The following is a 46,978-nucleotide window of genomic DNA, read 5'->3' on the forward strand; positions in this document are numbered from 1 at the left end:
CGGCCGCGTTCGGCGACGCACCGACGTCCGTGCTGGACAAGGTCGTGCCCGGCTACTACCAGCGGCTCAACCTCGACGGCTCGGTGGCGAACTCCACGTGCTGCGCGAACACCGCTACCGAGAACGCCATGATGGGCAAGCTCGTCGTGGACTCCGTGGTGCGGTGGGCGCGCAACTACAAGGTCGACGGGTTCCGGTTCGACCTGATGGGCCACCACCCGAAGGCGAACATCCTCGCGGTGCGGGCGGCACTGGACGCGCTGACCGTCGAACGTGACGGCGTGGACGGGCGCAGGATCGGCGTCTACGGCGAGGGCTGGGACTTCGGCGAGGTCGCCGGCAACGCCCGGTTCGAGCAGGCCACCCAGGCGAACATGGCCGGGACGGGCATCGGCACGTTCAGCGACCGGCTGCGCGACGCCGTGCGCGGCGGCGGTCCGTTCGACGACGACCCGCGCGTACAGGGCATCGGCTCGGGGCTGGCGGGCGGCGTGAACTCCTCGCCTGCCAACGGGAACGTGGCCGAGCGGCTGGAGAACTACAGCGACCTGGTGAAGCTGGGCATGGCCGGCAACATGGCCTCGTACCGGTTCCAGTCGACGGCCGGGCCGGTGGTGTCGGGCCGGGACGTGCAGTACAACGGCTCGCCCGCCGGGTACACCGGGCAGCCGCTGGAGGCGATCACGTACGTCGACGCGCACGACAACGAGACGTTGTTCGACGCGTTGGCCTACAAGCTCAAGCCCGAGACCTCGATGGCTGATCGCGTGAAGATGCAGACGGTCTCGCTGGCACCGGCGTTGCTCGGGCAGGGGCGGCCGTTCATGCACGCGGGCACCGAGTTCCTGCGCTCGAAATCGTTGGACCGCAACAGCTACGACTCAGGGGACTGGTTCAACCCGTACGACCCGTCGTTGCGCGACAACGGTTTCGGCCGGGGACTGCCGCCGAAGGCCGACAACGAGTCGAAGTGGCCGTACGCGAAGCCGTTGCTGGGCATGGCGAAGCCTTCGTCCGCGGACATGAAGGCCTCGCTCGACGCCACGCTCGAGCTGCTGCGGATCCGTCAGTCGTCGCCGTTGTTCTCGCTGGGGTCGGCCGATCTGGTTCAGCAGAAGGTCTCCTTCCCGGCCGCGGAGTCCGGCGTGATCGTCATGCACGTCGACGACACGGCGGGGCCGGACGTGGACCGGGCCCGCCGGGGAGTGCTGGTGGTGATCAACCCTTACGAGACGGACCGTCCCGTCTCGTTGCCCGGTGGCGACTGGAAGCCGCTGACCAGCGAGAAGAGGGTGGGAGCCGCACGCTCGGTCGTGGTGCTGGAGCGATAGTCCCGCTGAGAAATAGTTTCGTTCCGGATTAGTTTGGTACCGTCGTACCCATGGGCACGACGGGGTGTACTGACCTGATGATGCTGCTGCATCGGACGGGGCACGCGCTGGAGACGGAGCTGACGGCGAGGCTCGCGGAGATCGGACTGACTCCGCGAGCCCGCTGCGTGCTGTCCAGCGCGCTGGACGCGGAGCTCACGCAGACCGAGATCGCCGACATGGTCAGCATCGACAAGACGACCATGGTCGTGACGATGGACGCGCTCGAGTCCGCCGGTTACGCCGAGCGCAAGCCGTCACCGACCGATCGCCGCGCCCGCGTGGTGGTCGTGACCGAGCAGGGCCGCGCGATCGTGGCGAAGGCCGACGACGTGTACAGGGACGTGGTCGGCAGCGTGCTCGGCTCGTTGCCCGATGACGAGCGTGCGGGCCTGGTCAACGGCCTGACGAGACTGGTCGAGGGCCGTCTGGGCACTCCCGTGGCGTGCGAGAAGCCGCCGCGCAAACGTGCGCTGCGTCATGCCGTTGGGTAGAAGATAGTCCCGTACAAAACTATCTGTTACGGTTCCTCTTATGACTTCAGGGGGATTGAGGACCGACTCGCGCTGGCTGGCGCTGATAGTGCTGTGCGCAGGCATGTTGATGATCGTGCTGGACCAGACGATCGTGAACGTCGCGCTGCCCGCGATCGCGGAAGACCTCAAGTTCGGCCAGGCGGGACTCGCCTGGGTCGTCAACGCGTACCTGATCGCCTACGGCGGTCTGCTCCTGCTCGCGGGTCGGCTGGGCGACCTGATCGGGCACAAGAAGGTGTTCCTGATCGGCCTGGGCGTCTTCACGGTGGCGTCGCTGCTGTGCGGGCTCTCGTTCAGCGCCGAGATGCTGATCATTTCGAGGTTCGTGCAGGGAGCGGGCGGTGCGCTCGCCACGTCCGTGACGCTGGGCATGGTCGTGACGATGTTCCCCGAGCCCAACGAGCAGAGGCGCGCCATCGGCGTGTTCAGCTTCGTCGCGGCGGCGGGCGCGTCCCTGGGCCTGTTGCTCGGCGGCGTGCTGACCGACGCCATGTCGTGGCACTGGATCTTCTTCGTGAACATCCCGATCGGGATCGTGGCCGCGGTGGCCGCCGTGCGCCTGGTACCCGACTCCGTCGGCCTCGGCCTGCGGGAAGGCGCCGACGTCCTTGGCGCGCTGCTGATCGTGGCCGCGGTGATGCTCGGCGTCTACACGATCGTCAAGGCCGAGCACTACGGTTTCGGCTCCGCGCACACGCTGGGACTGGGGGCCGTCGCGCTGGCGTTGCTGGTGGGATTCGTGCAGCGCCAACGAACCGCCGCGAAGCCGTTGCTGCCGTTGCGGGTGTTCAAGTCCCGCAACGTGACCGGCGCGAACCTGGTGCAGATCTCCATGGTCGCCGGCATGTTCGGCCTGTTCTTCCTCGGCACCCTGTACATGCAGCTCGTGCTGCAGTACACGCCGTTGCAGATCGGCTTGGCGTTCATGCCCGTCGCCGGCGCGATCGCGGTGTTCTCGGTGTCGCTGTCAGCACGCCTGAACATCCGTTTCGGCGAACGCAACATGCTGATCGTGGGCCTGCTGTTCATGCTCGTCGGCATGGTGGTGTTCACGCAGGTGCCGGTCGACGGCTCGTACGTCGCGCACATCCTGCCCGCCGTGGCACCGCTGGGCATCGGCCTGGGGCTGTCGTTCCCGGCCCTGATGACGCTGGCGATGTCCGGCGCCGCACACGACGAGGCGGGCCTCGCGTCCGGTCTCGTGAACACGACCGCGCAGGTGGGCGGCGCCCTGGGCCTGGCGGTGCTGGCCACGACCTCGACCACCTACACCTCGTCGCTGCTGGCCTCGGGCGTCGGCCGCCTGGAAGCGCTGACCTCGGGCTTCCACCTGGCGTTCTGGATCTCGTCGGCGCTCGTGGCGGTGGCGCTCGGACTGGCGGTGTTCGTGCTGCGGCAGGTCTCCGTCGACCGCGAGGCCCAGCCGGTGCTGGTGCACTAGCGATCGGCGCAGAAGTCTGACGTATCCCGGGTCACAGCCCTCCCGACGTGCGCGGCTACCCTGTTCGCACATCCCGTACCTGTTTTCGAGGAGTCACACCGTCGTGTCCGAGCGCACCCTGGTTCTCGTTAAGCCCGATGGCGTTGCCCGTGGTCTCGTTGGCGAGGTGATCGCCCGCATCGAGCGCAAGGGCCTCAAGCTCGCCGCTCTGGAGCTGCGCACCGCCGACCGCGCCACCGCCGAGCAGCACTATGCGGAGCACGACGGCAAGTCGTTCTACGCCGACCTCGTCGACTTCATCACCGGTGGGCCGCTGGTCGCTCTCGTGGTTGAGGGTGTCCGCGCTGTGCCCGCGTTCCGTCAGCTTGCCGGTGGGACCGACCCCATCGAGAAGGCCACGCCTGGCACGATTCGCGGGGACTTCGGGACCGAGGTCCAGTTCAACCTGGTGCACGGGTCTGACTCTGTCGAGTCGGCTGAGCGCGAGATCAAGATCTGGTTCCCGAACCTCTGAGGTTTGGTTGCGATGGTGGGGTGGCTTCGTGACGAAGCCACCCCACCGGCCTGTTCGGGGTCAGGTCCTTCGGGGGCTGCTGCCCTTGCCGCCTGGTGCCGCGCCGTTGAGGGTGGTGCCCTCCGGGTAGCCGAGCGGCAGGTACATCCACACGTCGTCCCACCGTTCGCCGCCCACCGCGATCGCGTTCGGCATCCGCCCGCACTCGCGGAACCCGAGGCTCTCGTACAGCTCGATTGCGCCGTGGTTGTTGCCTCGTACGCCAAGCATGACGATTTCGATGCCCCGTTCGCGGGCGTTCGTGACCAGGCCCTCCATCACCCGCTTGCCCAGGCCGAGGCCGCGGGCCGAGGGGTGGGCCATGATCTGCTGGACTTCGGCGCGGTGCTGGAAGACGGCGGTCGAGCCGCGGCGCCAGAGGCCCACTGCGCGCACCACGCCGTCCACCGTGGCCGCGGTGAAGGCGGCGTCGCCGTCGCGGACCTGTTTGAGAACGGTGTCCAGCCAGGTTGAGATGCGGTCGTAGGCCGGGGGTTCGTGGTAGCCGACGGCGCCGCCTGCCGCGACCACGTCGTGCACGACTGTGTGGATCTCGGCGCGGAGGTCGTCGTCGGCTTCCGAGAGCCAGAGCAGTTCGGTCGTGGGCATGGGGCGATCGTAATTGCGTCGAAAATTGTCAGACCTGTTCGTTAACGTCGGGCGGGTGGACAACCTTGTTGAAGCCAAGGCTCTGACCAAGCACTTCGGGTCGTTCGAGGCCGTGCGCGGCATCGACGTCGAGGTGCGGCGGGGGGAGGCGTTCGGGTTTCTCGGGCCCAACGGGGCCGGGAAGTCGTCGACCATGCGGATGATCTCGTGCGTGTCGGGGCGGACCGGTGGCGAGCTGAAGGTGCTCGGCATGGATCCGGGAACCGAGGGGCCCAAGATCCGGGCCCGGCTCGGAGTGGTGCCGCAGCTCGACAACCTGGACACCGAGCTGACGGTCCGGCAGAACCTGCAGATCTACGGGCGGTACTTCGGGATGTCCCGGCAGAAGTGTCGTGAGAAGGCCGAGGAGTTGCTGGAGTTCGCGCAACTCGCCGAGCGGGCGGACCACGAGGTCGAGCCGCTCAGCGGTGGCATGAAGCGGCGGCTCACGATCGCCAGGTCCCTCGTGAACGACCCGGAGTTGCTCCTGCTCGACGAGCCGACCACCGGGTTGGACCCGCAGGCGCGGCATCTGTTGTGGGACAGGCTGTTCCGGCTGAAACAGGATGGTGTCACGCTCATCATCACCACCCACTACATGGACGAGGCCGAGCAGCTGTGCGATCGGCTCGTGGTGATGGACGGCGGGCGGATCGCGGCCGAGGGGTCGCCCAGTGAGCTGATCAACCGGTACTCCACCAAGGAGGTCCTGGAGCTGCGGTTCCAGCCCGGCGCGCAGAAGCCCGACCTGGAGCGGTTCGCCGACCGGGTGGAGGTGTTGCCGGACCGGTTGCTGCTCTACACGCAGGACGGGGAGGCGACCCTCCAGAGAGTCCACGAGCACGGGGTTCAGCCGGTGCAGAGCCTGGTGCGGCGCAGTTCGCTGGAGGACGTGTTCCTGCGGCTCACCGGCCGGACGTTGGTGGACTGATGCAGACGCTGAGGGCTTCCTGGTTCGGCTTCGAGAAGTACTGGACGTGGTACCGGCGCAACTGGCGGGCCACGGCGGTGTCGAGTTTCTTGACGCCGGTGTTGTTCCTGGTCGCGCTCGGGCTGGGGTTCGGGTCGCAGGTGCAGTCGACGGCGTTGATCGGCGGCGTGTCGTACCTGGAGTACCTCGCACCCGCGTTGGTCGTGGTCACGGCTATCCAAGGGGCCACGTTCGACTCGACGTACCCGATCATGTCGCAGTTCATGTGGCAGAAGTCGTTCGTCGCGATGGCCGCCACGCCGATCACGCCGGCGCAGGTGCTCTACGGGCAGACGCTGTGGATCGGCTCGCAGTTGTTCGCGCGGTGCACGGTGTTCGTGGCGATCGCGGTCGTTCTCGGCGCCGCTGCCGGGCCCGGCATCCTGTTGTCCATCGTGTTCGGGACGCTGGCGGGTCTCGCGTTCAGCGCGCCGTTGGTCGCTTACAGCGCGACGGTGGACAAGCCGGACAGCTTCACCACCATCTTCCGGTTCATGTTGATGCCGATGACGCTGTTCACCGGGGCGTTCTTCCCGGTCAGCCAGCTGCCGGACTGGTTGCTGCCGGTGGTGTGGCTGACGCCCGCGTGGCACGGCATCGAGCTCGCGCGAGGCGCGACGTTCGGCACGATCGACCTCTTACCGGCGTTGGGCCACCTCGTGTACCTCGTGGCACTGGCGGCCGCGGGCATCGCGCTCGGCGTGAAGTTCTTCCACCGGAGGCTGGCGGTATGACGCAGACCCTCGATCGCGAGAAGGCAGTGCCCGCCAGCGTGGGGCTGCTGTGGCGCGTGATTCCGCCGGGGTTGTACGGCGGCAGGGCCAGCATGCTCGTCGAACGCGCTGCGCTCGTGAACCGGCGCGCGTGGTTCGTGCTGGTCGGCGGGGCCTTCGAGCCACTGCTGTTCCTGTGGTCGCTCGGGCTCGGGTTCGGGCAGATGGTGTCGGCGGTGGCCGGGCCGGACGGGCGGCCGATCAGCTACGCGGCGTTCGTGGCGCCCGCGCTGCTGGCGGCGAGCGCGATGAACGGGGCCGTGTACGACGCGACGTTCAACGTGTTCTTCAAGTTCAAGTACGTGAAGCTGTACGACGCGATGCTCACGACGCCGATGGGGCCGCTGGACATCGCGATCGGCGAGATCGCCTGGGCGCTGCTCAGAGGCGGGCTGTACTCGGCCGGGTTCCTCGCGGTCATGCTCGGGATGGGGCTGATCTTCTCGCCCTGGGCGTTGCTCGCGTTGCCGGCGGCGCTGCTGGTGGCGTTCGCGTTCGCCGCTGTGGGGATGGCGGCGACGACGTTCATGAGGTCGTGGCAGGACTTTGATCTCGTGCAGCTCGCGGTGCTGCCGCTGTTCCTGTTCTCGACGACGTTCTACCCGCTGTCGGTCTACCCGGGCTGGCTGCAGACGGTGGTGACGTGGACGCCGCTCTACCACGCCATCGAGCTGATGCGGGGCCTCACGCTGGGCGTTGTCGGCTGGGGCATGCTCGGCCACGTCGCGTACTTCGCGGTCCTCGCGGCCGTGGGAACGGTGGTGGCGGCACGGCGATTGGGGAAGCTGTTGCTGGACTGAACCCGCGATTCGGCTCGCGCCTGCGGAGGCCGTTACTCTGGTCGTGTGAGTGCCGAGTCTGTTTTCCCCAGGTTGGAGCCCCTGCTGCCGCGGATCTCCAAGCCGGTGCAGTACGTCGGCGGCGAGCTCAACGCGACCGTCAAGGACTGGGACGAGGCGTCCGTGCGCTGGGCGTTGATGTATCCCGACGCGTACGAGGTCGGCCTGCCCAACCAGGGCGTCATGATCCTCTACGAGATCCTCAACGAGCTGCCGGACGTGCTCGCCGAGCGCACCTACGCCGTGTGGCCGGACCTCGAGGCGCTCATGCGTGAGCACGACGTCCCGCAGTTCACGGTCGACGGGCACCGGCCGGTGAAGGCGTTCGACCTGATGGGCATCAGCTTCGCCACGGAGCTGGGCTACACGAACATGCTGACGGCGCTGGACCTCGCCGGCATCCCGCTGCACGCCAAGGACCGCACCGAGGCCGACCCGATCGTGGTCGCCGGTGGGCACGCGGCGTTCAACCCCGAGCCGATCGCGGACTTCGTGGACGCGGCGGTGCTGGGCGACGGCGAAGAGGCCGTCCTCGAGATCACCGAGATCGTGAGGAACTGGAAGGCCGAGGGCTCGCCCGGCGGCCGCGACGAGGTGCTGACGCGGCTCGCCGAGACCGGCGGCGTGTACATCCCGCGTTTCTACGACGTGGAGTACCTGCCGGACGGCCGCATCCAGCGCGTCGTGCCGAACCGCGACCGGGTCCCGTACCGCGTCTTCAAGCGCACCACGATGGACCTCGACGCGTGGCCGTACCCGAAGCAGCCGCTGGTGCCGCTCGCCGAGAGCGTCCACGAGCGGATGAGCGTCGAGATCTTCCGCGGCTGCACGCGCGGCTGCCGCTTCTGCCAGGCGGGCATGATCACCCGCCCGGTGCGCGAGCGGTCCATCGAGGGCATCGGCGCCATGGTCCAGAAGGGACTGGCGGCGACCGGCTTCGAAGAGGTCGGGCTGCTCAGTCTGTCCAGCGCGGACCACAGCGAGATCGCCGAGATCACCAAGGGCCTCGCGGACCGCTACGAGGGCACGAACACGGGCCTGAGCCTGCCGAGCACCCGCGTCGACGCGTTCAACATCGATCTCGCGAACGAGTTGTCCCGCAACGGAAGGCGCTCGGGCCTGACCTTCGCGCCCGAGGGCGGCAGCGAGCGGATGCGTCGCGTCATCAACAAGATGGTGTCCGAAGAGGACCTGATCCGGACGGTGTCGGCCGCGTTCTCCAACGGCTGGCGGCAGGTGAAGCTCTACTTCATGTGCGGCCTCCCGACCGAGGAGGACGAGGACGTCCTGCAGATCGCGGAGATGGCGAAGAACGTCATCCGCGCGGGCAGGCAGGCGAGCGGCCGCAACGACGTCCGCTGCACCATCTCGATCGGCGGGTTCGTCCCCAAGCCGCACACGCCGTTCCAGTGGGCCGCGCAGTGCGCCCCGGACGTCGTCGACGACCGCCTGCGCAAGCTGCGGGAGGCCGTCAACAGCGACCGCAGCCTCGGCCGCAACATCGGCATGCGCTACCACGACGGCAAGCCGAGCCTCATCGAAGGCCTGCTCAGCCGGGGTGACCGGCGCATCGGCAAGGTCATCGAGGCCGTGTGGCGCGACGGCGGCCGGTTCGACGGCTGGAGCGAGCACTTCTCCTACGACCGCTGGACCACCATGGCCGCGCGGGAGCTGGAACCGCTCGGCGTCGACCTCGCCTGGTACACCACCCGCGAGCGCGAGGAGCTGGAGGTCCTGCCCTGGGACCACCTCGACTCGGGCCTCGACAAGGAATGGCTCTGGGCCGACTGGCAGGACGCGCTCGACGAGCGCGAGCAGGACGACTGCCGCTGGACCCCGTGCTTCGACTGCGGTGTCTGCCCGGCGATGGGCACGGACATCGAGGTCGGTCCCACGGGCCGCAAGCTGCTGCCGATCTCCCCGGTCGGCGTCGGCTCGCCGGTGAAGAACCCCACGCTCACGCCGTGACCTGAGTGCACGCGGGGAGCTTTCGTACTCAGTGAGAGCACGAAGGGGCCCCGCGTGCACAGCAGCAGGCAGGCGGCTACTTCGTGACGGCGGCGAGCGCGTCCACGAGTCCGTGGCCGTAGAACGAGTTGTACTCCGAGTACCCGGTGCAGAACGCGTCCTGCACACCCGTCCGGTTCAGGTCGTAGTCGGCGGGGCACGCCAGCGTCTCCGCCTGCGCGTTCAGCATGCGCCCCAACGACACCGCGTCCTTCTCGGGATGCACCGACGCGATCAGCGCCGCCACCCCGGCCGCGTGCGGAGTCGCCATCGACGTGCCGCACGAGTAGTCGTACCCGGACGGCACGGTCGAGAGCACGCACCCGTTCGGCGAGCGCGAGTCGCCACCCGGCGCCGTCACGTCGATCGCGCCCAGCCCGTACGAGCTGTACCCGGCCTTGGTCTTGGTCGAATCGACCGCGGACACGCCCACGACGTTCTTGAGCTGTGCCGGGAGCACCACGCACGTCGAGTCGACCGGCCGCGTCTGCGCCTCGCCGTTCGTCGGCGACATCGAGTCGCGCCCCGGCCGGGACAGGTCGGCGGCGGCGTTCCCGGCGGCGGCGACCGTCAGCACGTTGCTCGAGGTCGCGTAGTCGACCGCACGGCGCACGGCCTCGTAGACGACGCGCTGACCGGGCTCGCTCTGGCACGTGAACAGGTACGGGTCGATGAAGTAGCTGTTGTTGGTGATCGTCATCTGCTGCGCGGCGGCCCACATGAAGCCGCACACCGCGTACTCGGGATAGATGAAGCCCTCGTCGTCCACGACCTTCACGGACGCGATGCGCACGCCCGGTGCGACACCCGTGGTGCCGCGGCCGTCGTCCGCGGCGGCGATGGTGCCGGCGACGTGCGTGCCGTGGGGAGACGTCGTCGGGGCCCACGCGGACGGTGACGTGTCGGGCTTGCCGGTCAGGCACCCCGCGGACAGTTCGGGTGCCAGCGCGCCGGCCAGATCGGGGTGGCGGGCGTCGACGCCCGAGTCCAGCACGCCCACGACGACGGACTTGGAGCCCGTGGTGATCTCGTGCGCGGCCGGGGCGTTGATGAGATCCATGTCCCACTGTTCGGCCGAACGCACGCCCGACGGCCGGAACAGCTCCGTGTCGTCCTTCTTCCGCTTCACCGACCGCTTGGCGATGCTCTCGGCCTGGGCGCTGTACGCGCGCTGCGGGCCGATCCGGCCGAGGAAACCGGGGTCCGGCGAGGTGGCCACCGCGACGGAGATCTGCGGGTAGTAGACGGTGGTCAGGCCACACGCCTCGGTGATCTCGGAATCCGCCGTCTCGGCGGGCGTGAACTGCGGAAAGACCACCAGGTAGCGCAGCAGCGGACCAGGTTGGATGCAGGAGGGCGCCGCGGGAACCAGGTCTGGTTCCGCGCTTGCGGGCAGGGAGGCCGCCAAGCACCCGGCCACGAGCAACGCGGTCATCGCCGCCGCTCGTGCGCGGTGGGGCAGAGGCACCAGGGACCTCCAGGTCGGCAGGGCGTCCAGTCAGCCGGACCGTAGCCACGCGCAACGATCTAGACAAGCTGAACGTTCTGAATCAGGTTCACGGTACCGTCCTCATGGACGAACAGCCTGCGCCGATGGGACCGCTCACCCGTCGGAACACCACTCGGGAGCACCGCTGAGCCGCAACCTGCCGAACAACCCCTCCGCCGTCGCGGTGCAGAAACTGCGCCTGCGCTACACCAAGCGGGGGAGGTTGCGTTTCACTTCGCACCGCGACATCGCTCGCACGTTCGAACGTGCGCTGCGCAGGGCAGGCGTACCCATGGCCTACTCCCAGGGGTTCAGCCCTCACCCGAAGGTGTCGTGGGTCGGCGCCGCGCCGACCGGCGTGGCCAGCGAGGCCGAGTACGTCGAGGTCTCGGTGGTCGAGGAGGTCGACCCGATGGCGCTCAAGGCCGCGCTCGACGAGGCGTTGCCACCCGGCATCGACATCGTCGACATCGTCCAGGCGCGAGGTGGCAACCTCACCGAGCGTATCGACGCGAGTGAGTGGAGGATCGAGCTCGACGGCGTCGAGCCCGAAGAGCTCGCGAAGGCGGTGAGCGTCTTCCTCGCGGCCGAGTCCGTCGAGGTCGAGCGGCTCACCAAGAACGGCACGAAGATGCTCGACGTGCGGCCCGCCGTCGTGTCAGCGCTGGTCGAACCCCGTTCGAGCGACGCCGGACACGATGACACCGCTTTGTCACGACCGTGTGGGATACTCATGACGGTTGTACGGCAGGTAACGCCTACCGTGCGACCCGACGACGTGCTGAATGCGCTTCGCGTCGTGGCCGATCTCGTGCCGCCGGTACCTGCGAGAGCAACCCGGATGGCGCAGGGAAGGCTCGACGGCGAGGGCAGGCTGGCGGACCCGCTCCAGCAGGACAGAGAGTCCTGACGAGCGCTGACAGTGTCAGTTTGGTCCAACCTTGTGACGCGCATACAGGAGGAGCGGCGCTGACAGCGGCGTCGTCGTGGGACCTGCGCAAGCGTGCGCCCAGTGAGGCGCCACGCCGCTGCGCGAGAGGCAAGGATTCCCGCCGCGAGAAGCGGTGGAGAGAGACTAAGAGAGGCCCCTGCGCGGCCGCGTCCTCACGGGACGCGCCCGGGGGTGGAGGAGCTGCATGTCGAACAAGGACAAGCCTGCCGGTGTCACCGGCGGGCAGGGCGTGGTTGCCGCACGCCCCGAACTGGCGGACCTGCCGGACAAGTTGCGGGTCCACGCACTGGCGAAACTGCTGGACGTCAGCAGCAAGGACGTGATGACGGCGCTGGCCGACCTCGGTGAGGTCCCCAAAAGCGCGCAGTCGAGCGTCAGCCGCGACGTCGCGCTGAAGGTCGCCGAGACACTCGTCGACTGGGACGACGTGGTCACCGGTGAGGTCACCGAGGACTACGAGGCGCCCGCGATCCCGGCGTTCGAGGCACCGGCGCTCGCGCCGATCTTCGCCGCGCCGAGCGCGGTGTTCCTGCCGCCTCAGCCGATCGAACGGCCGAAGGCCCCGCCCTCGCCGTTCGTCGTCGAGGAGGAGCCGGTAGTCGAGGAGAAGTCCGTCGGCGAGATCGCCGCGGACGAGCTCGACGCCGCCGAGGCAGCCGAGGCGGAGACCGACGCCGAGGTCGACGGTGACGACGAGGCGGACAGCCGCCGTCGCCGCCGCCGTGGCCGTCGTGGCCGAGGCCGCGGCAAGGGCACGGACGGCGAGGGCGGTGAGGAGACCGACGAGGCTCCGGCCGAGGAAGCCTCCGAGAGCGCCGAGAGCGACGACGCCGCCGAGGCCGAGGACGAGGGCGACGAGAGCTCGACCCGCCGTCGCCGTCGCCGCCGTCGCCGCAAGACCGGCGCGGAGGACGAGGTCACGTCCGAGGACGACCCGCCGAACACGGTCGTGCACGTCCGCGAGACGCGGGACGCGCGCGACGACAAGGCCGACTCCGAAGCCGCGCAGAGCGAGGTCCGCAGCATTCGCGGCTCCACGCGCCTGGAGGCCAAGCGCCAGCGCCGTCGTGACGGTCGCGAGGCCGGCCGCCGCCGTGCCCCGGTGCTGACCGAGGCCGAGTTCCTGGCCCGCCGCGAGGCCGTGGCCCGCACGATGGTCGTCCGCGAGCGCGGCGACCGCACCCAGATCGGCGTGCTGGAAGACGGCGTGCTGGTCGAGCACTTCGTCACGTCGTCGGGCTCCGGCTCGATCGTGGGCAACGTCTACCTCGGCCGCGTGCAGAACGTGCTGCCGAGCATGGAAGCCGCGTTCATCGACATCGGCCGCGGCCGCAACGCCGTGCTCTACGCCGGCGAGGTCGACTGGGACGCCGCCGGTCTCGAGGGCAAGTCCCGCAAGATCGAGCAGGCGCTCTCCAGCGGCGACTCGGTGCTCGTCCAGGTCACCAAGGACCCGATCGGTCACAAGGGCGCCCGGCTGACCACGCAGATCAGCCTGCCCGGCCGCTTCCTGGTCTACGTGCCCGGCGGCGGCGCCACCGGCATCAGCCGCAAGCTGTCGGACAACGAGCGCAAGCGCCTCAAGGACATCCTCAAGCGCGTCGTCCCCGAGGACGCCGGTGTGATCATCCGCACCGCGTCGGAGGGCATCGGCGAGGAGGAACTGGGCCGCGACGTCACGCGTCTGCAGGCGCAGTGGAAGGTCATCAAGGAGAAGTCCGCGAGCACCTCCACCAAGGCGCCGGTGCTGCTCTACGAAGAGCCGGACCTGCTGGTGAAGGTCGTCCGCGACCTGTTCACCGAGGACTTCGCCCAGCTCGTCGTCCAGGGCGACGAGGCGTGGGAGGTCATCGACTCCTACGTCCGCCACGTGGCGCCGGACCTGCAGGACCGCCTGAAGAAGCACGTCGGCAACAACGACGCGTTCGTCGAGTACCGCATCGACGAGCAGCTGATGAAGGCCCTGGACCGCAAGGTCTGGCTGCCGTCGGGTGGTTACCTGATCATCGACCGCACCGAGGCGATGACGGTCATCGACGTCAACACCGGCAAGTTCACCGGGTCGGGCGGCAACCTCGAAGAGACCGTCACGCGCAACAACCTGGAGTCGGCGGAGGAGATCGTCCGCCAGCTCCGGCTGCGCGACATCGGCGGCATCATCGTCATCGACTTCATCGACATGGTCCTGGAGTCGAACCGCGACCTGGTGCTGCGCCGCCTGACCGAGTGCCTCGGCCGCGACCGCACGCGTCACCAGGTCGCCGAGGTCACCTCGCTGGGTCTCGTCCAGATGACCCGCAAGCGGGTCGGCACGGGCCTGCTCGAGGCGTTCAGCCAGACGTGTGAGCACTGCCGCGGCCGCGGCGTCGTCGTGTCCACCGAGCCCATGCACTCGCACGGTGGTGGCAACGGTGGCGGCCAGCAGCAGCCGCAGCAGACCAGTGGCCGCAAGTCGCGCCGCAACAAGGGCGGCGGCGAGCAGGCGGCCGAGACCACCGAGGTCGTCGAGGCGCCGGCCGAGCCCGAGGTCGTCGAGGTCTTCGAGCCCGGTGAGCCGGAGGACACCACCGAGGACGTGGTCGCCGCCGACCAGGAGCACGAGGCCCACGGCCGTCGTCGCCGCCGTCGTCGTGGCCGCGACAAGGAGCCGCAGGCCGTGGTCGACGCGGTCGTGGTCGAGGAGCAGGCGCTCAACGGTCACGTGCCGCACGAGGTCGCCGAGGACCCGGCGCCCGTCGAGCTCGAGCCCGTCGTCACCGAGCCCGAGGTGATCGAGGAGACGGCCGAGGAGCTCGTCGAGCCCATCGCCGAGCAGCCCGTCGCCACGGGTCGCATCGGTGCCCAGCGGCCCGCCGAGCCCGAGCAGGAGCAGCCCGTCGCGACGGGTCGCATCGGAGCTCAGCAGCCCACGGTGACCGGCCGCATCGGCGCCCAGCGGCCCCTTCCGGCCGCCGAGCCCGAGCAGGAGCCCGCCGAGGCCCCGCAGCCGGTCTCCGCACCCGAGCCCGTCGCCGCTGCCCCTGTGGCCGCGGTGGAGGCCCCTGCGGCCCGTCCGCGGCGTCGCGCGGCCAAGCGTCCTGCCGGTGCGCCAGCGGCCGAGGCACCCGCCCCGATCGTGGTCGAGGTGCCCAAGCAGCCCGAGGTCCAGATGCCCGCACCGGTGGTCACCACCACCCGCAGGCGCCGCGCCGTGTCGCGGCCCGCGGGACCGCCGGTCCAGGAGGACTGACGCGAGATAGCGAGACCGGGGTCGCCTGCGGGCGGCCCCGGTTTTGCGTTGCGGGACAACGTTGTGAGGGACCGCACAGCCTGCGGGAACGTGATCGGGGCACCCCGGTTTGCTCCAGGAGTACCCACTCCCGTAACCTTGTGGACGGCCCGCCATCCGACGGGTCCTGTCGTGTGCCTCCTCTGGTGCCTAATGGTGGAAACACCGTCCCAGTTTGGTTGGCGCACGGCCCGTCACCATCGAGTAGCAGGAGACTTCCGTCCTGATGTACGCGATCGTCAAGACCGGCGGCAAGCAGTACAAGGTCGCTGTCGGCGACATCGTCGAGGTCGAGAAGCTCGAGGGCGAGCCGGGCACCGAAATCTCCCTCCAGGCGCTGCTCGTGGTCGACGGCACTGACGTCACCGCAGACGCGGCGGCCCTGGCGAAGTTCTCGGTTACCGGCAAGCTGGTCGAGCACACCAAGGGCCCGAAGATTCGCATCCACAAGTTCAAGAACAAGACCGGCTACCACAAGCGACAGGGTCACCGTCAGAAGTTGACCCGTGTCGAGGTCACCGGCATCACCGGTAAGTGAGGACCTGACTTCTCATGGCACACAAAAAGGGTGCATCCAGTTCCCGCAACGGCCGTGACTCCAACGCCCAGTACCTGGGTGTGAAGCGGTACGGCGGTCAGGTCGTCAAGGCCGGCGAGATCCTGATCCGCCAGCGCGGCACCAAGTTCCACCCCGGCGTCGGCGTCGGCATCGGCAAGGACGACACCCTGTTCGCCCTGCTGCCCGGTGCGGTGGAGTTCGGTATGAAGCGCGGTCGCAAGACCGTCAACATCGTTCCGGCCACGGTCTGAGGACCGTTTCCGCAACGTAGTTGTTAGACCTCTGCGAGGGGCGGGCCCGGTCATCCGGCTCCGCCCCTCGTTGTTTGTTCAGACCTTTGAAGGGAAGTAGTTCCGTGGCCCGCTTCGTAGACCGTGTGGTGATCCACGCTGCCGCCGGCAACGGGGGCAACGGTTGTGCTTCAGTGCACCGCGAGAAGTTCAAGCCGCTCGGCGGCCCGGACGGCGGCAACGGAGGCAGTGGCGGCAACGTCATCCTCGTCGTCGACTCGCAGGTGCACACCCTGCTGGACTTCCACTTCCGCCCGCACGCCTCCGCCACCAGCGGCAAGGCCGGTGCCGGTGCGAACCGCGACGGCGCGAACGGCGAGGACCTGATCCTGCGCGTCCCGGACGGCACCGTCGTGCTGACCGAGGCCGGCGAGATCGTCGCGGACCTCGTGGGCGAGGGCACCCAGCTCATCGCGGCGGCCGGTGGCCGTGGCGGTCTGGGCAACGCCTCGCTCGCGTCCAGGGCCCGCAAGGCCCCCGGTTTCGCGCTGCTCGGTGAGCCGGGCGAGACGCGCGACCTGGTGCTGGAGCTCAAGTCCGTCGCGGACGTCGGTCTCCTCGGCTTCCCGTCGGCGGGCAAGTCGTCGCTGATCGCGGTGCTCTCCGCCGCGAAGCCGAAGATCGCCGACTACCCGTTCACGACGCTGGTCCCGAACCTCGGCGTGATCACCGCGGGCGAGACCATCTTCACGATGGCCGACGTCCCCGGCCTGATCCCCGGCGCGTCGCAGGGCAAGGGCCTCGGCCTCGACTTCCTGCGCCACATCGAGCGCACCGCCGTCCTCGCGCACGTCGTCGACTGCGCGACGTTCGAGCCGGGCCGCGACCCGATCGCGGACATCGACGCGCTGGAGAAGGAACTCTCGGAGTACACCCCGGCGCTCGGCGGCAACTTCGAGGACCGCCCGCGCGTGGTGATCCTCAACAAGGTCGACATCCCGGACGCCCAGGACCTCGCCGACATCGTCCGCCCGGAGATCGAGGCCCGCGGGCTGCCGGTCTTCGAGGTGTCGACGGTGTCCCGCCAGGGCCTGCGCGAGCTGACGTTCAAGCTGGCCGAGGTCGTGCGCGAGTACCGCGAGGCCAAGCCGAAGCAGGAATCGACCCGAATCGTGCTGCGGCCGACCGCCGTGGACGACCAGGGCTTCACCGTGATCGAGGACCCCTCGGTCGAGGGTGGCTTCATCGTGAAGGGCGAACGCCCCGAGCGCTGGATCCGCCAGACCGACTTCTCCAACGACGAAGCCGTCGGTTACCTCGCGGACCGCCTCAACAGGCTGGGCGTCGAGGAGAAGCTCGTGAAGATGGGCGCCGTCCCCGGTTGCCAGGTCACCATCGGCGACCTGATCTTCGACTGGGAGCCGACCACCCCGGCCGGCATCGCGATGACGATGACCGGACGAGGCTCGGACATCCGTCTCGAGCGCAACGACCGCATCGGCGCCCACGAGCGCAAGGCCCTGAAGAAGGCCCGCCGCGCGCCCGGTGAGTACGGCGACGACTACGGTGTTTCCAGCGAGGAGTAACACAGTGACGGCCCCCGTGGTCTCACAAGCTCGGCAAGCGGTCGCTTCGGCGAACCGCATCGTGGTCAAGGTCGGTTCTTCTTCTTTGACCACAGCGGAAGGTGGCCTCGACCCAGCGCGTCTCGACGCGCTGGTCGACGCCCTCGCCGCCCGTGCCGCAGCGGGCAGCCAGGTGGTGCTCGTGTCGTCGGGTGCGATCGCCGCCGGCCTGGCCCCGTTGAAGCTCTCCCGCCGCCCCCGCGACCTTGCTACCCAGCAGGCTGCGGCGAGCGTCGGCCAGCTCACCTTGGCGCACGCCTACGCGAACTCGTTCGGCCGCTACTCACTGACCGTCGGCCAGGTGCTGCTGACCGCCGACGACGTGGTGCGCCGCGCGCACTACCGCAACGCCCAGCGGACGTTCTCGCGGTTGCTGGCGTTGGGTGCCGTTCCTGTCGTGAACGAGAACGACACCGTTGCCACCGAAGAGATCCGCTTCGGCGACAACGACCGTCTCGCGGCCTTGGTCGCTCACCTCGTCGGCGCCGACGCGCTGTTCCTGCTGTCCGATGTGGACGCCCTCTACTCGGGCGACCCGCGCAAGCCGGGAGCCGTCCGCATCGCCGAGGTGGCCTCAGCGTCCGATGTAGACGGTGTGAAGGCGGGCACCGCCGGCGCGTCCGGCCTCGGCACCGGCGGCATGGCCTCCAAACTCGCCGCCGCCCGCCTGGCCTCGTCCGCGGGCATCCCGGTGCTGCTCACCAGCGCCACCGAAGCAGGCAGGGCACTGACCTCCGCCGACGTGGGCACCGCCTTCGCCGCGACGGGTTCCCGCCTCACCGCCCGCCGCTTCTGGCTGGGCTACGCCACCGACGCCAACGGCCGCCTGCACCTCGACGACGGCGCGGTCGCCGCGGTCGTGGGCAGGCGTCGTTCGTTGCTGGCCGCCGGAATCACCGGTGTGGACGGCGACTTCGAGGCAGGCGACGTCGTGGAACTGGTCAGCCTGGCGGGCGAGGTCGTGGCCCGCGGCGTGGCCGGTTACGACTCGGCCGAGCTGCCGTCGTTGATCGGCCGCAAGACCCACGACCTGCCGGAAGAGCAGCGCCGCGAGGTCGTGCACGCGGACGACCTGGTGCCGCTGGCTAGGTGAGCTCGACGCCCTTCGTCTCGGGCAGCGTCAGCACCACGAGGAACGTGATCACCGCGCTGACCGACACGTACCAGAAGAAGACGGTGCCGCCCACGGCCTGGATGACCAGCGGGGCGGTACCGCCGAACACCGCGACGGTCAGGTTGTACCAAGCCCCGATGCCGAGCCCGCGCAGTTCGGTCGGGAACAGCTCGCTCATGATCGCCGGCGCGATCGACGTGATCGCCGTGTACAGCCCGAGCCCCACGGCGAACACGATCACGAGGTTCGCCAGCCCCGGTCTGACCAGTGAGGACAGTGGCACGACCAGCAACGCCATCGCCGCGGACCACACGAGCATCTGCGGTTTGCGGCCGTAGCGGTCGGCCATCCACCCCATCGGGTACTGCAGCGCGATGAACACGACGGTGCCGATCGACAGGGCCAGGAACACGTCGATGTCGTTGGCGCCCTTGCTCTTCACCGCGAACGGCGTCAACGCGCTGAAGAACGTGTAGAAGCTCAGCGTCGAGAGCAGCGTGATGCCGATGAGCTGCCCGACGGCCTTCGGGTGCTCCTTCAACGTCATCAGCAGCGGGTTGCGCAGGCTCTCGGCCTTGGCCCTGTTCTCCTCGAACTGCTCGGTCTCCTTGAGCTCCCGCCGCAGCCACAGCCCGACCAGGCCGAGCACGCCGCCGATCAGGAACGGCACGCGCCAGCCGTAGGAGGCCATCGCGGCCTTGTCGAGGTTGCGGGACAGGAAGAACCCGAGCAGCGACGCGATCAGCACCGCCGCGCCGGTCGAGATGTAGAAGAACGACGAGTACCGGCCGCGATGCGTGGCGGGAGCGATCTCCGCCAGGTACGCCGACGCGTTCGACACCTCGCCACCGAGCGCCATGCCCTGCGCGATGCGGGCGAGCACCAGCAACGCCGGTGACAGCCAGCCGACCTGCTCGAACGTCGGCAGCAGGCCGATCATGACCGAGCCACCGGACATCAGCACGATCGTGAACAGCATCGCGGTGCGGCGGCCCCTGAGGTCCGCGAACCGGCCGAGCAGGTAGCCGCCGAGAGGGCGGAAGAAGAAGGCGAGTGCGAACGTCGCGAACGTGCTCAGGAGCGCGGCGGCCTCGTTGCCGGCGGGGAAGATCTGCGTGGCGAAATAGATGCTGAACGCCGTGTAGATGCCCCAGTCGTACCACTCCACCGCGTTGCCGGCGCTTGATGCGACGAGCGTGCGTACGGGCAGTCGATGCGTCTCCGAAGTAACCGCCATAGACGCACTTAATCACAGTGTCTGGAACGAGTAACCAGTCCAGCGCGAAGTTGACCGTTATGCGCTGGCGCGCCTTATTGGGGCAATTGTCGGGACTGGATCGTTGGTCAGGAAGTCGACGATTATCGCGTTGCACAGCGCAGGTTTCTCGTGCAGCAGACCGTGCGATGTGCCGGGAACGACTGCGAGTTCGGCGTTCGGCAACGCCCGGTACATCGCTGTGGCGTGCTCCAGCGTCACCTCGTCGTCATCGCCGATCATGATCAGTGTTCGGTTCGGCAGTTTCCCGAGATCTTTCTCGGTCAGCGCGGGCGAACGGCGGTGCATCGGCGTCAGTTCCGTGGCCGGGTCCCAGCCGTCGTGGTGGAAGACGCCGCACACGACCACAAGCCGTTGCACGAGATCTGGCCTGAGCACGGCGGTGAGGAGTGCGACTGTGGCGCCGTCGCTGCAGCCGAGCAGGTGGGCGGGCCCGGTCTTCTCCAGGAACGCCACGGTCTCCTGGGCCATCTCGGTGTGGTCCTGAGTGGCCTGGTCGACGCGATGTGGTGCGTGCACGTCGAAGCCCGTGAGCGCGTCGAGTTGCGGGCTGAACGCGGACGGGTCGGCGCCGCCGGGGTGCAGGAGTACAAGAGTCATGTGCAGGCAGACCTCTCTCGTCGTTGATACTCATCGCCGTGCGATCTATTGGGTTGGTGACGTTGGTGGTCCGCGACTACGACGAAGCAATTCGCTTCTACGTGGAGGGACTCGGGTTCACGCTGGTCGAGGACCTTCCGCAGGGCGACAAGCGCTGGGTCGTGGTGTCGGCGGGCGAGGGGACGTCGCTGCTGCTGGCACGGGCTGACACAGGTCAGCAGCAGGCACGGGTGGGCGACCAGACCGGTGGCCGCGTCGGGTTCTTCCTGAACACCGACGACTTCGACCGCGACCACGCCCGTATGGTCGCTTTTGGCGTGCACTTCCGCGAGGAGCCGCGCGACGAGGTCTACGGCCGTGTGGCCGTGTTCGAGGACCTCTATGGCAACCGCTGGGACCTGCTTCAGCCCGCCCGAGCCTGACCGGGAGACACCCCGACGATCCGTTTGAACGCCCGGCTGAACGCGGCCTCCGACTCGTAACCGAGGCCGCGGGCGACCTCGCTGACCGTGCTGTCGCGGTCCTTCAGCCGATTCATCGCGACGTGCATGCGCCACCGCGTGACGTAGCGCATGGCCGGTTCGCCGACGAGTTCGGTGAACCGCGCCGCGAACGCCGACCGTGACATGGCGGTCTGGTGCGCGAGGCGTTCGACGGTCCACGGCTGCGCGGGATCGCGGTGGATCAGCGCGAGTGCCTGCCCGATCTGCTGGTCCTGCAACGCGCCGAGCCAGCCGGTGCGCGCGGCCGGGTCGTTGGCGAGCCACGAGCGGATCGTCTGGATCACCAGCACGTCCGCGAGCCTGGTGATGACCGCCTCGCCGCCGGGGCGCACGGCCTGTGCCTCGGCGGCCATCAGGTCGATCGTGGCGCGCATGTCGTCGGCGCGGCGCACGTACAGCACGTTCGGCAGCACGTTGATGAGGTGCTTCGCGGCCGGGTGGTCGAAGCGGACCGCACCACACACGAGGTGCGTCACCGGGCCGCCGCCACCGTGCCGCAGGATCGCGTAGTTGTCGGTCTCGAACTCGTGCGGCAGCGTCGTGACGACCGGCGACTCCGCCTCGCCGTAGAACAACCGGTGCCGCTGCCCACCCGGGACGAGCAACACGTCGCCGGGCTCGAGCGAGATGACCTGGCCGTCGACCTCGACGTCGCAGCGGCCGCTGGTCAGGACGTGGAACCACAGGCAGTCCGCCATGTCGGGCATCGTCGCGCCCCACGGCTCGGTGAGCTCGTTGCGGCAGTAGAAGGTGCCGGACATCCTCAACAGGTGCAGTGCCTCGCCCAGTGCGTCGGTCATGCCGTTGATTCTGGACGAACGAGCAAGCCCGCGCGATGAATTGTCATTGAGAGTCCGGCGCTCAGCGGTCAAAGTGAGCGCCATGGGGACAATCACGCTGATCGCAGCCGCCGCTTCCGGCCTGATGGCCGGGCTGTTCTTCGCCTTTTCCGTCGCTGTCATGCCCGGCCTCGCCGACCTGCCTGCCTCCGCGGCACGCGAAGCGATGCGCCGGATCAACGTCCGGATCCAGAACCCGCTGTTCCTGCTGGTGTTCCTCGGCAACGCCGTGCTGTGCGGCATCGAGGTCTTCCAGGGCAGGATCGCCGGTGGCCTGCTCTACGTCGTCGGTTGCGTCCTGCTCACGATGTTCGTCAACGTGCCGATGAACAACCGTCTCGACCAGACCGACGACGCCTACTGGCCGCAGTACCTGCGCACGTGGACGATCTGGAACCACGTGCGCGCCGTCGCCTGTCTCGCCTCGATGGTCACCCTGCTACTCGGATTCTGAGGCCGTGCTTGGGTCGCATCGCGGCGAGCCCGGTCGGCGTGAGGCGTTGGGGGAGCAGTTCGGGTTTCGGCTTTTGCAGCAACGCTTTCAGCATCACGGTCAGCTCGGTCGTGGCGAGCCCGGCGCCGATGCAGCGGTGCGGGCCACCGCCGAACGGCAGGAACTCGTGCAGGGCGGGCTTGGTCTCCCACCGGTCCGGGTTGAACTTCAGCGGGTCCGGGAACACCTCGGCCAGCCGATGCGTGACGTATGGGCTGTACAGCAGGAACGTGCCCTGCCTGATCTTCTTGCCGGCGAACTCGAAGTCCTGAGTCGCGACCCGCGCCGAGACGACCGCCGGCGGATAGAGCCTGAGGGTCTCGTTGACCACGTTGCCCAGGTAGTCGTCGTCCTGCTGCGCGCGCTCCCAGACCCCGTTGTGCCGCAACAGGTTGAACACCGCCCACGCCATCGCGCCGCTGGTCGTCTCGTACCCGGCCGCGATCAGCGTGACGATCTGGTCGCGCACCTCCAGATCACTCAGCCCGTCACCTTCCACGAGAGAGGTGAGCACGTCACCGGCCGTCTTGCCTTGGCGCGTCTCCTCGATCGCCCGGTACACCCGAGCGTCGACGGCCCTGCGCGCCCGCATGGCGTTGCGCCAGGCCGGGGCCCTCATCGTCCTGAGCAACGTGACGACCGCCGGGTTGCGGTCGATCAGGTTGATCAGCACCTGCAGGTGCGCACCGAAGAAGTCCGAATCCTGTGCCAGCTCCTCGCCGAACAACGCGTGGATCGTGCTGCGCCGGATAGCCCGGCGGAACTCCTGGTACGCGTCGACCGTCTCGCCCGGCCGCCACGCGTCGATCGTCGCCTCGGCGTTGGCCCGCATGACCGGCGCGTAGCTCGCGATCTGCCGGTGCGCCAGCGCGGGCTGCACGAACCGGCGCCGCCGTTTGTGGTCCTCGCCGTCGCTCACGATCAACGACGTGGGTCCGTCCACCGGCACCAGCGACTGGAACGCCCGCTCCACCTCGAACAGCTCGGAGTGGGCGAACACGAACCGGTTCGCCTCGGGCCCGAGCAGGTAGGTGTAGGGCCCCATCCGCACGACCGGCCCGAACCGCCGGTACAGGCTCGCGAGGAAGTCGGCCTGCCGGTACCGCACGACGTCCGGAGTCATGCCGCTGACAGTGCCACACAGCAGGGTCGGTCCGGCACCGTCAGTTCGTCACCGCCAGCGCGAACGGCAGCACGGCGGACACCCCCTCCTTCCTGAGCATCCGAGCCGCCACCGTCATGGTCCACCCGGTGTCGATATGGTCGTCCACCAACAGCACCGGACCGTCCACACCGGACAGATCCGGTGTCTCGCCCGCCCGCACCAGCCCGGCCAGCCGCTGCGCGCTGTTGGCCCGGTGCGTCGACTCACCGAGCCACACGGTGCCCAGGAACGGCAGCCGCCCGATCGACGCGATCTTGTGCCCGAAGCTGCCGACGAGCTCCGGGCGCCGACGCGAACCGATCGTCACCACGCCTACCGGTCGTTCGTCCCAGCCCCACGCCGTCAGCACCTTCACGCACGCCGCGAACACGTCGTCCGGGATCTCCCGGTCGGCACCGTCCGCGAGCAGGTCGCGCAGCCGGTTGCCCCAGCCGATGTCGGTGAGGCGGCCGAGCGCCCTGCCCGTGGCCGCCACCTCGGTCGCGGGGATCTTGCCGGACAGCGGGACGCCGATCGCGCTCATGCCCGTCGGCCACATCTTGCGCGGTGCCACGTCCAGGCCGGGACGCAGCAACCGTTCGCGAGCCGCTTCCGCCGCCACCTCGGACACCTCGACCGACAGCCGCTCGCCGGTGCAGTTGTCGCAGCGGCCGCACTCGTGCGAGGTCGGGTCGTCGAGCTGGTCCTGCAGGAACTTCATCCTGCACGCGTCGGTGCGCTGGTACTCGATCATCACCTGCTGCTCGGCCTTGCGCGCCTGGGCGATGCGCGCGTACCGCTCACCGTCGTACTCCCACGGCCGGCCGGTCGACTCCCAGCCGCCACGCACGCGCCGGACCGCGCCGTCGACGTCCAGCACCTTCAGCACCACCTCGAGCCTGCCGCGCGACAGCTCGACCATGGGTTCCAGCGCCGCGGTCGAGAGCGGTTTGCTCGCGCCGTCGAGCGCGGACAGCACCTGCCGCACCACCACCTCGGGCGGGAACGCCAACGACGTGAAGTACGCCCAGATGTCGCGGTCCTCGTGGCCCGGCAGCAGGACCACCTCGGCCCGTTCGACGCCGCGGCCCGCACGGCCGATCTGCTGGTAGTACGCGATCGGGGAGGACGGGGCGCCCACGTGCACGACGAACCCCAGGTCCGGCTTGTCGAAACCCATGCCGAGGGCTGAGGTGGCGACGAGCGCCTTGACCTTGTTGTTCAGCAGGTCTTCCTCGGCGCGTTCACGCTCCGAGGATTCGGTCTTGCCCGAGTACGCGGCCACCGCGAACCCGCGTGAGGCGAGGAACGCCGCGATGTCGTCCGCCGCCGCGACCGTGAGCGTGTAGATGATCCCGGAACCCGGCATGCGGTCGAGCTGTTCGGCCAGCCACCCGAGGCGGGACTCCGCCGTGGGCAGCATGGCGACCGACAGCCGCAGACTGTCGCGGTCCAGCGGCCCGCGCAGCACCAGCGTCCCCTCGTCGGCGCCGAGCCCCAGCTGCTCGGTGACGTCGTGGACCACCCTGTTGTTGGCCGTCGCCGTCGTCGCCAGCACCGGCACGCCCGGTGGCAGCTCCGTCAGCAACGTCCGCAGCCTGCGGTAGTCCGGCCGGAAGTCGTGGCCCCAGTCCGAGATGCAGTGGGCCTCGTCGACGACGAGCATGCCCGCCGACGCCGTCAGCGACGGCAGCACCGCATCGCGGAAGTCAGGGTTGTTCAGCCGTTCCGGACTCACCAGGAGCACGTCGACCTCGCCGGCCGCGACCTGCTCCTGCACGGCGTCCCACTCGCCGGGGTTCGCCGAGTTGATCGTCACCGCGTGCACACCGGCCCGCGCCGCCGCGTCGATCTGGTTGCGCATCAACGCGAGCAACGGCGACACGATGACCGTGGGGCCCTCACCGAGCTGACGCAGCAACGCCGTCGCGATGAAGTACACGGCCGACTTGCCCCAGCCCGTGCGCTGGACGACGAGCGCTCTGCGCCGCTGGGCCACGAGCGTGTGGATCGCGGTCCACTGGTCCTCGCGCAGCTCCGCCCCAGGGCCCGCCAGTGCCCGGAGCCGTTCCTCCGCCAGTCCTCGCAACGCGATGTCGTCCATGAGGCGCAAGCTTGCCAGGCCACTCTGACAGTGTCTGTTTGCCGCTGCTCCGCAGACGGCGGCGAGTTCGCCGTGAAGTCGGTCGTCCGGCCACCGATTCGGGCCGAATCGCCTTCGGCGGTTGACCTGAATCGGTGGCCGGACGACCGACGCGAACTCGCGGGCGTCGGAAACTCGCTCCAGTGCGTCCCGGACCAGGTCGTAAGCTGTGCAGCGTGACTGATGACCTGCGCGATCAGGTGCACGCGGCAGCTCGCCGCGCCCGTGTCGCCGCCGACGAACTCGTCCTCGCCACCCGTGAGCGCAAGGACACCGCGCTGCTCGAGATGGCCGCCGCGCTCCGCAAGCGTGCGCCAGAGATCATCGAGGCCAACCAGAAGGACCTCGAAGCCGGCAGGGCAGCGGGTCTCCCGGACAACATCCTGGACCGGCTCACGCTCACCGAAGCACGCATCGACAGCGTCGCCACCGGCCTGGAAACCGTTGCGGGACTTCCGGACCCGGTCGGTCAGGTGATCACCGGCGGCATCCTCCCGAACGGGCTGGAGCTCAAGCAGGTCCGCGTCCCGATGGGCGTCGTCGGCATGGTCTACGAGGGCCGCCCGAACGTCACGGTCGACGCCGCCGGTCTCGCGCTGAAGTCGGGCAACGCCGCGCTGCTGCGGGGTTCCTCGACCGCCGAGCACTCCAACACCACGCTCGTCGCCGTCCTGCGCGACGCACTCGAAAGCGTGAATCTGCCGGCCGACTGCGCGCAGCTCCTGCCGTGCCACGACCGCGCGTCCGTCACCCACCTCATCACCGCGCGCGGCCTGGTGGACCTGGTGATCCCCCGCGGTGGCTCGGGTCTGATCAACGCCGTGGTCGAGCAGGCGACGGTTCCCACGATCGAGACCGGCGTCGGCAACTGCCACGTGTACGTGGACGCGAACGCCGACCTCGACATGGCCGAGGCGATCGTCCTCAACGCCAAGACGCGGCGCACGAGCGTGTGCAACGCGGCGGAGTCCCTTCTGGTGCACAAGGACGTCGCGGCGGAGTTCGTCCCGCGCATCACCAAGGCGCTGCAGCAGGAGAACGTGACCATCCACGGCGACGAGCAGTTCGCCCGGCAGTCCGACGTGGTCGCCGCCAACGACGACGACTGGGGCACCGAGTACCTGAGCCTCGACATCGCGGCGAAGGTCGTCGACTCGCTGGACGACGCGGTGAAGCACATCGCGACGTACGGCTCCGGCCACAGCGAGGCGATCGTCACGAACGACGTCGCGTCAGCACGCAGGTTCACCGCCCGTGTGGACGCGGCGGCGGTGTTCGTCAACGCCTCCACGGCCTTCACCGACGGAGCGGAGTTCGGCATGGGCGCGGAGATCGGCATCTCCACGCAGAAGCTGCACGCACGCGGTCCGATGGGCCTGACTGAGCTGACGTCCTCTAAATGGGTCGTGTGGGGCGAAGGACACACACGCCCGAAGGCGTAGCTCTACGTTCGGAGATATGGCTCCCACCTATCCGTTCTCCGAAACTGACGGCCTGACCCTCGATCCGACCTATGAACGGTTACGGCGCGATGAGCCCGTCTCGCGCGTGACGTACCCGTACGGCGGCGAGGGTTGGCTCGTCACGTCCTACGAAGAGACGAAGTTCGTCCTGGGCGACCCGCGGTTCAGTCGTGCGCGGACGGTCGGCCAGGACGTGCCTCGGATGCAGCCCCTCATCGCGCCGGGCGGGTCGATCCTCACGCACGACGGCGCGGACCACTCGCGCATGCGCAGGCTGGTGTCCAAGGCGTTCACGGTGCGCCGGATCGAGGAACTGCGGCCGCGCGCCCAGCAGATCACCGACGAGCTGCTCGACCGCCTGGACAACCCCGGTGACCTGGTCGAGGGCTTCAGCATGCCGTTCCCGATCACGATCATCTGCGAGCTGCTCGGCGTGCCGTTCGAGGACCGCGAGGACTTCCGCAGGTGGTCGAACCAGGCGCTGTCCACGGTCGGTGGCCACACGCCTGAAGAGGCGATGGACGGCGTGACGAAGCTGCACGCTTACTTCACCGAACTCGTTGCGAAACGCCGTGCGCACCCCACGGACGATCTGATCAGCGCGCTCGTCGCCGCACGGGACAACGAGGACCGGCTGAGCGAGGACGAACTCGTCCGGTTCGGCATCACGTTGCTGGTCGCTGGCCACGAGACGACGGCGAACATGCTCGCCAACAGCGTCGTGACGCTGTTCGAGCACCCGGACGCCATGAAGAGCCTGCGTGAGGCTCCCGACAAGCTCCCGAACGCCATCGAGGAGCTGCTGCGGTTCATCCCGCTGGGCAGTGGCGCCGGTTTTCCCCGCATCGCGACCGAGGACGTCCAGGTCGGCAACGCGCTGGTGAAGGAAGGCGACACCGTGCTGGTGGTCGCGTCGTCGGCGAACCGCGACGAGGCGATGTACGCCAACGGCGGTGAGCTGGACCTGGAGCGCGAGGTCGGCCAGCACATGCAGTTCGGCCATGGCATCCACTTCTGCCTCGGCTCGCAGCTCGCGCGGATGGAACTGCAGGTCGCGCTGGGCACGTTGCTGCGCCGCCTGCCCGGTCTGCGGCTCGCCGAGCCCGTCGAGTTCCGCAGGGGTTCGCTGGTCAGGGGTCCGCTGAGGCTTGTCGTGGCCTGGTGAGAAAAATCTTGGGTCAGTCGCGTAATGGGGGAGCGGCCGGCACGTTCCTCCTATGCGCGCGGCTCTGCTTCGGGGTGGGCCGCGCCCCGCACGGCTCGTCCTCCCCCTGAGCCGTGCGGTGTGATCAGCACGACCGGCGTTGGGCCATGGGAGCGGCCCGGCGCCGGTCTACGCTGTTTTGATGCGCATCGGCGTCATGGGTGGCACGTTCGATCCCATCCACCATGGCCACCTCGTGGCTGCCAGCGAGGTACAGGCCAGGTTCGACCTGGACCGCGTGATCTTCGTGCCGACGGGTCAGCCCTGGCAGAAGGCGTCGCGGGAGGTCTCCGCCGCCGAGGACCGCTATCTGATGACGGTCATCGCCACGGCCTCCAACCCCCGGTTCTCGGTCAGCAGGGTGGACATCGACCGTGAGGGCCCCACGTACACCGTGGACACGCTCATGGACCTCAAGAAGCAGTACCCGGACGCCGACCTGTTCTTCATCACGGGTGCGGACGCGCTGGAGCAGATCCTGTCGTGGAAGCGCGCGGCGGACGCGTTCGAGCTCGCCCACTTCATCGGTGTCACCCGTCCGGGCTACGCGCTGAACGACCGCCACCTGCCGCCCGGCTCGGTGTCGCTCGTCGAGGTGCCGGCCATGGCGATTTCTTCGACCGGATGCCGCGCGCGTACTGCATCCGGGCAGCCCGTTTGGTACCTGGTCCCCGACGGTGTCGTCCAATACATCGCTAAAACAGGCCTGTACTCCGACTCGTAACCACGTTCGAGTGGATTTTGCGTGCATTGGAGCGCTCGGGGAGCAACAATCAGCGGGTTGTTGCTGGTTCGTGGAAGGCAAGACTTTGGCTACAGGCACCGTGAAGTGGTTCAACGCCGAAAAGGGCTTCGGCTTCATCGCGCCCGACGACGGCTCGGCCGACGTCTTCGTGCACTACTCGGAGATCCAGTCCAAGGGTTTCCGTTCGCTCGAGGAGAACCAGAAGGTCGAGTTCGAGGTCGGACAGGGCCAGAAGGGGCCGCAGGCCCAGCAGGTCCGCCCGCTCTAAGGCTTCGGCACCGGGGAAGGCCACCTCAGGGCGCTGAGGTGGCCTTCGTCATGCGTGGGTGTGAAGTACCCGTTGGCGCGCGCCGGTACCCTCAGTAACTCGTGTGGGCGTATCGACGCTCGCCGGAAGTCAGAGGAGTGACGTGGCAGCCACCGACGAGGCACGACGGCTGGCGCTGGTCGCGGCGAACGCAGCGGCCGACAAGAAGGCGCACGACGTGACGGTGCTCGACGTCTCCGACCAGCTCGTGATCACCGACGTGTTCGTGATCGCGTCCGCTCACAACGAGCGGCAGGTCGGAGCGATCGTCGACAACATCGAGGAGAAGCTGCGGGAGGCCGGCACGAAGCCGGTGCGCCGCGAAGGGGCCCGCGAGGGCCGGTGGGTGCTGCTGGACTTCGTGGACGTCGTGGTGCACGTCCAGCACACGGAGGAGCGCAGCTTCTACGGCCTGGAGCGGCTGTGGAAGGACTGCCCGCGCATCGAGTTCGAAGCGGACGCACCCGCCGACTCCACGGCTGAATGAGGTAGCTGATGGCCCTGAGCCGGCTCGTGCTGTGGCGGCACGGTGAGACCGACTACAACGCGACCGGTCGTCTGCAGGGTCATCTGGACTCGGCGCTCACCGAGACCGGCTTGAACCAGGCCAGGTTCGCCGTGCCGGTGCTCGCCGGGTTCGAACCGGAGATCGTCGTGGCGTCCGACCTCCAACGCGCGCGCAACACCGCAGGGGTGTTCACCTCGTCGACGGACATTCCGTTGCGGATCGACGAACGGCTGCGCGAGACCCACCTGGGCAAGTGGCAGGGCCTGAACGTGGCCGAGGTGGAGCGGGAGTGGCCAGGCGCGGTCACGGTGTGGCGCACCGATCCGACCTTCGTGCCGCCCGACGGCGAGTCGCGCGTCGAGGTGGCCGAGCGGGCCATCAAGGTCGTGCACGAGGTGGACTCGGAGTTCTCCGGCACCGTGCTGCTGTGCGCGCACGGTGGCCTGATCAGCGCCCTGACCGGACGGCTGCTCGGCCTGCCGGTGGAGAACTGGTCGCAGCTCGGTGGCATCTCGAACTGCCACTGGACGGTGTTCACGCGGCGCAACGACCTCTGGCGGCTGACGTCGTACAACGCGGGCACCACGCGTTGAGACTGCTCGTCCTCGGGGACTCGCTGTCGTTCTTCGGGCCTTCCGGGCCGCTGCCCGCTGATCATCCACGCCTGTGGCACAACATCTGTGCCGAGACGCTGGGTGGTTCGGCGGAGCTGGCGGCCGGGTTCGGGTGGACGGCGCGGGACGCCTGGTGGGCGTTGACCGGGGATCCGCGGATCTGGTCGTTGCTGCCTCGTACGGACGTGCTGGTGTTCGCGGTGGGCAGCATGGACACGCTGCCCTCGCCGTTGCCGACGTATCTGCGCGAGGGGCTGCGTTATGTGCGGCCGGACTGGCTGCGGCGGTGGGTTCGTGCGCGGTATCAGTTCGTGCAGCCACGGTTGGCGCCTTACACGCGGGCGTCGCTACCTCCTGCGCTGACCGCGCGCTATCTGCGGGACATGCTGGAGTCCGTTCGCAATCTCCAGTACACGATGCCGGCGGTCGGGATCGTGCCGTCGGTGCATCGCGCGGCTACGTACGCGTACGCCCATCAGGGGCACGCGGCTGCGGTTGCGGCCGTGCGTGGCTGGGCCGCGGGTGCGGACGTGCCGTTGCTGGACCTGCCTGCCGTGATCGGGGAGCACGTACGGTCCGGTGCCGGGAACCCGGACGGAATGCACTGGGGCTGGGAGGGCCACGAACTCGTGGGCAACGCGATGGCCGCATTGATCTCGTCCGTGGCGTTGAGTCCCTCGGAGGAGTGAGCCCCGTAGGCTCGTCGCTCGTGCGCATCTCCATCGTCACCGACTCCACGGCATACCTGCCCGAGGGGTTCGCGAAGCGCCATGCGATCACCGTGGTGCCGCTGCACGTCGCGGTGGACGGTGCCGGACGCCTCGACGGCGTCGACTTCGGTCCTTTCGAACTGGCCAGTGCCCTCGCCGAGCACCGCCGGGTGACCACGTCACGTCCCACGCCGGGCGAGATGGCGGCCGTGTACCGAGAGGCCCTGTCGTCGTCAGACGCGGTCGTGTCCGTGCATCTCTCTCGTGAGCTGTCCGGGACGTGGGAGGCCGCGCGGCTGGCTGCGGAGGAGATCGGTCCTTCTCAGATTCGCGTTGTCGACTCGCGGTCGACGGGCATGGGGCTCGGGTTCTCGGTGTTGCGCGCATGTGCGGCCGTGGCCGCCGGGCGCTCGCACGCCGAGGTCGAGGACGCTACTTCCGCGGCCGCTCACCAGACGCGGATGTTCTTCTGCCTGGAGACGCTGGACTACCTGCGCCGAGGCGGGCGGATCGGTACGGCGGCGGCACTGGTGGGGACCGCGCTGGCCGTGAAACCGTTGCTGCACATGGACGACGGCCGGATCGTGCCGCTGGAGAAGGTGCGCACGATGAGCCGCGCGGTGGGCCGTCTGGTCGACCTGGCGGCGGCCGCGGCGGGCGATGGTCCCGTCGGACTGGCCGTGCACCACCTGGCCGCTCCCGAACGCGCCGCCGAACTGGCGACCCGCCTGGACGAACGGCTGCCCGGCTCCACGGGATGCGTGATCTCGGAGGTCGGCGCGGTGATCGGCGCGCACACGGGCCCAGGCGTGCTGGGCGTCGTGGTGCTGCCGGGAGGACCCGACAGCCTCCCACAGACCCCCGACAATTCCCCGTCCTCGATGCGCGAGTGATCGCGACCTGTCCACAACCCGCGAGTAATCCACAGCCCCGGAACTCACCCCACCTCCCCACCCATCCCGCTCCGTAACGTCGCTCGCATGTTCCCCCGCTCCCACCAGGACTCCCTCCCGACCGAACGCCTGGCCGCCCTGGCCGACAAGGTGAGAGCCGACCCGACCCTGGTCTACGCACGATCAGAGGACTCGGACGAACACGGCTCGCCCCGCCGCCGCTTCCGCCTGCCACGCCTCCCGCGCCGCGGCCTGCTCGCTCTCGGCGTGGCCGTGGCGTGCACGGTGATAGGCCTGGGCAGCTGGTGGCAGAGTCCCGCCGCCGAGCCGGCCCCGGACCTGGCCCTGGTGAGCACCACGGTCCCGGCCCCCGAACTGGTCGTGGACGTGGTCGGCGAGGTGGCCACCCCAGGCCTGATCACAGCACCGTCGGGCGCCCGGGTCGCCGACGCCGTCCGCCTCGCCGGAGGCATGAAGCCGGGCACGAACCTGTACAACCTGAACCTGGCCCGCAAACTCACCGACGGCGAACAGATAGCGGTGGGCATCCCGCCCCCGCTTCAGGCAGGCGCGGCACAGGCCGGTGGGGCCCAGCCGAAGCTGAACCTGAACTCCGCCAGCGCGACCGAACTGGACGGCCTCCCCGGCGTGGGCCCGGTGACGGCTCAACGCATCGTCGAGCACCGCACCCGCAAGGGCCCGTTCGCGTCGGTGGACCAACTCCGCGACGTGGAGGGCATCGGCGAATCGAAGCTGGCCAAGCTGGCCGACCTGGTCCACACATGACCCTCGTGAACAAGGCCCTGGCCCTCTACCACCGCACCAGGGCCCAGTACCTCCAGCTGACCAGCCCATCCCGCTTCCCAGCGGACCACAACCACCTCGCGCGCCCGCTGGCCGTCACGTTCCCCCTGCACCGCTCCCCAACTTCGCCCCGCCGCCGGCGCCGCCCGCTGAACACCGCGCTCCGCCACCTGCTGGCCGCGTCCTTCCCGCCGCGCCCGGCTCCGCTTGTTCCACTCGTTGCTCCGGCCGCCGCTGCTCCGCACGTCGTGCAACGGCAGTGCCGCATGTGCGCTGCAACCGTGCAGCAGCCCTGAACCTGCTGCCGTACCAAGGAAAACGAGCCGCGCCTACAGCGTTCTGAGCCGCGGTCTCAGCCCGGAGCCCACTTTCCGTCACCGATCGGAGTCAGCCATGCCGTCAGTCCGCATCACCCGTCTCCCGCGCATCGACACCGCCTGGCACCACCCCGCTGCCAGGCACCCCCAAGTGCAGGCGCAGTCCCTCCCGCACCGTCCCCCGAAGCTTCCGCGACCACGGCAGGGCAGCCCCACCCCTGACCCGAGACCTCCCACCGGACAGGGGAGGCGCCGATGGCTCGCAAACACCCGGTAGCCCACGACTTCCGCCTGGTCCCGGCAGCCGCGGCAGTCTGGACCACAGCCGTGGCCGGTCTCTTCCTGAGCTGGCAGGCGGCAGTGTTCACCGGCCTGGCAGCAGGAGCCGTCGGCCTCATGGCGTGGCGAAGAGCCTGGTGGAACAGGACCTGCGCGATAGCCCTCCTGATCTCCGGTCCGGTCGCCGCGGCCTGGGTGGGCGGCAACGTCCTGCGAGCCGAGTCCCACCCACTCCGCCTGGCCGCCGACGAAGGCCGCAGCACCACCCTCACCGTCGAACTCACCACCAGACCGAAGGGAATCCGCGCCGCGGGCTTCGGCGGAACCCAGGCAGGCGTGGAGAACGTCGTGATCAGAGCGACGGCGAACGGCGCCCAGTTGGTGCTGCTGGCTCCGGCGGACAAGTGGCGAGATCTGTTGCCAGGTCAGAAGGTCACGGTCAAAGGCACCCTCGCGCCATCCAGGGGCGGCGACCTGGCGTCGGCGTTGTTGAGGGTGCGCGGTCCGCCGCAGGACCCGCGGCCGGCACCGGTCTGGCAGAGCTGGGCCGACGAACTCCGCGACGGCCTGAGACGGGCCAGCAAAGTCCTCGGCGACGAGGAAGCCGGGCTCCTGCCGGCCCTCGTGGTGGGCGACACGGAGCAGATGGTGCCGCGCATCGTGGAGGAGTTCCGGACCGCCGGCCTCGCCCACCTGCTCGCGGTGAGCGGGGCGAACCTGGCCATCGTCTGCGGGGCGGTCTACCTGCTCACCAGACGCCTCGGTCCGCGTCCGGCGGCGTTCGCCGCCCTGACGGCGCTGGTCGGGTTCGTCATCCTGGCCGGGCCGGAGCCGAGCGTGCTCAGGGCCGCTGTCATGGGTGCCGTCGCGTTGCTGGCGTTGGTGCTGGGCCGGCAACGGTCCGCGGTGCCGAGCCTTGCGACGGCGGTGCTCGTCCTGGTGTTGCACGATCCGGCGCTGGGTGGTGATCCGGGGTTCGCGTTGTCCGTGGTGGCGACGGCGGCGTTGGTGCTCGTCGCGCCGAAGTGGGCGCGGGCACTCAAACGGCGTGGCGTGCCGAACGGGCTGGCTGAGGCGATCGTCGTGCCGATGGCCGCGAGCCTGGCCACGGCGCCGGTGGTGGCCGGGCTCTCCGGACAGGTGAGCCTGGTGTCGGTCGTGGCCAACCTCGTCGCCGGGCCGGTGGTCGCGCCGGCGACCGTGCTGGGCGTGTTGGCGGCGGCCGTCGCGCCGCTCTCGCCTCAGGTGGCAGAGGTGGTCACCCATGTCGCCGGACCTGCTGTGAGTTGGCTGATCACGGTCGGGCGGCAGGCGTCGGCCGTGCCCGGCGCGGCGGTCGGCTGGCCGGACGGCTGGGCCGGTGCGCTCGCGCTGACGGTCGTGACCGCGGTGGTCGTGTTGTTGCTGCGGTTCAAGAAGACACGGACGTTGGTCATCGCGGTGCTCGTCGGCGGGTTCGTGGTGCTGGTGCCGCTGAGAGTCGTGGCGCCGGTCTGGCCGCCCGACGGGTGGAAGGTCGTCAGCTGCGACGTGGGTCAGGGCGACGCGCTGGTCCTCGCGACCGACGACGCCGACACGGCGGTGCTGGTCGACACCGGGCCCGATCCCGGGGCGGTCGACCGGTGTCTGAAGACGCTGGGAATCAAGAGGATTCCGCTGGTGGTGCTGACGCACCTGCACGCGGACCACGTCGGCGGCCTCGACGCCGTGCTCACCGGGCGTGCGGTCGGGGCGGTGGCGGTCGGGCCGCTCAGGGAGCCCGCGTGGGCGTGGAGGGAGGTCGGCGGACGGGCGCGCGCTCACGGCGTGCGGGTCGTGGAGCCGAAGGCGGGCGAGCGGTTCGTCCTGCCAGGACTGGAGTTGGAGGTGATGGGACCGAGGCGGCCGCCGATCGCCGAGGCCGAGAACACCACGGTGAACGACTACTCGCTCGTGATCAGGGCGCACACGAGGGCGGGCCGGGTGTTGCTCACCGGTGACGTCGAACTGGCCGGCCAGGCGGCGTTGCTGGGGGAGCGGGACCTGAGCGCCGAGGTGCTCAAGGTGCCGCACCACGGTTCGCGGTACTCGCTGCCCGCGTTCCTGAAGGCCGTGCGGCCTCGGGTGGCGCTGGTGAGCGTCGGCGCGGGCAACAGGTACGGGCACCCGAGCCCGCACGTCATCGACGTGTTGCGGGCGGGAGGTGCGTTGGTGTTGCGCACGGACAAGGACGGCGACCTGGCGGTGTTGCCGGGAAACCGAATCGTACGAAGGAGAAGAGATGGTCTGGGTCAGGTTGTTCAACGCGCGCTACCCCATTACCGGTGGCACGCCGGGCCTCGCGTGGGCGCTGTGGCAGACGAACTACTCGGCGACGCCGTGGCCGCACGACGAGCTGAAACCCGATTTCGGTTACTGCATCTGCGAAACGCTCGAAGACGGCACCCGCGCCGTCACGTACAAGGCGACGACCACGCACGTGGTGCCTCCGACGAAGGCGGCGACACCGGAGGAGGCGTACGACCTCGTCGCGGAGCACGTGTTCGACGACGCGCTGCGGATCGCGCCGGACGTCTGGCACGACTACCACTACAACGCGCTCAAGGCGGAAGCCCCGTGGCCGCAACGGATCGTGGCATGGCGAGCGACCGTGGAGGCGGTCGGGCCGCACGTGGTGGACGGCCTGCAACGCTTCCCGCGCACGGGTTGGCTCAAGACGGACGCGATCTCCCTGTGAGACATCGTCCGCGGCTTCGGTTCGCAACTGCGCTGCCAAGCCCGGAAGCCCAGCAGACCAGACGTGAAACGGCTCGGAGACGCGAGCGCGTCTCCGAGCCGGAGGAGGTGATTGATCGGCGGTGATTAACCCAGTGCCTTGATGACGGCCTCGGCCGACGGCGGGACCGTCGCGCGCGGGCCGATCGTGTCGCCGAGCGCGTCGAGGGTCTTGAGACCGTCGCCGGTGATCAGCAGCACGGTCTCGGCGTCGGGGTCGAGCTGGCCCGACTCGAACAGCTTCTTCGCCGTCGCGACGGTCACGCCGCCGGCGGTCTCGGCGAAGATGCCCTCGGTGCGGGCGAGCAGCTTGATGCCCTCGACGACCTCTTCGTCGGTGACGTCGTCGATGGCGCCGTTGGTGCGGCGCACCGCGTCGAGCACGTACGGGCCGTCGGCCGGGGCGCCGATCGCCAGCGAGCGGGCGATGGTGTCCGGGCGGACCGGGCGGATGACGTCGTGGCCGGCCTTGAACGCGGCGGAGATCGGGGAGCAGCCGGTGGCCTGCGCGCCGAACACCTTGTACGGCGAGGCTTCGACGAGGTCGAGCTGGCCGAGTTCGCGGAACGCCTTGTCGACCTTGGTGAGCTGCGAGCCGGACGCGATCGGCACGACGATCTGGTCGGGCAGGCGCCAGCCGAGCTGCTCGGCGACCTCGTAGCCGAGCGTCTTCGAGCCTTCCGCGTAGTACGGGCGGACGTTGACGTTCACGAACGCCCAGTCCTCGTTCTCCGCGGCTAGTTCCTGGGCGAGGCGGTTCACGTCGTCGTAGTTGCCGTCGACGGCGATCAGGGCGCCGTCGTAGACGGCGCTCATGAGGATCTTGGCGCGCTCGAGATTGGAGGGAACGAGAACGACGGACTTCCAGCCCGCACGGGCGGCGGCCGCGGCGACGGCGTTCGCCAGGTTGCCGGTGGACGGGCAGGCCAGCACCTTGAAGCCGAGTTCGCGGGCGGCGGCGAGCGCGACGCCGACGACGCGGTCCTTGAACGAGTGCGTGGGGTTGCCGGTGTCGTCCTTCACCCAGATCTTGCGGACGCCCAGGGCCTTGGCGAGGTTGTGCGCCTCGACCAGGCGGGTGCCGCCGGGATCGGTGTTCGGGTGCTGTTCCACAGTGGACGGAACAGGGAGGAGGCCGCGGTAGCGCCAGATCGACCTGGGGCCGGCCTCGATGTCCTCACGCCGGATCTTCCCGAAGTCGTAGGCCACTTCCAGCGGCCCGAAACACTCGAGACAGGCGTACTCAGGTGCGAGAGGGGTTTCGTTCCCACACTCCCGGCACAGCAGTGCCCGGGCAGGGCCGAGGTCGAACTTCGTGCTCGTGGGCACAGTGACAGCAGTCATCGCGAGGTATCTCCTCATCTTTCCCGCGAAATCGAACGGGTCGGAATTGGCACCGTGATCGTCTGCGCATAGCTCTGCACAAGGTTCTGTGCATGGCGCTGACGCCGGTTGCCGGGGCTTCTACGGGCCGTTCCCTCTGCCCCTCTGGATGAGCGGTATTCAGTTGTGGCCATCAAGCTACGGCAACAGCCCGTTGCCATCCACAGACGTCCACGATCCGGGACGTGGGAAGATGCGGAGCGTGAGCGCACCGGAGTCACTGCACCTCGTCGTCGGTGAGGAGGAGTTGCTGGTCGAACGTGCTGTTCGGGCGGCTCTCGAGGCCGCGCGGGAGGTCGATCCGACCGCCGACCTGACCCGCGTCCAGGTGACTGATCTCACGCCTCCCGAGCTGGCCGAACTGGTGAGTCCGTCGCTGTTCGCGGAGGGCCGCGTGATCGTCCTGCAGAACGGGCAGGACATCAGCAAGGAGGTCGCCGACATGGTGCTCTCCTACGTCAAGGCGCCCGCGGACGGTGTCACGCTCGTCGTCGTGCACACGGGTGGTGGTCGCAGCAAGGCGGCCAAGGACCTGCCCGGACAGCTGAAGAAGGCCGGTGCCGCGGTCACGGAGTGCGGCAAGGTCACCAAGCAGGGTGATCGTGAGGCGTTCGTGCGCAACGAGGTGCGGCGCGCGGGCGGCAAGATCGACTCCGAGGCCGTCGTCACGCTGATCGACGCCGTGGGCACGAACCTGCGCGAGCTCGCCGCGGCCTCGTCGCAGCTCGTCTCCGACACCGACGGCAAGGTGACGGTCGAGGAGATCCGCCGCTACCACCAGGGCAAGGCCGAGGTGACGGGGTTCGCCGTCGCGGAGAAGGCCGTCGTCGGTGACCGGGCGGGCGCCATGGAGGCGTTGCGCTGGGCCATGCAGCTCGGCGTGCCGCACGTGCTGGTCGCGGACGCGCTGGCGGACGCGGTGCGCACGGTCGCGCGGGTGTCCGCGGTGGGCCGCGCCGACCCGTTCAGCCTGGCCGGGCCGCTCGGCATGCCGCCGTGGAAGATCAAGAAGGCGCAGGCCCAGTCCCGCGGCTGGGACCAGTCGGGCCTCGCCGACGCGATGCAGGTGGTCGCCGGGCTCAACGCCGACGTGAAGGGCGTGGCGGCCGACGCCGACTACGCGCTGGAACGTGCCGTGCTCCGGATCGTGGCCGCCCACAGCCGCCGCTGACCCGCCGGATCACTCCCGGCGCGGGATCCCGATCAGGTACTGGGCTCCCGTGAAGCCGGGTTCGACGCCGATCGTCCACTCGAACGACTCGGTGCCGTCCAGGCCGTCGACGATCCGCCGCAGTTCCGCACGCCCGTACATGCGCAGGAACGACACGACGCTGTCGAAGAACATCATGAACGGCAGCACCGGCACGACGTAGGTCAGCGCCAGCCGCAGCAGGTACCGCGGCGGGGAGTTGCGCTGGAACGGCGCCGCGAGCAGCACGGCCAGCGCGAGGAAGAACGGGAACACCAGCACGTAGAGCCACGACCGCTTGGTGTCCACGACGACCATCGGCTGCCGGGTGTCGACGGCGTTCTGCAGCATGCGCGCGGCGAGCGCGGGCGGGAAGTGGTGGAAGGCGCCGTAGATCGTCCGCGTCCCTTCCAACCGGCAGTCGGTGGCATCGACGGACGAGGGCACGTGGTCCACCGAGCAGCACGGGCCGGGCAGCCGGCGCCGGTTTCGCGCGGCGACGCGCTCGAACGCGGGCACGTTCGGCACCAGGTCCGTCAGCATGACCTGCGTGTGGATGCCCTGAGCGTGCAGCCGCCGCTGGATCAGCGGCACCGGTCCGCCCGAACCCGCGCAGAGATCGACGATCCGGTGGTCCGCGCCCGACCGCAACGCCAGCGCCAGCGGCCGTGAGTACTCACGCGCGGCGTCCGTCAGCCGGTAGATCGTCATGATCGACTCGGTGTGCAGGGTCCGCAGCACGGGCGGGGTGCCGTCGAGGTCGTGCAGCTCGAAGAAGTCGATCCGCGGCAGCGATTCCATGGACCTACGCCTACCGTGCCCGAGGCCACATGCGAAAGGGCTCCACTTCCCGGAGGAGGTGGAGCCCTTTGCAGAAGCTCGAAGCGCTACGAGCGAGATCAGCCCTCGAGGGAGTTCGCGCGCAGGGCCATCGCCGACTTCTTGTTGGCGGCCTGGTTGGCGTGGATGACGCCCTTGGTGGCGGCCTTGTCGAGCTTGCGGGACGCGTCCTGCAGCAGCTCCAGGGCCTTCGCCTTGTCACCGGCCTCGGCAGCCTCGCGGAACTTGCGGATGGCCGTCTTCAGGGACGACTTGACCGACTTGTTGCGAAGGCGAGCCTTCTCGTTGGTCTTGATCCGCTTGAGCTGGGACTTGATGTTCGCCATGCGACATCACCCTTCTTGTCGAAACCGGGTTCGTGGCGCGCTTGGTCGGCACCGGTCACGAGGACCGGGTCTCCTCCACGGCGGAGAGCCGCGCGTTCACGACGACGAAGGATATCAGGCCAGCTCAGCGCACCGTGAAGGTGGCCTTCTCGGCACCCACCACCGCCTCGTAGCCGCCGCGGGCGACCTCACGCCGTCCGTCACCGTCCACGTCGCCGACGGTCAGGGCCAGCTGCGAGAGCTTGAACGACACCTCGACCTGCTTCGACTGTCCGGCAGCGAGTTCCACGCGGGTGAAGCCCACCAGACGGGCGTCCGGGGTCAGCACCGGCGAGGCCGGCTGGCGCACGTAGACCGGCACCACCGTGGTGCCCGCACGCGTACCGGTGTTCGCCACCGTGAACTTCACCACGCCGTCACGACGGTCAACGGACACCGAGGGCCCCGAGGTCGTGAACGACGTGTACGACAGTCCGTGCCCGAACGCGTAGAGCGGGTCGTACTTCGCACCCGCCGAAGTGTTCGCGCCCGGCAGCTGGTCGTAGGTCAGCGTCGGGTCGCCCAGCGCCTTCGGCCACGAGATCGGCAGCTTGCCGCTCGGGTTCACCGCGCCGAACAGCACGTCGGCGATCGCCCGGCCACCTTCGCTGCCCGGCAGCCAGCCCGCGACCAGCGCGTGCGCGTCCGCCGCCGCACCGAGCACCTGCGGACGCGCCGTCAGCAGCACCACGACCACCGGCTTGCCGGTCGCCTGGACCGCGTCCACCCACGCCTGCTGCTCGGCCGTCAACACCGGGTTCTCCGTGTCGGCGGGACCCTCCGCACCGGGCTTCTCACCCAGGACGACGACAACCGCGTCCGCGCCATCCGCCTCAGCCACCGCCGCGGCCTGAGTCGGAGCGTGCACGACGGACGCACCGGGGACAGCCTCGCGAACACCGGTCAGCACGGTCGCGGTCGGCGGCAACGGCGAGTCGTCCGGCACGCCCTGCCACTCGACGGTCCAGCCACCGAGCTGGCGGCGCACGTCGTCCGCGGTCTCACCGGTCACGACGATCTTCTTCGCAGACGTCGAGAGCGGCAGCACGCCGTCGTTCTTCAGCAGCACGGTGCCCTCGGCGGCCGCCTTGCGCGCCAGGTCCCGATCCACGTTCACCACGTTGCCGTCGGCCTTGGCCGGGTCCACGTACGGCTTCTCGAACAGCCCCAGGTCGAACTTGAGCTTCAGTACCCGCCGCACGGCCTGGTCGATCCGCCCGCGCGACACCGAACCATCGCGCACGTTCGCCAGCAGCAACGACGTGAACTCGGCCGCGTTCGACGGCTCCATCGCCATGTCCACACCGGCGTTGACGCTCATGGCGATCGCCGTCTTGTAGTCGGGCGCGACCTTGTGCCGGTCCACCAGGTACTTCATGTCCTGCCAGTCCGAGACCGCGACACCCTTGAAGCCCATGCGGTCACGCAGCTGCGTCTGCAGCATGTACTTCGATGCGTGCACCGGCACACCGTTGAGCGAGCCGGAGTTGATCATCACGGTCTTCACGCCCGCGTCGAACTGCGCCTGGAACGGCGGCAGCACGAGGTCCTGCAGCTGCCGGATCGGGATCTGCGCCGCCGCGCGGTCGTGCCCGTTCGCCGGCGCCGAGTACCCGGCGAAGTGCTTCGCCGTCGCGGTCAGCTGCGCGGTGTCGTCCACCTTGGACTGCTGCCCGCGCACGTTCGCCGCCGCCAGTTGCCCGGCCAGGAACGGGTCCTCGCTGTAGGTCTCGTAGTAACGGCCCCAGCGCGTGTCCCGCGCGATGTCGGACACCGGGGCGAAGTTCCAGAAGACACCGGTGGCGCGCAACGCCTTCGACGCCGACACACCGATCTTCTCCTGCAGCCCGGGGTCCCACGTCGCACCGAGCCCGATCTGGTGCGGGAACATCGTCGCGGAGATGACGTTGTTGTGCCCGTGCACGCCGTCCGCGCCGTAGATAATCGGGATCTTCAACCTGTTGTTCTCCAACGCATAGCGCTGGATCGCGTTGTTCATCTCGGCCCACGCCCTGGGCGTGTTGTCGAGCGGCGCGTCACCGCCGCCGGACAGGATCGAGCCGACGTGCGCGTCCGCGAGCACCGCCTTCAGGCAGGAGTCGACCAACGGCCCGTTGACGTTGTTGCAGTCACCGCGCAGCTTCCCGACGCGGATCTGGGCCATCTGCCCGATCTTCTCCTCGAGCGTCATTCTGCGCAGCAGGTCCTCCACCCGCCGTTCGGTCGACGCCCGACTGTCCAAATAGATTTCTTTACCCGCTGCAAGACCGCCCGCCGGTGTCAGCGACGCGATCACCACAGCCACGCCCAGCACGCCGAGACCGGCGCGTTTGCGGGAGAACAAAGACAAGACTCCTCCACGTTCCCGGTGCGCCCGCCGCACACGATCGCGTGGAGGAGTCAGTCAGGACACCCCCGAACGGAGGAACTCGATGACAGCGTTTTCATGCTGGTGAAACGCCTGTTCAGCCGCCCAGGATCGAGCGCGTCAGCGACTGTCTTTCGTCCATCAGTTCGGCCAGCGCGGCTGCAATCGTGGGTTCGCCCAGCCGCACGCGCTCAACGCCGGGTTGCTCGTCCAACGCGAGCAGCGTTGCCCGCCGCACGAGCTCCTTCACGAACGACGCCGTGACGCCCTCGCTCGCCGCCACGATCGCCGAGGCGTCCGGAAGATCGAGATCCGTGCGGGACGCGTAGAGCCGCAACAGCCGTTCGCGTCCCTGCGTGTCGGGCAACGGCACGTGCGTCGCGAGGTCGATCCGGCCGGGCCGCTGGGCGAGGGCCTGCTCCATCACGTCCACGCGGTTCGTGGTGAGCACGAACGTCACGTCCGCCTCGGAACCGACACCGTCCATCTCGTTCAGCAGCTCGAACAGCGCCGGGTTGCCGAACTCGGTGTGCCGCCGGTCCTCCGCGATCAGGTCGACGTCCTCGACGACCACCACGGACGGCGCGAGCTTCCGCGCCATCGACGTCGCCACTTTCAGGAGCTTGAACATCGCGACGCCGCTCAGCACGATCACCGTCGAGGACTCCAGCCGTCCCATCAGGTACCGGATCGTGTGCGTCTTGCCGGTGCCGGGCGGGCCGTGGAGCAGCAGTCCGCGTTTCAGGTGTTGCCCGTGTGCTCTCAGCCGTGCGCTTTGTTCTGCCGTGCGTACGACGTGGCGTTCGATGGTGTCGAGCACACCATCCGGCAGTACGACGTCCTCAGGCCGCAACGACGGTCTGGGCAGGAACGTGAGCAGCTGGTTGCGCCGGTGCTCGCTCAGTCCGAACGCCATCACCTTGCCCTGGAACAGGTTGTGGCGGGCGATGTGTCCTTCGACCGCCTCACGCGTGGCCGTCGCTATCTCTCTCGATCCGGCCAGCACCTGCAGCGAACACTGGGAATCGCAGTCCTCGCCCGGACCCTGCAGCGCGATCACCACGGGATCGCCGTCCGGTGACCGGGAGAGGACCAGTCCGAGCTGCACTGCCTCGACCGCGGTGTCGGGGCCGGTGGCCACCGTCGCGTAGTCGACGGGACCGAGCCCGAAGCTGCCGTCGTGGACCGCCCCGCTCAACATGTCCACGAGGTACTGGAACGCGCGCTTGCCCGCTATGCCGAACCACTCCGCCCCTGGGGAGTGCTCGGCCAGGTACGTCTCGATCCCGCGGTGGACGTTGACGTGTTCCCAGGCCATGAACTTGGCCGTCACCGTGGGAACCTGTGCCATCGGAATGCCTATGTGCCCGGAAACCTTCCGGACCAGCGTCGACTCCGCGCCGTCGGAGACCAGTTTCCTGGCCTCCTCCAACAACCCCTGCAGAGCCGACGCGAGCGATCGTGCGTCAGATGTGTGGAGATCCGTCATCGATTCCACCGTACGCACTAACCCTCTGGCCCGGCCTCCGTGTTTTCCTCAGGATTCTTCGGTGGCCTGCCCCGACGCGGCATTTTCTTTGCCTCATTGGGCAATCGGCCGGCGTCCGACAGCGCACGCCGCAACAGGAACTCGATCTGCGCGTTGGTGCTGCGCAGCTCGTCGTTCGCCCACCTGCTCAACGCGTCGTGCACGGCCGGGTCAAGCCTGAGCAGAACGCTTTTGCGCTCGGCCATCAGGTGTAGAGGGACCCTGCGTTCACCACGGGCTGGGTGGATCGGTCACCGCACAGGACGACGAGCAGGTTCGACACCATCGCCGCCTTGCGTTCCTCGTCGAGCTCGACCACGTTCTGCTCGGAGAGCCGCTGCAGCGCGAGTTCCACCATGCCGACGGCGCCCTCGACGATCCGTGTCCGTGCCGCCACGACCGCGCTGGCCTGCTGGCGCTGCAGCATCGCGTGGGCGATCTCCGGCGCGTACGCGAGGTGCGTGAGCCGCGACTCGATCACCTTCACGCCCGCGGACTGCACCCGCGCGGAGATCTCGATCGAGAGGGTCTCGGTGATCTCGTCCGCGTTCTCCCGCAACGAGAGCCCGGCTTCCTCGTGGTTGTCGTACGGGTAGCTGTTCGCGATGTGCCGCACCGCGGTCTCGGTCTGGATCCCGACGAACCGCACGAAGTCGTCCACCTCGAACCGCGCCCGCGCGGTGTCCTCGACCTGCCACACGACCACGGCGGCGATCTCGATCGGGTTGCCGTCCGCGTCGTTGACCTTGAGCGCCGACGTCTCGTGGTTCCGGATCCGGGTCGAGATCTTCTCCCGCGTGTTGAACGGGTTCACCCACCGCAGACCGTCCGTGCGCACCGTGCCCACGTAACGGCCGAAGAACTGCTGCACCCGCGCCTCACCCGGCGCCACCGTGAAGAGGCCCCGGAACACCAGCGCCCCCGCCAGGAACAGCAGTATCCCCACGATCAGGAGTCCCGCTGACGGCTCGTTGTTGTCGGCGGCCCGGAGTCCCTCGATGAACGTCCATGCAGCCACCGCGACCAACACCACCCCTCCAAAGAACATGGGCAGACCGGACAGGTCCCGTGCGCGCTTCTCCCGCACCACGGGCGCCGGCATCCGCACTGTCGTGTCCACAACCGCGCTCATTCAGACCCCCTATCGAAGTAGTATCTAAGTGATATCACTTTTCCGTCATGATCGCCAGCTAGGCTGATCCGCATGAGGGCGAAGAAGCAGCGCGTGGCGGCGTACGGGGTCTGCATCAACGAGCGCGACGAGATCCTCCTGGCGCGCTGGCTTGGCCCAAAGGGCAAACGTTGGATCCTGCCGGGAGGCGGCATCGACCACGGTGAGCACCCGTACGACGGGGTCATCCGGGAGATCGAGGAGGAGACCGGGTACCTCGCCGAGGTGGTCCGCCTGCTCGGCATCGACTCCGAGTTCCGGGAGGAACCCGACCGCGACTACCACGCGCTTCGCGTCATGTACGAGGTGCGGATCGTCGGCGGCGAGCTGCGCAACGAGGTGGACGGCACGACCGACCTCGCCCAGTGGTTCCCCCTCGCAGACATCGGACAACTGAAGCGAGTGCCGTCGCTGGACACGGCCCTCGGTCTGTATCGAACTACCCCAGCTGCCGGAATCCTGCGGTAGATTCGGTTCTACCGCCGCCGACTTGCCTCCAATGGAGTTGGCGAATGATCCGATCACTGGCCGTAGTCGGCACGGCCGCCCTGCTGTCGTCCTTCGTGCACGTGCCGGCCCACGCGGCTGTCGTGAGCGTCTCGAGCGTGTCCTCCCTGCAGGCCGCCCTCGACACCGCGCGAGCCGGTCAGCGCATCGTGCTGGCCCAGGGCCTGCATGCCGCCGACCGACCCATCAAGATCACCAAGTCGGGCATCACCGTCGCCGCGCAGACCATCGGCGGCACGGTGTTCACCCGTGGCGGCTTTGAGCTCGGGGCCGTTCGAGACGTGACGATCGAAGGCTTCGTCTTCAACGGAACCAGCACGCTCTCGGTCCCCGCGGAAGCGCGGGCCACGCGCATCACCCGCAACACGTACTCGGGGAACAAGGACGGTGCTTCGCTCAGCGTGAGTGCCGACGACGTCCAAATCGACCACAACACGTTCCAGAACCGGACCAACGCGGGTGTCTACCTGCAGATCACCGGCCCCGGCAGCGAGATCGCCAAGCGGTCGTGGATCCACCACAACTACTTCTACAACCACCAGTTCACCGGCTCGAACGGCGGCGAGTCGATCCGGCTCGGCTACAGCCACAAGCAGTCGAAGTCGGCGAACGCGATCGTCGAGCACAACCTGTTCGAGAAGGCGGACGGCGACGCCGAGGCCATCTCGATCAAGTCGTCGGACAACATCGTCCGGTACAACACGATCCGCAACAGCAAGGGCTACATCGTCCTGCGCCACGGCCACCGCACCACGGTCGAGGGCAACCTGCTGTTCAACAGCGGCATCCGCTTCCACGGAAACGACCACAAGGTCATCAACAACTACGTGGAGACCACCAAGGACCGCGCGATCGTGTTCGGCTCCGGCAAGGAGGCCGACAGCGGCCCCACCTCGAAGCTGCACGACCGTCCCGACCGCGTGACGGTCGCGTTCAACACGCTGATCGGCACCGGAGCGGTGGTGGACAGCGACGGCGGTGACTTCAAGCCCAAGGACTGCGTGCTCGCGAACAACGTCATTCGCGGTTCTTCGGGTGGGGTCGTCTCCATGCACGCCGGCTCGACCGTCAAGTACGAGGGCAACGTCATCTGGGGCGGCACCGGCGGCAACATGCCGTCGTCCGGCTACAAGTCCGTGGACCCGAAGCTGGTGAAGGACGCCAACGGACTGTTCCGGTTGTCTTCCGGTAGTCCGGCCATCAACGCGTCGGTGGGCACCTACTCCTATGTGACGCGTGACTTCGATCCGCAGGCGCGCTCCGGCAAGCCTGATGTCGGGGCGGATGAGTACAACTCGTCGGCGGTGCGGAAGCCGCTGACGAAGGCCGATGTCGGGGTCTCCGCACCCTGATGAACGCATTTGTCCTGGTGATCGCACGTGTGGCGGTCACCAGGACCCCCCGATTTGGAGATCGAAACAGGCCCGTGTAATGTTCTCCATGTCAGAGCGACACGGGCCGGGAAATACAGACCGGAACGAGCCTGGCAAAAACCGGAGAGATAAAGCCTCCTAGAGGCCGATTTGACACCGGCGAGCAAGACCAAATAAGCTTCAGCAACACAAGCCCCGGAAGTAAGTCAGCGTAAAGCTGATGTGACTGCGGTGTGCGCGTGTTCTTTGAGAACTCAACAGCGTGCCGAAACACAGCCAGTAAT

General features: G+C 68.7%; 44 protein-coding genes and 1 riboswitch (1 of these 45 only partly in view). Of the genes, 30 read left to right on the forward strand and 14 right to left on the reverse strand.

Annotated features, from left to right (window positions below; all coding sequences use genetic code 11):
- The 4 genes from pulA to ndk all read left to right on the forward strand — a co-directional run.
- Nucleotides 1–1,331, forward strand: partial view of a pullulanase-type alpha-1,6-glucosidase gene (gene pulA, locus IG04_RS0126440; protein WP_051770729.1) — the 3' end only. The gene continues 4,108 nt to the left of window position 1, outside the view; only the last 1,331 of its 5,439 coding nucleotides appear in the window; its start codon lies beyond the left edge, outside the window; its stop codon occupies nt 1,329–1,331.
- 50 nt (nt 1,332–1,381) lie between these two features.
- Nucleotides 1,382–1,864, forward strand: a complete 483-nt coding sequence (locus IG04_RS0126445; protein WP_030479420.1) for a MarR family winged helix-turn-helix transcriptional regulator — start codon at nt 1,382–1,384, stop codon at nt 1,862–1,864.
- A 40-nt stretch (nt 1,865–1,904) separates the two neighbouring features.
- Nucleotides 1,905–3,347: a DHA2 family efflux MFS transporter permease subunit gene (locus IG04_RS0126450; protein ID WP_030479421.1), complete on the forward strand. Its 1,443-nt coding sequence runs from the start codon at nt 1,905–1,907 to the stop codon at nt 3,345–3,347.
- Nucleotides 3,348–3,450: 103 nt separating this feature from the next.
- Nucleotides 3,451–3,861 (forward strand): nucleoside-diphosphate kinase, encoded by a 411-nt coding sequence (gene ndk / locus IG04_RS0126455; protein ID WP_030479422.1) that lies wholly within the window; start codon nt 3,451–3,453, stop codon nt 3,859–3,861.
- A gap of 60 nt (nt 3,862–3,921) precedes the next feature.
- Here ndk and IG04_RS0126460 read toward each other — a convergent pair whose 3' ends face one another.
- On the reverse strand, nt 3,922–4,509 hold the full coding sequence (locus IG04_RS0126460) for a GNAT family N-acetyltransferase (RefSeq protein ID WP_030479423.1): 588 nt from the start codon (nt 4,507–4,509) through the stop codon (nt 3,922–3,924).
- A 55-nt stretch (nt 4,510–4,564) separates the two neighbouring features.
- Between IG04_RS0126460 and IG04_RS0126465 the strand changes: the two genes are divergently transcribed.
- From IG04_RS0126465 to IG04_RS0126480, 4 genes are read left to right on the forward strand one after another with little or no spacing between them, the layout of a single operon-like run.
- Nucleotides 4,565–5,479, forward strand: a complete 915-nt coding sequence (locus tag IG04_RS0126465; protein WP_245816729.1) for an ABC transporter ATP-binding protein — start codon at nt 4,565–4,567, stop codon at nt 5,477–5,479.
- Complete coding sequence (locus IG04_RS0126470; RefSeq protein ID WP_030479425.1) at nt 5,479–6,252, forward strand: ABC transporter permease; 774 nt, start codon at nt 5,479–5,481, stop codon at nt 6,250–6,252. The genes IG04_RS0126465 and IG04_RS0126470 overlap by 1 nt, the downstream gene beginning before the upstream one ends.
- Nucleotides 6,249–7,091, forward strand: a complete 843-nt coding sequence (locus IG04_RS0126475; RefSeq protein ID WP_030479426.1) for an ABC transporter permease — start codon at nt 6,249–6,251, stop codon at nt 7,089–7,091. Before IG04_RS0126470 ends, IG04_RS0126475 begins: the two co-directional genes overlap by 4 nt.
- 45 nt (nt 7,092–7,136) lie before the next feature.
- Nucleotides 7,137–9,098 carry a TIGR03960 family B12-binding radical SAM protein gene (locus IG04_RS0126480; RefSeq protein WP_036015926.1) on the forward strand — a complete coding sequence of 654 codons (1,962 nt, stop codon included), beginning with the start codon at nt 7,137–7,139 and terminating at the stop codon, nt 9,096–9,098.
- Nucleotides 9,099–9,174: 76 nt separating this feature from the next.
- Here the strand turns inward: IG04_RS0126480 and IG04_RS0126485 are convergent, their stop codons facing one another.
- Complete coding sequence (locus tag IG04_RS0126485) at nt 9,175–10,605, reverse strand: S8 family peptidase (protein ID WP_030479428.1); 1,431 nt, start codon at nt 10,603–10,605, stop codon at nt 9,175–9,177.
- A gap of 205 nt (nt 10,606–10,810) precedes the next feature.
- Here IG04_RS0126485 and IG04_RS0126490 point away from each other — a divergent pair, with 205 nt between their 5' ends.
- The 6 genes from IG04_RS0126490 to proB all read left to right on the forward strand — a co-directional run bounded on the left by IG04_RS0126490 (nt 10,811) and on the right by proB (nt 18,353).
- A complete protein-coding gene (locus tag IG04_RS0126490; RefSeq protein ID WP_030479429.1) occupies nt 10,811–11,536 on the forward strand; it encodes a TIGR03936 family radical SAM-associated protein in 726 nt (241 codons plus the stop codon).
- Between the two features lie 226 nt (nt 11,537–11,762).
- A complete protein-coding gene (locus tag IG04_RS0126495) occupies nt 11,763–14,807 on the forward strand; it encodes a translation initiation factor IF-2 N-terminal domain-containing protein (RefSeq protein WP_030479430.1) in 3,045 nt (1,014 codons plus the stop codon).
- A 265-nt stretch (nt 14,808–15,072) separates the two neighbouring features.
- The gene (gene rplU, locus IG04_RS0126500) at nt 15,073–15,384 is read left to right on the forward strand and encodes a 50S ribosomal protein L21 (RefSeq protein WP_030479431.1); all 312 of its coding nucleotides are present in this window, start codon (nt 15,073–15,075) and stop codon (nt 15,382–15,384) included.
- Nucleotides 15,385–15,398: 14 nt separating this feature from the next.
- The gene (gene rpmA / locus IG04_RS0126505) at nt 15,399–15,656 is read left to right on the forward strand and encodes a 50S ribosomal protein L27 (protein WP_030479432.1); all 258 of its coding nucleotides are present in this window, start codon (nt 15,399–15,401) and stop codon (nt 15,654–15,656) included.
- A 104-nt stretch (nt 15,657–15,760) separates the two neighbouring features.
- Nucleotides 15,761–17,221, forward strand: coding sequence for a GTPase ObgE (gene obgE / locus IG04_RS0126510; RefSeq protein ID WP_030479433.1), 1,461 nt, complete (start codon nt 15,761–15,763; stop codon nt 17,219–17,221).
- Nucleotides 17,222–17,225: 4 nt separating this feature from the next.
- Nucleotides 17,226–18,353: a glutamate 5-kinase gene (gene proB, locus IG04_RS0126515; protein WP_084402194.1), complete on the forward strand. Its 1,128-nt coding sequence runs from the start codon at nt 17,226–17,228 to the stop codon at nt 18,351–18,353.
- Here the strand turns inward: proB and IG04_RS0126520 are convergent.
- Entirely contained in the window at nt 18,346–19,611 is a 1,266-nt protein-coding gene (locus tag IG04_RS0126520; RefSeq protein ID WP_030479435.1) for an MFS transporter, read from the reverse strand. The genes proB and IG04_RS0126520 overlap by 8 nt on opposite strands.
- A 57-nt stretch (nt 19,612–19,668) precedes the next feature.
- The gene (locus tag IG04_RS42895; RefSeq protein ID WP_051770731.1) at nt 19,669–20,250 is read right to left on the reverse strand and encodes an alpha/beta fold hydrolase; all 582 of its coding nucleotides are present in this window, start codon (nt 20,248–20,250) and stop codon (nt 19,669–19,671) included.
- A gap of 56 nt (nt 20,251–20,306) precedes the next feature.
- On the opposite strand from IG04_RS42895, the gene IG04_RS0126530 reads away from it, so the two are divergent.
- Nucleotides 20,307–20,672, forward strand: coding sequence for a VOC family protein (locus IG04_RS0126530; protein WP_248782535.1), 366 nt, complete (start codon nt 20,307–20,309; stop codon nt 20,670–20,672).
- Here IG04_RS0126530 and IG04_RS0126535 read toward each other — a convergent pair.
- Nucleotides 20,654–21,553, reverse strand: a complete 900-nt coding sequence (locus tag IG04_RS0126535; protein WP_030479438.1) for an AraC family transcriptional regulator — start codon at nt 21,551–21,553, stop codon at nt 20,654–20,656. The genes IG04_RS0126530 and IG04_RS0126535 overlap by 19 nt on opposite strands.
- Nucleotides 21,554–21,635: 82 nt before the next feature.
- On the opposite strand from IG04_RS0126535, the gene IG04_RS0126540 reads away from it, so the two are divergent.
- Nucleotides 21,636–22,046 carry an anthrone oxygenase family protein gene (locus IG04_RS0126540; RefSeq protein WP_030479439.1) on the forward strand — a complete coding sequence of 137 codons (411 nt, stop codon included), beginning with the start codon at nt 21,636–21,638 and terminating at the stop codon, nt 22,044–22,046.
- On the opposite strand, the gene IG04_RS0126545 is transcribed toward IG04_RS0126540, so the two are convergent.
- Both IG04_RS0126545 and IG04_RS0126550 read right to left on the reverse strand, forming a co-directional pair.
- On the reverse strand, nt 22,024–23,208 hold the full coding sequence (locus tag IG04_RS0126545) for a cytochrome P450 (protein WP_036015930.1): 1,185 nt from the start codon (nt 23,206–23,208) through the stop codon (nt 22,024–22,026). The genes IG04_RS0126540 and IG04_RS0126545 overlap by 23 nt on opposite strands.
- Nucleotides 23,209–23,248: 40 nt before the next feature.
- Nucleotides 23,249–25,333, reverse strand: coding sequence for a RecQ family ATP-dependent DNA helicase (locus IG04_RS0126550; RefSeq protein WP_030479441.1), 2,085 nt, complete (start codon nt 25,331–25,333; stop codon nt 23,249–23,251).
- A 215-nt stretch (nt 25,334–25,548) separates the two neighbouring features.
- Here IG04_RS0126550 and IG04_RS0126555 point away from each other — a divergent pair, with 215 nt between their 5' ends.
- From IG04_RS0126555 to IG04_RS0126605, 11 genes are all read left to right on the forward strand, one after another.
- The gene (locus IG04_RS0126555; RefSeq protein ID WP_245816728.1) at nt 25,549–26,814 is read left to right on the forward strand and encodes a glutamate-5-semialdehyde dehydrogenase; all 1,266 of its coding nucleotides are present in this window, start codon (nt 25,549–25,551) and stop codon (nt 26,812–26,814) included.
- Nucleotides 26,815–26,830: 16 nt separating this feature from the next.
- On the forward strand, nt 26,831–28,000 hold the full coding sequence (locus IG04_RS0126560) for a cytochrome P450 (RefSeq protein WP_030479443.1): 1,170 nt from the start codon (nt 26,831–26,833) through the stop codon (nt 27,998–28,000).
- A 181-nt stretch (nt 28,001–28,181) separates the two neighbouring features.
- Entirely contained in the window at nt 28,182–28,763 is a 582-nt protein-coding gene (gene nadD, locus IG04_RS0126565; RefSeq protein WP_030479444.1) for a nicotinate-nucleotide adenylyltransferase, read from the forward strand.
- An 85-nt stretch (nt 28,764–28,848) separates the two neighbouring features.
- Nucleotides 28,849–29,052, forward strand: a complete 204-nt coding sequence (gene cspE, locus IG04_RS0126570; protein ID WP_030468099.1) for a transcription antiterminator/RNA stability regulator CspE — start codon at nt 28,849–28,851, stop codon at nt 29,050–29,052.
- Nucleotides 29,053–29,194: 142 nt separating this feature from the next.
- Nucleotides 29,195–29,578, forward strand: coding sequence for a ribosome silencing factor (gene rsfS / locus IG04_RS0126575; protein ID WP_030479445.1), 384 nt, complete (start codon nt 29,195–29,197; stop codon nt 29,576–29,578).
- 8 nt (nt 29,579–29,586) lie between these two features.
- On the forward strand, nt 29,587–30,192 hold the full coding sequence (locus IG04_RS0126580) for a histidine phosphatase family protein (protein WP_030479446.1): 606 nt from the start codon (nt 29,587–29,589) through the stop codon (nt 30,190–30,192).
- On the forward strand, nt 30,189–30,902 hold the full coding sequence (octT, locus tag IG04_RS0126585) for a diglucosylglycerate octanoyltransferase (protein ID WP_030479447.1): 714 nt from the start codon (nt 30,189–30,191) through the stop codon (nt 30,900–30,902). The genes IG04_RS0126580 and octT overlap by 4 nt, the downstream gene beginning before the upstream one ends.
- A gap of 20 nt (nt 30,903–30,922) precedes the next feature.
- Nucleotides 30,923–31,816, forward strand: a complete 894-nt coding sequence (locus IG04_RS0126590) for a DegV family protein (RefSeq protein WP_051770735.1) — start codon at nt 30,923–30,925, stop codon at nt 31,814–31,816.
- 87 nt (nt 31,817–31,903) lie between these two features.
- A complete protein-coding gene (locus IG04_RS0126595) occupies nt 31,904–32,602 on the forward strand; it encodes a ComEA family DNA-binding protein (RefSeq protein ID WP_030479449.1) in 699 nt (232 codons plus the stop codon).
- The gene (locus tag IG04_RS0126600; protein ID WP_030479450.1) at nt 32,599–32,916 is read left to right on the forward strand and encodes a hypothetical protein; all 318 of its coding nucleotides are present in this window, start codon (nt 32,599–32,601) and stop codon (nt 32,914–32,916) included. Before IG04_RS0126595 ends, IG04_RS0126600 begins: the two co-directional genes overlap by 4 nt.
- Nucleotides 32,917–33,192: 276 nt before the next feature.
- Nucleotides 33,193–36,057: a DNA internalization-related competence protein ComEC/Rec2 gene (locus IG04_RS0126605; protein ID WP_084402193.1), complete on the forward strand. Its 2,865-nt coding sequence runs from the start codon at nt 33,193–33,195 to the stop codon at nt 36,055–36,057.
- Here IG04_RS0126605 and thrC read toward each other — a convergent pair whose 3' ends face one another.
- Entirely contained in the window at nt 36,058–37,314 is a 1,257-nt protein-coding gene (gene thrC, locus IG04_RS0126610; protein ID WP_030479452.1) for a threonine synthase, read from the reverse strand.
- Nucleotides 37,315–37,325: 11 nt separating this feature from the next.
- A riboswitch (SAM riboswitch) is annotated at nt 37,326–37,469 on the reverse strand.
- Between the two features lie 77 nt (nt 37,470–37,546).
- Here thrC and holA point away from each other — a divergent pair.
- Nucleotides 37,547–38,524, forward strand: a complete 978-nt coding sequence (holA, locus tag IG04_RS0126615) for a DNA polymerase III subunit delta (protein WP_030479453.1) — start codon at nt 37,547–37,549, stop codon at nt 38,522–38,524.
- A 9-nt stretch (nt 38,525–38,533) separates the two neighbouring features.
- Here holA and IG04_RS0126620 read toward each other — a convergent pair whose 3' ends face one another.
- The 6 genes from IG04_RS0126620 to IG04_RS0126645 form a co-directional block, all read right to left on the reverse strand.
- Nucleotides 38,534–39,343: a hypothetical protein gene (locus IG04_RS0126620; RefSeq protein WP_051770737.1), complete on the reverse strand. Its 810-nt coding sequence runs from the start codon at nt 39,341–39,343 to the stop codon at nt 38,534–38,536.
- A 98-nt stretch (nt 39,344–39,441) separates the two neighbouring features.
- Nucleotides 39,442–39,708 (reverse strand): 30S ribosomal protein S20, encoded by a 267-nt coding sequence (gene rpsT / locus IG04_RS0126625; protein ID WP_030479455.1) that lies wholly within the window; start codon nt 39,706–39,708, stop codon nt 39,442–39,444.
- A gap of 124 nt (nt 39,709–39,832) precedes the next feature.
- Nucleotides 39,833–42,097, reverse strand: a complete 2,265-nt coding sequence (locus IG04_RS0126630; protein ID WP_063758324.1) for a glycoside hydrolase family 3 N-terminal domain-containing protein — start codon at nt 42,095–42,097, stop codon at nt 39,833–39,835.
- A gap of 115 nt (nt 42,098–42,212) precedes the next feature.
- Nucleotides 42,213–43,604: an AAA family ATPase gene (locus IG04_RS0126635; RefSeq protein ID WP_030479457.1), complete on the reverse strand. Its 1,392-nt coding sequence runs from the start codon at nt 43,602–43,604 to the stop codon at nt 42,213–42,215.
- A gap of 17 nt (nt 43,605–43,621) precedes the next feature.
- Nucleotides 43,622–43,849, reverse strand: a complete 228-nt coding sequence (locus tag IG04_RS0126640) for a type II toxin-antitoxin system antitoxin (protein ID WP_030479458.1) — start codon at nt 43,847–43,849, stop codon at nt 43,622–43,624.
- The gene (locus IG04_RS0126645; protein ID WP_030479459.1) at nt 43,849–44,775 is read right to left on the reverse strand and encodes an SPFH domain-containing protein; all 927 of its coding nucleotides are present in this window, start codon (nt 44,773–44,775) and stop codon (nt 43,849–43,851) included. The genes IG04_RS0126640 and IG04_RS0126645 overlap by 1 nt, the downstream gene beginning before the upstream one ends.
- A gap of 72 nt (nt 44,776–44,847) precedes the next feature.
- On the opposite strand from IG04_RS0126645, the gene IG04_RS0126650 reads away from it, so the two are divergent.
- Entirely contained in the window at nt 44,848–45,282 is a 435-nt protein-coding gene (locus IG04_RS0126650; RefSeq protein ID WP_030479460.1) for an NUDIX hydrolase, read from the forward strand.
- 44 nt (nt 45,283–45,326) lie between these two features.
- Entirely contained in the window at nt 45,327–46,673 is a 1,347-nt protein-coding gene (locus IG04_RS0126655; RefSeq protein ID WP_030479461.1) for a polysaccharide lyase 6 family protein, read from the forward strand.
- The last annotated feature ends 305 nt before the right edge of the window (nt 46,674–46,978 follow it).

Origin of the sequence: Lentzea albidocapillata, assembly GCF_000719115.1 — a bacterium.
In the GTDB taxonomy this organism is placed as follows: domain Bacteria; phylum Actinomycetota; class Actinomycetes; order Mycobacteriales; family Pseudonocardiaceae; genus Lentzea; species Lentzea albidocapillata.

Coding starts and splice junctions, on each gene's coding strand:
- IG04_RS0126635 (WP_030479457.1), bottom strand. CDS start 43,604: ATGACGGATCTCCACACATCTGACGCACGATCGCTCGCGTCGGCTCTG.
- rpsT (WP_030479455.1), bottom strand. CDS start 39,708: ATGGCGAACATCAAGTCCCAGCTCAAGCGGATCAAGACCAACGAGAAG.
- nadD (WP_030479444.1), top strand. CDS start 28,182: ATGCGCATCGGCGTCATGGGTGGCACGTTCGATCCCATCCACCATGGC.
- rpmA (WP_030479432.1), top strand. CDS start 15,399: ATGGCACACAAAAAGGGTGCATCCAGTTCCCGCAACGGCCGTGACTCC.
- IG04_RS0126540 (WP_030479439.1), top strand. CDS start 21,636: ATGGGGACAATCACGCTGATCGCAGCCGCCGCTTCCGGCCTGATGGCC.
- IG04_RS0126470 (WP_030479425.1), top strand. CDS start 5,479: ATGCAGACGCTGAGGGCTTCCTGGTTCGGCTTCGAGAAGTACTGGACG.
- IG04_RS0126520 (WP_030479435.1), bottom strand. CDS start 19,611: ATGGCGGTTACTTCGGAGACGCATCGACTGCCCGTACGCACGCTCGTC.
- IG04_RS0126595 (WP_030479449.1), top strand. CDS start 31,904: ATGTTCCCCCGCTCCCACCAGGACTCCCTCCCGACCGAACGCCTGGCC.
- holA (WP_030479453.1), top strand. CDS start 37,547: ATGCGGAGCGTGAGCGCACCGGAGTCACTGCACCTCGTCGTCGGTGAG.
- IG04_RS0126460 (WP_030479423.1), bottom strand. CDS start 4,509: ATGCCCACGACCGAACTGCTCTGGCTCTCGGAAGCCGACGACGACCTC.
- IG04_RS0126495 (WP_030479430.1), top strand. CDS start 11,763: ATGTCGAACAAGGACAAGCCTGCCGGTGTCACCGGCGGGCAGGGCGTG.
- IG04_RS0126620 (WP_051770737.1), bottom strand. CDS start 39,343: ATGGAATCGCTGCCGCGGATCGACTTCTTCGAGCTGCACGACCTCGAC.
- IG04_RS0126545 (WP_036015930.1), bottom strand. CDS start 23,208: ATGACTCCGGACGTCGTGCGGTACCGGCAGGCCGACTTCCTCGCGAGC.
- IG04_RS0126655 (WP_030479461.1), top strand. CDS start 45,327: ATGATCCGATCACTGGCCGTAGTCGGCACGGCCGCCCTGCTGTCGTCC.
- IG04_RS0126550 (WP_030479441.1), bottom strand. CDS start 25,333: ATGGACGACATCGCGTTGCGAGGACTGGCGGAGGAACGGCTCCGGGCA.
- IG04_RS0126640 (WP_030479458.1), bottom strand. CDS start 43,849: ATGGCCGAGCGCAAAAGCGTTCTGCTCAGGCTTGACCCGGCCGTGCAC.
- IG04_RS0126560 (WP_030479443.1), top strand. CDS start 26,831: ATGGCTCCCACCTATCCGTTCTCCGAAACTGACGGCCTGACCCTCGAT.
- IG04_RS0126605 (WP_084402193.1), top strand. CDS start 33,193: ATGGCTCGCAAACACCCGGTAGCCCACGACTTCCGCCTGGTCCCGGCA.
- IG04_RS0126645 (WP_030479459.1), bottom strand. CDS start 44,775: ATGAGCGCGGTTGTGGACACGACAGTGCGGATGCCGGCGCCCGTGGTG.
- IG04_RS0126450 (WP_030479421.1), top strand. CDS start 1,905: ATGACTTCAGGGGGATTGAGGACCGACTCGCGCTGGCTGGCGCTGATA.
- rplU (WP_030479431.1), top strand. CDS start 15,073: ATGTACGCGATCGTCAAGACCGGCGGCAAGCAGTACAAGGTCGCTGTC.
- IG04_RS0126650 (WP_030479460.1), top strand. CDS start 44,848: ATGAGGGCGAAGAAGCAGCGCGTGGCGGCGTACGGGGTCTGCATCAAC.
- IG04_RS0126535 (WP_030479438.1), bottom strand. CDS start 21,553: ATGACCGACGCACTGGGCGAGGCACTGCACCTGTTGAGGATGTCCGGC.
- IG04_RS0126580 (WP_030479446.1), top strand. CDS start 29,587: ATGGCCCTGAGCCGGCTCGTGCTGTGGCGGCACGGTGAGACCGACTAC.
- IG04_RS42895 (WP_051770731.1), bottom strand. CDS start 20,250: ATGACTCTTGTACTCCTGCACCCCGGCGGCGCCGACCCGTCCGCGTTC.
- IG04_RS0126475 (WP_030479426.1), top strand. CDS start 6,249: ATGACGCAGACCCTCGATCGCGAGAAGGCAGTGCCCGCCAGCGTGGGG.
- IG04_RS0126445 (WP_030479420.1), top strand. CDS start 1,382: ATGGGCACGACGGGGTGTACTGACCTGATGATGCTGCTGCATCGGACG.
- IG04_RS0126600 (WP_030479450.1), top strand. CDS start 32,599: ATGACCCTCGTGAACAAGGCCCTGGCCCTCTACCACCGCACCAGGGCC.
- thrC (WP_030479452.1), bottom strand. CDS start 37,314: ATGACTGCTGTCACTGTGCCCACGAGCACGAAGTTCGACCTCGGCCCT.